Consider the following 57671-nt stretch of genomic DNA (forward strand, 5'->3'; position numbering starts at 1 on the left):
ATGATTGCCCCAGGCGGCGAGAAGACCACGCACTCCATCACCGTCCCGGCCTGCACCGCACAGGATCTTATCCCTGCTATTGGTGACCGCATCGACGCTCTGGCCCGCGAGAACGGTCAGATCTGCGTGCAGTTCGGCTGGACGGCAAGCGCCCACGGCGGCATGAAGAAGAATCGCAAGGGAGGAAAGCGCTGATGTTCCTCACAGAGTCTGAACTCCAAACCCTCTCCGGCAAGGTGAAGCCCAGCGCCCAGGTTCGCTGGCTCAAGTCCGAGAAGATCGCCCACATCATTGGCGGGGACGGCAAGCCCAAGGTGCTGCGCGACCTGGTGGTTGCGCGCCTCGGTGGCACCGCCCAAACTCGCCCTGAACCGCAGCTCCGCCTGGCTTCCTGATCATGCGACCACGCAAGAAAGACAGAGACCTGCCCGCCAAGGTCTACCGCAAGCACGGCGCCTTCTACTACGTTCACCAGAACAAGTGGGAGCGCATCGGCAGCACGCTCGAGGAAGCGCTGGAGGCCTACGCCCGCAAGGTTGCCGCTGCCAGCACCGGCGCCGGCATGCCCAAGCTGATCGACGACGCCCTGGGCGAGATCAAGAAGACGATCAAGCCCAACACCCTGGAGCAGTACGAGGCCGCCGCCCGCCGACTCAAGCAGATTCTGGCCGAGTTCGAGCCACACCAGCTGAAGTCGAAGCACGTCGCCGCCATCAAGAACAGCATGTCCGACACCCCGAACATGGCCAACAGGGTGATCAGCTTCCTGCGCAGCGTCTGCGCCTATGGCGTTGAACAGCAACTGATGGACAGCAACCCATGCGTGGGCATCCGTCGCTTCGAGGAGAAGAAGCGCGACCGCTACCTCACCGACGCTGAGCTGGCTGCCATCCTCGCCGTGTCGACGGAGAATATGCGCGTCATCTACCTGATGGCCTACCTCACCGCCCAGCGCATCAATGACGTGCTCAGCATCAAGCTGGCCGACATCACCGAAGAAGGCATCGCCTTCAAGCAGCAGAAGTCGGACAAGCGCCTGATCGTTGCCATGACACCCGACATCAAGGACGTCATCGCCCGCACCAAGGCCCTGCCGCGCTCTGCCCGTGGCCTGACACTGTTCACCACCAAGCGCACCTGCAAACCGGTGATCTACGAAACGGTGAAGCAGCAATTCAAGAAGGCCGCCATGCGCGCTGGCGTGAAAGACGCTACCCTGCACGACCTTCGAGCGAAGTCGATCACCGACGCCAAAAAGCAGGGCCACGACCCGCAAAAACTGGCCGGTCACTCGTCCGCCCGAATGACAGAACGATACATCCGGCTGCGCGAAATCGACGTCGCCCAGGGCCCCACCTTGGCCAAGATCGCAGCCGACGAACGGTAACTCAGAGCAAAAAGTATTAGACACAAATGCTCTGTCAAATAGACAAATTACGCTAAGTTATTGATTTATGGACGTTTCCGCACACACCCCGATGATGCAACAGTACTGGAAGCTGAAGAACCAGCACCCGGATCAGTTGATGTTCTATCGCATGGGTGACTTCTACGAAATTTTCTACGAAGACGCGAAGAAGGCAGCCAAGCTGCTGGACATCACCCTGACCGCCCGCGGTCAGTCGGCTGGCCAGTCGATCCCCATGTGCGGTATTCCCTTCCACTCGGTAGAAGGTTACCTCGCCAAGCTGGTCAAACTCGGCGAATCGGTAGTGATCTGCGAACAGATCGGCGACCCGGCCACCAGCAAGGGCCCGGTGGAACGCCAGGTGGTTCGCATCATCACCCCCGGCACTATCAGCGACGAAGCCCTGCTGGACGAGCACCGCGACAACCTGCTGGCTGCGGTACTGGGCGACGAACGCCTGTTCGGCCTGGCCGTGCTGGACATCACCAGCGGGCGTTTTACCGTTCAAGAGATCAAGGGCTGGGAAAACCTGCTGGCCGAACTGGAGCGTCTGAACCCGGCCGAACTGCTGATCCCAGATGACTGGCCACAGGGCCTGCCGGCCGAGAAGCGCAAGGGATCACGCCGCCGCGCGCCCTGGGATTTCGACCGCGACAGCGCCTTCAAGAGCCTCTGCCAGCAATTCGGCACCCAGGACTTGAAAGGCTTCGGCTGCGAGAACCTGACCCTGGCCATCGGCGCCGCCGGTTGCCTGCTGGCTTATGCCAAAGAAACCCAGCGCACCGCCCTGCCCCACCTGCGCAGCCTGCGTCATGAGCGCCTGGACGATACGGTGATCCTCGACGGCGCCAGCCGCCGCAACCTGGAGCTGGATATCAACCTCGCTGGCGGCCGCGACAATACCCTGCAATCGGTCATGGATCGCTGCCAGACCGCCATGGCCAGCCGCCTGCTGGGCCGCTGGCTGAACCGCCCGCTGCGTGATCGCGCGGTGCTGGAAGCGCGCCAGGACGCCATCACCTGCCTGCTCGACGGCTACCGTTTCGAAACACTGCAACCGCAGCTCAAGGAAATCGGCGACCTGGAGCGCATCCTCGCCCGTATCGGACTACGCAATGCGCGCCCGCGCGACCTCGCTCGCCTGCGCGATGCCCTGGCCGCGCTGCCCGAACTGCAGCAGGCGATGGTCTCGCTGGATACGCCGCACCTGCAGCAATTGGCCCACACCATCGCCACCTACCCGGAACTGGCCGACCTGCTGGCCCGCGCCATCATCGACAACCCACCGGCAGTGATCCGCGACGGCGGCGTCCTCAAGACCGGCTACGACGCCGAGCTGGATGAACTGCAAGCGATGAGCGAGAACGCCGGCCAATTCCTCATGGATCTGGAAGCCCGCGAAAAAGCCCGCACCGGCCTGGCCAACCTCAAGGTCGGCTACAACCGTGTGCACGGTTACTTCATCGAGCTGCCGACCAAGCAAGCCGAGTCCGCGCCCGCCGACTACATCCGCCGGCAGACGCTCAAGGGCGCCGAGCGCTTCATCACCCCGGAGCTCAAGGAATTCGAAGACAAGGCACTATCGGCCAAGAGCCGCGCCCTGGCCCGCGAGAAGATGCTCTACGACGAACTGCTCGAACGCCTGATCGGCCACCTGGCACCGCTGCAGGACAGCGCATCGGCCCTGGCCGAGTTGGATGTGCTGAGCAACCTCGCCGAACGCGCACTGAACCTCGACCTGAACCGCCCGCGCTTCGTCGAAGAGCCCTGCATGCGTATCGACCAGGGCCGCCATCCGGTGGTCGAGCAGGTGCTGACCACGCCCTTCGTGGCCAACGACCTGGATCTCGACGACAACCGCCGCATGCTGGTCATCACCGGGCCAAACATGGGTGGTAAATCCACCTACATGCGCCAAACCGCACTGATCGTGCTGCTGGCCCATATCGGCAGCTTCGTGCCGGCTGCTGCCTGCGTGCTATCACTGGTCGATCGCATTTTCACCCGAATCGGCTCCAGCGATGACCTAGCCGGCGGGCGCTCCACCTTCATGGTAGAGATGAGCGAAACCGCCAACATCCTGCACAACGCAAGCGAACGCAGCCTGGTGCTGATGGACGAAGTCGGCCGTGGCACCAGTACCTTCGATGGTCTGTCACTGGCCTGGTCGGCAGCCGAGCACCTGGCGCGCCTGCGTGCCTTTACCCTGTTCGCCACCCATTACTTCGAGCTGACCGTACTGCCGGAAAGCGAGTCGGTGGTGGCCAACGTGCACCTCTCAGCCACCGAGCATAATGAGCGCATCGTTTTCCTCCACCACGTCCAGCCGGGCCCTGCAAGCCAAAGTTACGGCCTGGCTGTAGCGCAATTGGCAGGCGTACCCGGCACAGTGATCAGCCGTGCGCGCGAGCACCTGGCGCGCTTGGAAGCAACGAGTTTGCCGCACGACCTACCCAAGCAGCCTACTGGCCAACCACAAGCGCCCATGCAAAGCGACCTGTTCGCCAGCGTGCCGCATCCGCTGCTAGAGGAATTGCAAAAGATCAATCCTGATGATCTGAGTCCGCGCAAAGCGCTGGAACTGCTATATAGCTGGAAGACACGGATCTAACGCTAACGTGCGCAAGCTGTTAGAATCGCGCGCATTTTTACGACAGCCCGGTTTATAGCCTGAGCCGCGGCACTGACAGGACGCCTGGAAACGCTTCGCAGAAAGAGTCCAGGCCGCCGCCCGAGGAGAAAATCAGACATGACCTTCGTCGTCACCGACAACTGCATCAAATGCAAATACACCGACTGCGTGGAAGTCTGCCCGGTCGATTGCTTCTACGAAGGCCCGAACTTCCTGGTGATCCACCCGGACGAGTGCATCGACTGCGCCTTGTGCGAACCCGAGTGCCCGGCCCAAGCGATCTTCTCCGAGGACGAAGTGCCCGAAGACATGCAAGAGTTCATCGAACTCAACGCCGACCTAGCGGAAGTGTGGCCGAACATCACCGAGAAGAAAGACGCCCTGGCAGATGCCGAAGAATGGGATGGCGTGAAAGACAAGCTGCAACATCTCGAACGCTGAGTTCACTACATCTGCTGAAAAGAACAAGGCCCGCAATATGCGGGCCTTGTTCTTTGCGCCACAAAACCGTCAGTTTTTTACAGGCAAAAAAAGGGGCGGCTTGCGCCGCCCACTTTTACTCCCTAGTCCCTGTTTTTCCCAACTTCATCATCCTGATGAATCGCCTCTTGCGATGTTCCTGACCATCATCCTGATGATCTGTGCTTGTCCCTGAGCACGAGTTCGATATTACTCGTCTATCGAAACCATTCAACGCCCCAATCTGCACAGCCAGAAGACATATTCTGCGGCACGTAAAAAAATAAATCGTTTAAAAACATAGAATTAGAAATATAGAACAACAAAACCCACTGATAACCGAAGCGAGTTCAACACAAAGTCTGACAGTCACTGTAAGCAATGACTGACATAAGCCTGATGAAAACAGCAGGATTCAATGCATAGACGTAAATGCTCGCAGCCAAAATGACGAAACCCGGCCTGAGCCGGGTTTCGTAGACAGCATCCAGTTACTGGAACAAGGCGTCGCTGGACAAGCCGTTTTTCTCAAGGATTTCGCGCAAGCGCTTGAGGGCTTCAACCTGAATCTGCCTGACTCGCTCGCGAGTCAGGCCAATTTCCTGGCCTACCTCTTCGAGCGTACAACTCTCATGGCCACGAAGACCAAAGCGACGCACCACAACTTCGCGCTGTTTTTCGGTGAGATCGCACAGCCACTGATCAATACTCTGCGAAAGATCATCGTCCTGCAGCAGTTCACAAGGATCTGTCGGTCGATCATCAGTCAAGGTATCAAGCAGCGTTTTATCAGAATCCGGGCCGAGTGAAACATCCACTGAAGACACCCGCTCGTTCAAACCCAGCATGCGTTTGACTTCACCAACCGGCTTTTCCAGCAAGTTGGCGATTTCCTCGGCCGAGGGTTCATGATCCAGTTTCTGAGTCAGTTCACGAGCTGCACGTAAGTAGACGTTGAGCTCCTTGACCACATGAATAGGCAGACGAATGGTGCGCGTCTGGTTCATGATCGCGCGCTCGATGGTCTGACGAATCCACCAAGTCGCGTAAGTGGAAAAGCGGAAGCCACGCTCAGGATCGAACTTCTCAACCGCTCGAATCAGCCCTAGATTGCCCTCTTCAATCAGGTCGAGCAGTGACAAGCCACGGTTGACGTAACGTCGCGCGATCTTAACAACCAGACGTAGGTTGCTTTCGATCATGCGTTTACGCCCTGCTGGATCCCCCTTTTGCGCTAGACGCGCAAAATGCACCTCCTCTTCAGGAGTCAGCAATGGCGAAAAGCCGATTTCATTGAGATATAGCTGGGTGGCGTCAAGCGCCCGAGTGTAATCGATGTGTTTGTGCTGTTTGGACGGGGTGGCGTGTTTGGCTTTGGTACGCGACGGCGGCACATTCTCCTCGTCGTGTTGAACCTCGCCCAAAACGATGCCCGGCTCCACTAGGAGCAGTTCATCGTCGACGTCAAACTCCGGCGCTTCTTCTTTTATGAGAGCCATTGTTGTAGTCCCAAGATGAGTTCGACAACAAGCTCTGGCGGACACGTCCTAGCCACACCGAGCCAGTCCCTCCCACGTGTCGAGAGAAGTGAAACGCAGATCAACGCTTAGGCAGGTACTGCAGCGGATCAACAGGTTTTCCTTGCCGGCGAATCTCGAAGTGGAGCTTCACCCGGTCGGCCCCTGTGGACCCCATCTCAGCAATACGCTGTCCAGCCTTAACCTGCTGCCCCTCCCGCACCAACAGCCTACGGTTATGGCCGTAAGCACTCACGTAGGTGTCGCTGTGCTTGATGATGACCAGTTCGCCGTAGCCCCGCAAACCACTTCCGGCATACACCACCGATCCATCAGACGCAGCTAAAACAGGCTGTCCTAATTCCCCTGCGATATCAACGCCTTTATTCAAACTACCGTTTGAAGAGAATTTACTAATTACCGCGCCCTGAGTAGGCCAAGCCCAACCGGTCGCCGAGCGGGTTACAGGGGTCACGGGCGTGGTGGCGGGCGTGGATGCCGCCGGCGGTTTGGCCGCACTGACCACCGGGGCCGTCACAACAGGCTGACTTGTAGGCTGAACCGGCGGTATCGGCGGTGCTGGGCTACGCGGGGCACTGGCCACTACTGGCGAGCTCGACACACTGCGATTATCAAAGCGGATGACTTGCCCTACTCGGATCAAATAAGGGTCACGCAAGCCATTATGGGCAGCCAGGGCCTTCCAATCCCAGCCGAACCGGAAAGCGATGGAGTACAGCGTATCGCCACGCTGAACCACATAGTGCCCGGTTCGCACAGGTTGGCGCTGAATCAGAGGCGCTCTTCCCTGGTGCTGTCCACGCTCGACGACCTGAACACCACCAGGCGGTGAACTGGCGCAGCCGACCAGTAGCAAAGTCCCCAACAACGAGGCGAGCAAACGAAGGTCAACGGCCTTGAAAATCAGCGCGTAAACGGTTGTGCGACTCACCCGGTGCTCCCTTGAACGATCCCGAATTACAAACATGATGCGGCTATTGCGCCGGATCAACCAGCCACTTGCGGCTTTCGCCTAGCCAGCCAATCCAGCGCAAGCACGACAAAAATACCGGTGAACGCCAGGAAAATGGCTAGCAGCAGTTGGGAATCTTGACCACTAATCTCGACAAACTGGCTAGGAAGCAAGTTGTGCTGCAGCAACGGCACCTGTTCACCCTTGCTATCGATACGCCAACTAATGGTCTCCTTCCAGGGCCAAACCTTGTTCAGCGAGCCCAGCATCAAACCAGTCAGAAATGACAACGTCAGATCACGCCAGTGCGACAACATCCAACTAAGCAGGCGGGCGAAGCTCAATAAACCGACCAGGCATCCCGCAGCGAACACCGCCAGGACGGCCAGATCCAAGTTCTTGACCGCGCCCAATACCGTGGCATAAAGCCCCAGCAGAAGCAGGATAAAACTACCGGAAATACCAGGCAGAATCATGGCGCAGATGGCAATGGCGCCAGCGCAGAACAGCGTCAGCGGATCGCTGCCCCATTGGATCGGCGCAGCCACAGTGATCCAATAAGCAAAGGCCAACCCAAGCAGAAAACTCAGGCCACGACTCCAGTTCCAGCGCCCGATATCACGCCCGACTAGATAAACCGAAACCAGAATCAGGCCAAAGAAAAATGACCAGACCGGCACCGGATGATGTGCCAATAGATAGGTAATCAACCGGGCCAGACTGAGAATACTGGTCACGATGCCAGATAGTAGAACCAATAAAAAAGTGGCATTAGCTGCCTGCCAGGCATCCTTGATTCGCCCCCGCAGAAGCAGCATCAACGCCTCGGGCACACTGGAAATAGAGCGCAGCAACTCATCATAAATACCGCTGATGAACGCGATGGTGCCGCCGGATACGCCAGGCACGACATCTGCGGCACCCATGGCGATGCCCTTGGCATAGAGCAGAAAATATTTTTTCATGGATCCTTCCGGTAGACCTGTGGCCACTAGGCCAAAGGGCCATTTAATAGGGGGACGAAGCGGACAGAATCGAGCACGTGACGGGAAAAACCTTCTTCTTCGCGAACGATCAACAGCAGTTGCTGCACATCGCCAGTTCCCACCGGAATCACCAGACGCCCGCCCGGCGCTAGCTGATTGAGCAACGCCATCGGCACATCCGCAGCCGCTGCAGTGACAATGATGCCGTTGTAGGGGCCAAGCGCATTCCACCCCTCCCAACCATCGCCCCAGCGAAAGACCACGTTGCGTAGTTTGAGTTCGACCAGACGCTCCTTGGCGCGCTCCTGCAAGGACTGAATACGCTCGACCGAGAACACCCGCTCCACCAATTGTGCCAACACAGCCGTCTGGTAACCGGAGCCAGTACCAATCTCCAGCACCTTGTCCAACGGCCCAGCAGCCAGCAGCAGTTCGGTCATGCGGCCGACCATATAAGGCTGAGAAATGGTCTGGTTGTGGCCGATGGGCAACGCAGTGTCCTCATAGGCGCGATGCGCCAGCGCCTCGTCGACGAACAGATGGCGCGGCGTACGGCGAATTACTTCAAGCACGCGGGCGTTCGACAGGCCTTCCTCATAAAGGCGCTGGATCAGGCGTTCACGCGTGCGCTGTGAGGTCATGCCGATCCCATGGCGTTGCAGGTCGTCCTGTTCACGCATCAGAAGATGCCCTCCAGCCAGCCGCTCATGCCCTCGAAAGCGGCACCGAAGGTGCGGTCGAGTTGCAAAGGCGTAATCGACACATAGCCTTGCATCACCGCATGAAAGTCAGTGCCAGGGCCGCCCTCTTCGACATCGCCGGCGGCGGCGATCCAGTAGCCCACCTTGCCGCGCGGGTTGACCACTTTGACCGGCGCGGCAGCGCGTGCACGGTGGCCGAGGCGCGTCAACTGCACGCCACGGATGTGCTCCAGCGGTAGATTGGGGATATTGACGTTAAGCACGGTACGCGGCGGCAATTCAAGGCGTTCGTGAGCCTCGACCAGCTTGCGCGCGAAATAGGCAGCGGTCGGCAAATTGTCCACCTGTCGCGACAACAGCGAAAAGGCAAACGCTGGCTTGCTCAGGAAACGCCCTTCCAGCGCAGCGGCGACGGTGCCGGAGTACAGCACGTCGTCCCCCAGATTGGCGCCCAGGTTGATACCGGACACGACCATCTCCGGCATCTGCTCGAGCAGGCCGTTGAGCCCCAGGTGCACGCAATCGGTTGGCGTGCCATTAAGGCTGGTGTAACCGTTGGGCAACACCAACGGGTGCAAAGGACGATCGAGCGTCAGCGAGCTGCTGGCGCCACTCTTGTCCTCGGCTGGGGCGATCACCACGCACTCGGCGTAGTCGTCCAGCGCCTGGTGCAACGCAGCAATACCAGGGGCATTCACCCCGTCGTCGTTGGAAATCAGAATTCGCATGGAGTATCCGTCTGCCCTGCTGGCACCAGATCGAGCAGTTCGCGTACCACTACGGTAGCGAAACACCCGGCCGGCAGGACGAATGCAAGTTGCAGAATATCGGGCTCGGGATAATGCCACGACAGGCCGCCGATGGGGAGGCGCAGAATTCGCCGTTCGTGCGCCATGTCCGCCTTGACCAGCCATTGCACCAGCGAGGCGCACTCATCGGCCACCAACTGCTCAAGATCCTGCACCGTAGCGGCGCTCGGCAACGCGCCATCGCCCCAGAGTGGGCCGGTCGGGTGCACATCGAGCGCGGCCAGTCGCGGGTCGCTGCATTCGGCCTCACCGGCGAGAAAGAAACTGCGGCTGGTGGTGAATGCCAACACATCGCCGACCTGCGCCTGGTTCCAGGTGCCGACAGCAACGCGCCTGGCCAACACCTGATTGAACAGGTAGCTACGTGCGGATGAAAGCAGCCGCGAACGCAGGTTGCGCTGCACCGGAAGCTCCTGACGCGAGGCAAAATCACGCGCCTGCTCGACATTGCCGCCATCGAAACCGAAGCGCTGCAGGCCGAAATAGTTGGGCACGCCCTGCTCGGCGATACGCTGCAGACGCTGCTCCAGCGCCTCACGATCCGCCTGGAGCGCCGTCAGGCGCAGGGTGAAGCCATTGGCAGCGTGAGCACCACGCTGAAGCTTGCGGTTATGCCGCTGGCTACGCAGGATCACCAGATCATCGCCCTGAGCAGCGCCCAGATCCGGGTCAGCCTTGCCCGGCAAATGCAGGCTGAACCACTGCCGAGTCAGCGCCTGACGATCCTTGAGCCCGGCATAGCTGACCGCCTTGAGCGGCAAACCGGCAGCACGGGCGATGCGCCGAGCGGCCTCTTCGGTATTCAGGCCACGCTTTTCCACCCACAGCCAAAGGTGCTCGCCCTGCCCTGTGAGCGGGATGTCGAGCACCTCGTCGACCTGGAAGTCCTCGGCCGTGGCCTTGAGCACGGCACGCCCGCAGGCCTCACCATGGGCGCGCGGGCCCAGCAGTTGCAACTCGTTCATGCCTTGACCAGCAAGGCGACGGCGTGCACCGCAATGCCTTCCTCACGCCCGGTGAAACCGAGCTTCTCGGTGGTGGTGGCTTTGACGTTAACCTGATCCAACGCCACGCCGAGATCCTCGGCGATACGCTCGCGCATCGTGTCGATATGCGGCGCCATTTTCGGTGCCTGGGCGATGATGGTGGCGTCGACATTGCCCACCGCATAACCCTTGCCACACACCAAGCCCATCACATGACGCAGCAGCACACGACTGTCGGCGCCCTTGAAGGTCGGATCGGTGTCGGGAAAGTGCTTACCGATATCACCCAGCGCCACCGCGCCGAGCAAGGCATCGCTCAGGGCATGCAGTAGCACGTCACCATCGGAATGGGCGACGAGGCCGAATTTATGGGGAATTCGCACGCCGCCGAGGGTGATGAAATCGCCTTCGCCGAAGCGGTGTACGTCATAGCCATGACCGATACGCATAAAGAACAACGCCCTGAAAAAGTCAGGGCGTGATTCTAACCGCATTGCCGAGTAGCCCGGATGAAATCCGGGAAATTCACCCGCGGATTTCATCTGGGCTAAGACGACTGCAAAACTGCCGCGTGATGGCGCAGGTGATCATCGATAAAGCTGGCGATGAAATAATAGCTGTGGTCATAGCCAGGCTGCATGCGCAGCGTCAGCGGGTGACCGGCCGCCTTGGCAGCCGCCTGCAATGCCTGCGGCTTGAGTTGGCCTTCGAGGAAGTCGTCACGGTCGCCCTGATCCACCAGGATCGGCAGCTTTTCGCTGGCCTCGGCGATCAGCACACTGGCATCCCACTCACGCCAGCGCGAGCGCTCTTCGCCCAGGTACAGCGAAAACGCCTTCTCACCCCAGGGGCAGTTCATCGGATTGCTAATTGGCGAGAACGCCGACACCGCCTGGTAACGCCCAGGGTTCTTCAGCGCGCAGATCAGCGCGCCATGGCCACCCATGGAGTGACCGGCGATGCCGCGCTTGTCCGAAACCGGGAAATTGGCCTCGATCAACGCTGGCAGCTCCTGCACCACGTAGTCGTACATGCGGTAGTGACGGGCGAACGGTTCTTGCGTCGCATTGACGTAGAAGCCGGCACCCAGGCCGAAGTCATAGGCGCCATTGGCATCATCGGCCACGCCTTCGCCGCGCGGGCTGGTATCCGGCGCGACGATGATCAACCCCAGTTCGGCTGCCATGCGCTGGGCACCAGCCTTCTGCATGAAGTTCTCATCGGTGCAGGTCAGGCCACTGAGCCAATACAGCACCGGCAGTTTGACGCCCTGCTCGGCCTGCGGCGGCAGGTAGACGGCGAACACCATGTCGCAATTGAGGGTGGTGGAGCGATGGCGATAACGCTTGTGCCAGCCACCAAAACTCTTGTTGCTGGATACGATTTCCATAAGGCCCTCCGGACAGCGTCAAGCGGCAAGCAACGCGCTCCACTTGCAGCTTGACGCTTACGCTGGTTAGAAATGGATAACGGTGCGAATGCTCTTGCCTTCGTGCATCAGCTCGAAGGCCTCGTTGATCTCATCCAGGCCCATGTTGTGAGTGATGAAGGTATCCAGCGGAATTTCTCCAGTCTGCGACTTCTCGACATAGCTCGGCAGCTCGGTACGGCCCTTGACGCCACCGAAGGCACTGCCGCGCCAGACGCGGCCGGTGACCAACTGGAACGGACGGGTGCTGATCTCGGCACCGGCCGGCGCCACGCCGATGATGGTCGACTCGCCCCAGCCCTTGTGGCAGCACTCCAGTGCGGCACGCATCAGTTGCACGTTGCCGATGCACTCGAAGCTGTAGTCGACGCCGCCATCGGTCATCTCGACGATGACCTCCTGGATCGGTTTGCTGTGCTCTTTCGGGTTGACGAAATCGGTCACGCCCAGCTCGCGGGCAACCGCTTCCTTGGCCGGATTGATGTCGATACCGATGATGCGCGAGGCCCTGGCCATCTTGGCGCCGATGATCGCCGCCAGGCCGATGCCGCCCAGGCCGAAGATGGCCACGGTGGAGCCCTCGGTGACCTTGGCGGTGTTGAGCACCGCGCCGATGCCGGTGGTGACGCCGCAACCGAGCAGGCACACCTTGTCCAGCGGGGCCTCTTTGGGGATCACGGCAACCGAGACTTCCGGCAACACGGTGTACTCGGAGAAGGTCGAACAGCCCATGTAGTGGTAAACCGGCTCACCGTTGTAGCTGAAGCGGCTGGTGCCATCCGGCATCAGGCCCTTGCCCTGAGTGGCGCGCACCGAGCTGCACAGGTTGGTCTTGCCGGATTTGCAGAATTTGCACTCACGGCATTCGGCGGTATAGAGCGGAATCACATGATCGCCGACCTTGACTGAGGTAACGCCCTCGCCCACCGCTTCGACGATGCCACCGCCCTCATGACCCAGCACGCAGGGAAACACGCCCTCGGAATCCTGACCGGACAGGGTGTAAGCATCGGTATGGCAGACGCCGGTGGCAACGATGCGTACCAGCACTTCACCGGCCTTTGGCGGCTCGACATCGATCTCGACGATCTTCAGCGGCTCGTTGGGGGCGAAGGCGACGGCTGCACGGGACTTGATCATGGAAGCGCTCCTGAGCGTTTACGAAAAGTCCCCGCAGTCTAAAGCAAGGCCAAATGGAGATAGTTCTGCAAATATCAAAACATTATTGCCAAACAGGGATAATCTATCGCACTTGAACATGGCCACACAGGAGTCGACGATGAATCGCTGGGAAGGTATGGACGAGTTCGTCGCGGTGGCAGAGTGCGGTCAGTTCAGCGCTGCGGCCGAACGACTGGGGCTCTCCACCTCACAGGTCAGCCGCCAGGTGGCGCGCCTGGAGGAGCGTCTACAAAGTCGACTGTTCTACCGCAGCACCCGACGTGTCGCCCTGACAGAGGCGGGTCAGACCTTCCTGCAACACTGCCAGCGCCTGCAGGACGCGCGCGAAGAAGCGCTGCGCGCCGTCAGTGACCTAGGCGCCGAACCCAAGGGGTTACTACGCATGACCTGCGCCGTCGCCTACGGCGAGCGCTTCATCGTGCCGCTGGTCAACCAGTTCATGGCGCAACACCCTCAGTTGCGTGTAGAAATCGAACTGTCCAATCGCCAACTCGACCTGCTGCACGAAGGGCTCGACCTGGCGATTCGCCTCGGCCGCCTGCAGGACTCACGGCTGGTCGCCGCGCGCCTGGCGCCACGGGTGATGTATCTGTGCGCGGCGCCGGACTATCTGCTGCACTACGGTCGCCCGCACTCGCTGTCCGAACTGTCGCGGCACAACTGCCTGATCGGCAGCAGCGAGCACTGGAACTTTGCCGAAAGCGGGCGAGAAACCCAGATCAGAGTGCAAGGCAACTGGCGCTGCAACAGTGGTCAAGCCGTGCTGGATGCGGCGCTGCGCGGTTTCGGCTTGTGCCAGCTCCCCGACTATTACGTGTTGCCGCACCTGCGCAGCGGTGCCCTTATTTCATTGCTCGAGCAACACCAGCCACCCAACACGGCAGTCTGGGCGATCTATCCGCAACAGCGTCACCTGTCGCCCAAGGTGCGGCAGCTCGTCGACCACCTCAAGCATGGCCTCGTCGAGTTTCCCGAATACGCCTGAGAGCGACGGGCAACAGATTGTCACAGCCAGGCGGGAACCCCAGGCTTCAGTTGCGGCCAGAATGAGTGATACCGTCGAAACGGTATCGTCTTCACCGAAACCGGAGGTAAGCGCTATGCAAGTCATGGTCAACAGCGACAACCACATTCACGGTTCTGCGGCATTGGCGGACAAGGTGCGGGGTCGCGTGCTACTCAAGCTCAAACGTTTCGAGGATCACCTGACTCGAATCGAGCTGCACTTCAACGACGAGAACAGTCACAAAGGCGGCGGCCTGGACAAGCGCTGCCAAGCAGAAGCACGGCTAAAAGGGCGTGATCCGGTTTCGGTGAGTCATAACGGTGACAACCTCGAACAGGCACTGGAAGGCGCCATGGACAAACTCGGCACAGTGCTTGAACGCAACCTCAGCCGCCATCGCCAGAACTGATCGTCACTGCGCGCTGCGCCCGGCCCACGCCAGGCGCAGCCACTGCAAATCTTCCGGGCGTGTGACCTTGAGGTTATCCGCACGCCCCTCGACCAAACGCGGCGCCAGCCCAGCCCACTCGATAGCCGAAGCCTCATCGGTGATTGCTGCTCCGACTGCCAACGCGTCGCCAAGGGCTTGCCGTAGTGCCCCCAAACGAAACATCTGCGGCGTGTAGGCCTGCCAAATCACGGCACGATCAACCGTCTGCACCACACGACCAGCCGCATCAGCCTGCTTGAGGGTATCGCGCGCTGGCACAGCCAGCAGGCCACCAACAGGATCTGTCGCCAGAACATCAAGCAAACAATCAAGGTCGCTGCGAGCCAGGTTCGGCCGCGCGGCATCGTGCACCAGAACCCAATCTGCTTCATCCGCACCGGCCTGTTGCAGCGCCTGCAACCCAGCTAGCACCGAATCAGCACGCTCACGCCCACCATTGGCACGATGAATAAGCGGATTGGCCGCCGACGCCAGAGCCGGCCAGAAAGGGTCATCCTCAGCCAGGCAGACCACAACACCGAGCAGGTCGGGATGATCGAGAAAGCAATCGAGGGAATGTTCGAGAATGCAGCGCCCGGCGACTTCCAGGTACTGCTTGGGCCGGTCGGCGGCCATACGCGCACCAATACCGGCGGCAGGAATCACCAGCCAGAAGGGAGCACTCATTTCGTCAGCAGATAGAGGGTTTCGCCCTCTTTGACCATGCCCAGCTCCTGCCGCGCACGCTCTTCGACGGTCTCCATGCCACGCTTGAGCTCCATCACCTCGGCCTCAAGGATACGGTTGCGCTCCAGCAGACGCTCGTTCTCGCCCTTCTGCTCGGCAATCTGCTGCTGCAGACGACTGACGTGCGCCAGACTGCCCTCGCCCCCCCACAGACGATACTGCAGGCCAGCCAGCATTAGGATCAGCACGATAAACAGCCAGTAGGGGCTACGCATGGAGCGGCTCGCGGTTTGAGTCATCGGCATGGTAGGGGCTGCGGTCATGCTTGAAAAGGAGCCGGCTGATGGGTGACATGGGTTTTAAGGTTCTGCATCCGTGCAAGGGTTCCCGGAAATCGACGAAACGACGATGAAAAAGGCCATATCAACAATGGCACAGCCCTTGTAGGAGCGGCTTCAGCCGCGACAGATCGCGGATAAATCCGCTCCTACATGCAGCACCAGCGCTGGAGCCGCCACGAAAAAGGGCGACTTGCGTCGCCCATTTTCAGACTAGAACGATCTCGCGAGCTAGAGACCTACAAGGCGCAACGACCAACGGGAGTAACAGCCGAAGGCTGGCCCGAAGGGTGAGCGCCAGCGAATCAAACAGGCGAGGAACGGTCGGAGTCGCGCTCGACTTTACTGAAGTAAATGAGCATTACTCGTTTCACTCGCCCTTCGGGCCGTCCTCTGGACGTTCAGTGACAAGTCACTGTCCGAGCCTGTTTTTAACGCAGTAGGGCCGACGCGCAGCAGATCGTGACTTAGCCGCGGAACTCGGCACGCCCCTTATACGGAGCCTTGCCAGCCAGCTGCTCTTCGATACGCAGCAGTTGGTTGTACTTGGACACGCGATCGGAGCGGCACAGCGAGCCGGTCTTGATCTGACCTGCGGCAGTACCTACGGCCAGGTCGGCGATGGTGCTGTCTTCGGTTTCGCCGCTGCGGTGCGAAATCACGGCGGTGAAGCCAGCAGCCTTGGCCATCTGGATGGCTTCCAGGGTCTCGGTCAGCGAACCAATCTGGTTGAACTTGATCAGGATCGAGTTACCGATTTTCTCGTCGATGCCGCGCTTGAGGATCTTGGTGTTGGTGACGAACAGGTCATCACCGACCAGTTGCACCTTGGCGCCGATCTTGTCGGTCAGGACTTTCCAACCCGCCCAGTCGGACTCGTCCATGCCGTCTTCGATGGAGATGATCGGGTAACGCTGAGTCAGGCCAGCCAGGTAGTCGGCGAAACCTTCGGCGCTGAACACCTTGCCTTCGCCAGCCAGATCGTACTGACCGTCCTTGAAGAACTCGCTGGAGGCGCAGTCCAGGGCCAGGGTCACGTCGTCACCCAGTTTGTAGCCAGCGTTGGCAACAGCTTCGGCGATGGCAGCCAGAGCGTCTTCGTTAGACGCCAGGTTGGGCGCGAAACCACCCTCGTCACCGACGGCAGTGTTCAGGCCACGGGCTTTCAACACAGCCTTGAGGTGATGGAAGATTTCCGCGCCCATGCGCAGCGCGTCAGCGAAATTCTTGGCGCCAACCGGCTGCACCATGAACTCCTGAATATCGACGTTGTTATCGGCATGCTCGCCGCCGTTGATAATGTTCATCATCGGCACCGGCATGGAGTAAACACCGGGAGTACCGTTCAGATCGGCAATGTGCGCGTACAGCGGCACACCCTTGGCCTGGGCAGCGGCCTTGGCGGCAGCCAAGGACACAGCGAGAATGGCGTTGGCGCCCAGCGTGGCCTTGTTCTCGGTACCGTCGAGTTCGATCATCGCGCGGTCCAGCGCCTGCTGATCGGCAGCGTCTTTATCCAGCAGCAGATCACGGATCGGGCCGTTGATGTTGGCCACGGCCTTGAGCACACCTTTGCCCAGGTAACGGCTCTTGTCGCCATCACGCAGCTCCAGCGCTTCGCGCGAGCCAGTGGAGGCACCAGACGGCGCGCAGGCGCTACCGACGATACCGCCTTCGAGGATCACATCGGCTTCGACGGTGGGATTACCACGGGAGTCGAGAACTTCACGACCCTTGATGTCGACGATCTTTGCCATTGTTGTTAGCACTCCAAAGGTTGACGATAAAACGGCAGCGACGGCTGCACGATGCAGCCGCGCGCAAGGGCAACGCGGCAACATCTGACTCTAAAGTCCGAGAATTGTTTCGGGGCGGCACTGTACCGGATTGCGACGACTTCAGGCAGTCTCGATCGGCGCAAAACCCTTCACCAGATCATCCAGTTGCTTGAGCTGGGAAAGGAAAGGCTCCAGCTTGTTCAAACGCAATGCACAGGGGCCATCGCACTTGGCGTTTTCCGGTTCCGGGTGCGCTTCAAGGAACAGCCCCGCCAAGCCTTGGCTCATGCCAGCCTTGGCCAGGTCGGTCACCTGCGCGCGGCGACCACCGGCGGAGTCGGCACGACCACCCGGCATTTGCAGGGCATGGGTCACGTCGAAAAACACCGGGTATTCGAACTGCTTCATGATGCCGAAGCCGAGCATGTCCACCACCAGGTTGTTGTAACCGAAGGAGGAACCGCGCTCGCAAAGGATCAGTTGATCGTTACCCGCTTCCTCACACTTGCGCAGGATATGCTTCATTTCCTGCGGCGCGAGGAACTGTGCCTTTTTGATGTTGATGACAGCACCGGTTTTGGCCATCGCCACCACCAGATCAGTCTGCCGCGAAAGAAAGGCCGGCAACTGAATGATGTCGCACACCTCGGCCACCGCAGCGGCTTGATGAGGTTCGTGAACGTCGGTAATGACCGGCACGCCGAAGGTCTTCTTCACTTCCTCAAAGATCTTCATGCCCTCTTCCAGGCCAGGGCCACGGAAGGAGGTGACGGAGGAGCGGTTAGCCTTGTCGAAGCTGGCCTTGAACACGTAGGGAATGCCGAGCTTCTCGGTCACCCGCACGTACTCTTCGCAGGCCTGCATGGCCAGGTCGCGCGATTCCAGAACATTGATGCCACCGAACAGCACGAACGGCTTGTCGTTGGCGATCTCGATGTTACCGACCTTGATGATCTTCTGAGCCATTCCTTATGCCTTCTTCGCTTTCTGAGCCAGAGCAGCGTTGACGAAACCACTGAACAACGGGTGGCCGTCACGCGGCGTAGAGGTGAATTCCGGGTGGAACTGACAGGCAACGAACCACGGATGATCCGGCGCCTCGACCACTTCCACCAGCGCGCCATCACCGGAACGCCCGGAGACTTTCAGACCGGCATCGGTCAGTTGCGGCAACAGGTTGTTGTTCACTTCGTAACGATGACGGTGACGCTCGACAATCACATCCTTGCCGTAGCAGTCGTATACCAGCGAACCGGCCTGCAACTGGCAGTCCTGCGCGCCAAGACGCATGGTGCCGCCCAAGTCAGAGCTCTCGCTACGCTGCTCGGTAGCGCCAGTCGCGTCTTGCCATTCGGTGATCAAACCGACCACCGGGTGCTGGCTGGCCATATCGAACTCGGTGGAGTTGGCGTCGCTCCAGCCCACCACATTACGGGCGTACTCGATGACAGCAACCTGCATACCGAGGCAGATACCCAAATACGGGATCTTGTTCTCGCGAGCGTACTGCACGGTCTTGATCTTGCCTTCCACACCACGCAAACCGAAACCGCCCGGTACCAGAATGGCATCGACGCCTTCGAGCAGGCTGGTGCCCTGATTCTCGATGTCCTCGGAATCGATGTAGCGAATGTTGACCTTGGTGCGATTCTGGATGCCCGCGTGGCTCATCGCTTCGATCAGCGATTTGTAGGCGTCGAGCAGTTCCATGTACTTGCCGACCATGGCGATGGTGACATCTTTCTCCGGGTTGAGCTTGGCATCGACCACGCGATCCCATTCGGAGAGGTCGGCCGCCTGGCACTGCAGGCCAAAACGCTCGACGACGAATTCATCCAACCCCTGGGCATGCAGTACGCCAGGAATCTTGTAGATGGTGTCGACGTCTTCCAGGCTGATCACCGCACGCTCTTCGACGTTGGTGAACAGGGCGATCTTACGACGCGAAGACACATCGATCGGGTGGTCGGAGCGGCACACCAGCACATCGGGCTGCAGGCCGATGGAGCGCAGTTCCTTGACCGAGTGCTGAGTCGGCTTGGTCTTGGTCTCGCCGGCAGTAGCGATGTACGGCACCAGCGTCAGGTGCATCAGCATGGCACGCTTGGCGCCCACTTCGACGCGCAACTGACGGATCGCTTCGAGGAACGGTTGCGACTCGATGTCGCCTACGGTGCCGCCGATTTCCACCAGCGCCACGTCGGCATCGCCGGCGCCCTTGATGATGCGGCGCTTGATCTCGTCGGTGATATGCGGAATGACCTGAATGGTCGCGCCCAGATAATCACCACGGCGCTCCTTGCGCAGTACATCTTCGTACACGCGGCCAGTAGTGAAGTTATTGTTCTGGGTCATGGTGGTGCGGATGAACCGCTCGTAATGGCCCAGGTCGAGGTCGGTCTCGGCGCCGTCCTGCGTGACGAACACCTCACCGTGCTGGAACGGGCTCATGGTGCCCGGATCGACGTTGATGTAGGGGTCCAGCTTGAGCATGGTGACCTTCAGTCCCCGCGCCTCCAGGATGGCCGCCAGTGAAGCCGAGGCGATGCCTTTCCCCAATGAAGAAACAACACCACCCGTGACGAAGATGTAGCGCGTCATGAAAAACCCTAGAAGTCTGCGTTTAAGCGGCCTGCGCCGCCGGGGAAAGCGAAGAAGGAGCACCACTGCCAGCGCAATGGCTAACTCGCCAGCTCTCAGAGAGAGTCGGCAAAGCTGTATTAAGACGGGAGCGTAGTCTACTCGAAAGGCCTTACCAGCTCAAACCTTGCGCGCCGATTGGTGGCGACCACTGCAAACTTACACCGCACTCGGCCAATTGCGCTGCCTGCGCCAGATTCGCAACGGCAACCAGTTCGTCGCCATCGAACAACAGCGGCAGGCGTGGTCGCACGAAGGTCGGCACCCGCCACTCGTTGAGCAGACGTTTAAGGTCGCGACGACCTCGCCCGGCCATATACAGCGACTCCCCGCCCTGCCGATAAGCCAGCCGCCACTGGCCGGCAGGTAACTGCCCTGTCAGCGCCAGGCAACCATTGCCCGGCAATTCGAGCGTCTCGACCAACGTGCCGATAGGCGGTACTGGTGACTGCAACCACTCACCACTGAGCCACCACAACCGCCCATCGGCACGATGCAATTCCCCTGCGGCCAAACGCCAGACAGGCATCGCCTCAGCATGGGCGTCGCGCAAATCGTACCAACCCGCCCAATGGTCGCTATCAGGCATAGGCGTCAAAGGTGCCAACCAGTGGCGCAGCAGATTGCGCTGCCGCGCATCGCTCAATGCTGAAATCTCAAGTAGCGACAGAGACGGCAGGGGCAACCAGGCAAAATCAACGCAACCACGGACAGTCGCCAGATCCACCTCGGCCAACTCGTCCAACAACTGCTGCGCCTCGCTCAAGTGCGCCGCACTGCGTGCCAGGTTGGCAGAAGCCTGCGGCCAATGTTGCGCAAGCAGCGGCAGGATTTGGCGTCGCAGGAAATTACGCCTGAAGCGCTCATCCTGATTGCTCGGATCTTCAATCCAGCTCAGCTCATGCTGCTGCGCGTATGCCTGTAACTCCGCGCGCGAACAACCCAGCAACGGCCTCAACAAACGGCCCTTGCCCAGTGTACGATTCACCGGCATGCCGGCGAGCCCACGCACACCTGCACCGCGCAACAAACGAAACAACACGGTTTCCGCCTGATCATCACGATGCTGGGCGCTCAGAAGAACATCACCGACCTGCAGCCATTCGGCTAATGCCGCATAGCGCGCCTGTCTTGCCGCCTGCTCAAGGCTCGCACCCGAACCGACCTGCACCCGTACCACGTCCAGTTCAATATCCAGACCCTGACACACCGCAGCGCAGTGCGCAGGCCAGGATTCGGCCACCGTTTGCAATCCATGATGAATATGCAAGGCATGCAACGGCGGTAAAGCCTCGTGGCGCGCCCATTGAGCAAGCAGGTGCAACAGCACGGTGGAATCCAGGCCACCGGAGAAGGCAACACGCCAGACAGGCGCCGTACGCCAGGGTTGCAGCGCGGCGCGTAAACGAATGTCGAGTGAAGTCATAAGCCAAGCCTAAACCGTTGCATACGCGAGAGCATCTTCAAGCCACCCTCCCAACCTGGATATAGCGCAGAAACGACAACGGGCCCGAAGGCCCGTTGCAAAACGACGCGACAAAGCAATCAGGCGATGCCATAGCTCATCAGGCGATCATAGCGACGCTTGAGCAGTGCATCGGTGTCGTGCTTCTGCAGGCTGGCCAGTTGCTTGGTCAACGCCTGACGGATCGACTCGGAAGCAGCAGCCGGGTCGCGATGAGCGCCACCTAGCGGCTCGGCGATAACTTGATCGACAATACCCAGGTCTTTCAGACGCTCAGCGGTGATGCCCATGGCTTCAGCCGCATCCGGCGCCTTCTCGGCGGTGCGCCAGAGAATCGAAGCGCAACCTTCCGGGGAAATAACCGAGTAGGTGGAGTACTGCAGCATATTCAGTTGGTCGCAGACGCCGATGGCCAACGCACCGCCGGAACCACCTTCACCGATAACAGTGGCGATGATCGGCGTTTTCAGACGAGCCATCACGCGCAGGTTCCAGGCGATGGCCTCGCTCTGGCCACGCTCCTCGGCATCGATACCCGGATAAGCACCGGGCGTATCGATGAAGGTGAGAATCGGCATCTTGAAGCGCTCAGCCATTTCCATCAGGCGGCAAGCCTTGCGATAGCCCTCAGGGCGCGGCATACCGAAGTTGCGGCGCACCTTCTCACGGACTTCGCGGCCCTTCTGGTGACCAATGACCATAACCGGTTGGTCACCCAGACGTGCCACACCGCCGACAATAGCGGCGTCATCGGAGAAGTGACGATCACCGTGCAACTCATCGAACTCGGTGAAGATGTGCTGGATGTAATCCAGGGTGTAGGGGCGGCGCGGGTGACGCGCAAGTTGGGCGATCTGCCAGCTAGTCAAATTGCCGAAGATGCTTTCGGTCAGTGCGCTGCTCTTGTCTTGCAGACGAGCGATCTCGTCACCAATGTTCAGCGCGTTGTCATTACCAACCAGGCGTAGCTCTTCGATCTTGGCTTGCAGGTCGGCGATCGGCTGTTCGAAATCGAGGAAATTCGGGTTCATAGTCATCCGTCTTGCGTCGACGGCCAAGTGGCCGGGGAGCTGTATCCATATGGCGCCTTACCTTACGGGATGCGGCGCTGCGGGTCGAATCTGCCGTGCGAAGAGAGAGCAAGCCCTCTTCTCGCATCAGCGGTAGTGCAAAAAGACGTTGTCACGCCCGAACTGGTCACGTAATGCCTGTATCAAAGTGTCAGCCGGATCAATTCGCCAAGCGTCGCCGAACTGAAGCAAAGCACGTGCCTCTTCGCCACTGTAGTCCAGCGTCACCGGGCAAGCGCCCTTGTGCTTGCTGCACAGCTCGGCCAGCCAACGCAGGCGATCGCCCTTGAGTGCCTCGCTGGCGACCTTGACCCGCAGGCTGTCGGCCAAACCGGTGCGCGCCTCCTCCAGGCTCATCACGCGCTTGGCACGCAGACGCAGACCGCCGGAAAAGTCGTCATTGCTGACCTCACCCTCGACCACCACCAATGCATCGTTTTGCAGTAGCGCTTGATTGCTGGCAAAGGCATCGGCGAACAACGACGCCTCGATACGCCCGGAACGGTCATCGAGGGTAATGAAGCCCATCTTGTCGCCTTTCTTGTTCTTCATCACTCGTAGGTTGACGATCATCCCGGCAATGGTCTGGGTATCACGCGCCGGCTTGAGTTCGACGATGCGCTGACGGGCAAAACGGCGAATCTCGCCTTCGTACTCATCGATGGGGTGACCGGACAGGTAGATGCCCAGGGTGTCCTTCTCGCCTTTCAGACGCTCCTTGATCGGCAGCTCGCGGGCCTTGCGGTGGTTGGCGTAGACATCCGCCTCGGGCTCGGCGAACAGGCCGCCGAACAGATCCATATGGCCGCTCTCGGCGCTGCGCGCGGTCTGCTCGGCGGACTGCACCGCCTCTTCCATCGACGCCAGCAGCACCGCACGGTTCTTGTCCACGCTGGCCTGGTAGGCCTTGAGTTCATCCTGATAGTAGGGGCCGAGACGATCCAGTGCGCCGCTGCGAATCAGCGCCTCGAGGGTGCGCTTGTTGATGCGCTTGAGGTCGACGCGGTTGCAGAAGTCGAACAGATCCTTGAACGGCCCACCTTCGGCGCGGCATTCGACGATGGCCTCGACCGGCCCCTCGCCCACGCCCTTGACCGCGCCGAGGCCGTAGACGATACGACCGTCATCGTTGACGGTGAACTTGTACTCGGAGACGTTCACATCCGGCGGATCAATGCGCAACTTCATGTTGCGGCACTCTTCCACAAGGATCACCACCTTGTCGGTGTTGTGCATATCCGCCGACAGCACCGCAGCCATGAACGGTGCCGGATAGTGCGCCTTGAGCCAGGCGGTCTGATAGGAAACCAAGCCGTAGGCAGCCGAGTGGGATTTGTTGAAGCCGTAACCGGCGAACTTTTCCACCAGGTCGAAAATGTTACCTGCCAGGTCGGCATCGATGTTGTTGTTGGCACAACCTTCGATGAAGCCGCCACGCTGCTTGGCCATTTCCTCGGGTTTCTTCTTACCCATCGCGCGGCGCAGCATATCCGCCTGGCCAAGGGTGTAACCGCCCATGACCTGGGCAATCTGCATCACCTGTTCCTGATACAGAATGATCCCGTAGGTGGGCTTGAGCACAGGCTCCAGCCCTGCGTACTGGTAGTCCGGGTGCGGGTACGACAGCTCGGCGCGGCCGTGCTTACGGTTGATAAAGTCGTCCACCATGCCGGACTGCAGCGGGCCGGGGCGGAACAGCGCCACCAATGCAATCATGTCTTCCAGGCAGTCGGGCTTGAGCTTCTTGATCAGCTCCTTCATGCCCCGCGATTCAAGCTGGAAGACCGCCGTAGTTTCGGCCTTCTGCAGCATGTCATAGGTTTTCTTGTCATCCAGTGGGATGAAATCGATATTGACCAGTTCTTCATCGCTGGCACCGGCGCGCTTCTGCTCGCGGTGGATGGTTTCCATCGCCCACTTAATGATGGTCAGGGTGCGCAGACCGAGGAAGTCGAACTTGACCAGCCCGGCCTGCTCGACGTCGTCCTTGTCGAACTGGGTCACCAGGCCCGCACCCTCTTCATCACAGGCAATCGGCGAGAAGTCGGTGAGCTTGGTCGGGGCGATCACCACGCCACCGGCATGCTTGCCGGTGCCGCGCACTACACCTTCGAGCTTGAGCGACATGTCCCAGATTTCCTGAGCTTCTTCGTCGTTCTTGAGGAACTCGCGCAGCGGCTCCTCCATCTCAAAGGCCTTCTCCAAAGTCATGCCGACCTCGAAGGGAATCATCTTCGATAGGCGATCGGCCAGACCGTAGGACTTGCCCTGGGCCCGCGCCACGTCGCGCACCACCGCCTTGGCCGCCATAGAGCCGAAGGTGATGATCTGGCTCACCGCGTTGCGGCCATATTTTTCAGCCACGTAATCGATTACCCGGTCACGGCCATCCATGCAGAAGTCGACGTCGAAGTCGGGCATGGAAATCCGCTCGGGGTTGAGGAAGCGTTCGAACAGCAGGTCATAGGCCAGCGGATCGAGGTCGGTGATCTTCAGCACGTAGGCCACCAGCGAACCGGCACCCGAACCACGCCCTGGGCCAACCGGCACGCCGTTGTTCTTGGCCCACTGGATGAAGTCCATCACGATCAGGAAGTATCCGGGGAAGCCCATCTGGATGATGATATCCAGCTCGAAGTTAAGGCGATCGATATAAACCTGGCGCTTCTCTTCGTAATCGGGCGTGGTCTCCTTCGGCCACAGCACTGCCAGGCGCTCCTCAAGCCCCTCGAAGGAGGCATGGCGCAAATAGTCATCGATGCCCATGCCACCCGGCGTGGGAAAATCCGGCAGGAAGTATTTGCCGAGCTGCACCTCGATATTGCAGCGCTTGGCGATCTCGACCGTGTTTTCCAGGGCCTCGGGCAGATCGCAGAACAGCTCCCACATTTCTGCGGCGCTCTTGAGGTACTGCTGATCGGAGTAGTGGCGCGGGCGGCGCGGGTCGTCCAGCGTGCGCCCTTCACCAATACATACGCGAGTCTCGTGGGCTTCGAAATCATCCTGCTTGATGAAGCGCACGTCGTTGGTCGCAACCAAGGGCGCTTCGACGCGACCAGCCAGGGCTACAGCCGCGTGCAGATACTCCTCGTCACCCACGCGGCTGGTGCGCTGCACTTCCAGGTAGAAGCGATCGGGGAACACATCCATCCACTCGCGCAGGCGTGTTTCGGCAAGGGCTGAGTCACCGTCCAGCAAAGCCATGCCGACCTCACCTTCGCGCGCGCCGGACAACGCAATCAGTCCCTCGGCAGCAGCCTTGACCCAATCACGCTGAATAATCACCAAATCGTTGCTCTGCCCTTCGGACCAGCCACGCGAGATCAGTTCGGTGAGATTGCGGTAACCCTTGGCATTCATCGCCAGCAGAGTCAGACGCGTCAGCGGGCCGTCCTCCTCGGCACTGGCCATCCAGATATCAGCGCCACAGATCGGCTTGACTCCCGCCCCCATGGCCGCTTTATAGAACTTCACCAGCGAGCACATGTTGCTCATATCGGTGACCGCCACTGCCGGCATGCCGGCCCCGGCGACGGCCTTGATCAGCGGTTTGACCCGCACCAGGCCATCGACCAGAGAGTATTCGGTGTGCAGACGCAGGTGGACGAACGCTTGGGTCATGAGGCGGCCTTGCAGATGAAAACGACAAAGCGCGGATTGTAGCCTAAGCGGGTCTGGCTTAGGGCCAGAGGTTCAGACTTCGAGCAGTGCCCGCACAGGAGCGAAAGAACGGCGATGAATCGGCGTCGGCCCCAGGCGTTTGAGCGCTTCAAGATGCACGGGCGTGGGGTAGCCCTTGTGACCGGCGATGCCATAGCCGGGATAGAGCCGATCCATCTCGACCATCTCGCGATCACGACTGACCTTGGCCAGGATCGAAGCGGCGGCGATGGCCGGCACCCGACTATCACCTTTGACCACCGGGGCGCTGGGCACCGCCAGTTTTGGACAACGGTTGCCGTCGATCAGCGCCAGTTTCGGCGTCACGCTCAAGCCTTCGACGGCGCGCTGCATCGCCAACATGGTGGCATGCAGGATATTCAGGCGGTCGATCTCATCCACCTCGGCACGAGCGATGCACCAGGCCAGAGCCTTCTCGCGAATTTCGTCGAACAGCGCTTCACGACGCGCCTCGCTGAGTTTCTTCGAGTCGTTCAGGCCGACAATCGGTCGCGACGGATCGAGAATCACCGCCGCCGTCACCACAGCGCCGCAGAGCGGGCCGCGGCCGACTTCGTCGACACCGGCGACCAGCTCTTCAACCAGAGTGAAATCCAGACCGAGCTGCATCAGCCACGCCCCACCAGCTTGAGTACCGCCTCGGCGGCCGAGACCGAGGCATCACGGCGCAGGGCACGGTGAATCACATCGAAGCCCTCGGTCTGCACCTGACCGCCATCAATCAGCGGCGCAATGGTCTGGGCCAGCGCATCGGCAGTCGCAGCATCCTGGATGAGCTCAGGCACCAGTAAACGCTCGGCCAACAAGTTGGGCAACGAGATATAGGGGCTTTTCACCAAGCGCTTGAGAATCCGATAGGTCATAGGCGCCACGCGGTACGCCACCACCATGGGGCGCTTGAACAGCAGCGCCTCCAATGTCGCAGTCCCCGAAGCGATAAGCACCGCATCACAGGCTGCCAACGCCTCATGGGAACGGCCATTGAGCAGGGTTAGCGGTAAGTCGCGATTGACCAACATCTGCTCTAGCTGCTCACGTCGCTCCGGCGTGGCACAAGGCAGCAAGAAGCGAATACCTGGGCGCAACGCGCGCAAGCGAATCGCAGCATCGAGAAACAGCTCACCCAGCCGTGCCACTTCGCCACCGCGACTCCCCGGCATCAGGGCAACCACAGACTCGTCCAACGGCAGATCCAGAACCTCGCGTGCAGCGGCACGGTCAGCCTGTTGCGGGATGGCATCGGCCAGCGGATGCCCGACGAAGCGTACCGGGACCTGATGCTCGTCGTAGAACTGCGCCTCGAAGGGAAACAGAGTCAGCATCAGGTCGCAGGCTTCACGAATCTTCAGCACGCGTTTTTGCCGCCACGCCCACACCGACGGGCTGACGTAATGCACGGTTTTGATCCCGGCATGGCGCAGCTTGAGCTCCAACCCCAAATTGAAGTCGGGCGCGTCGATACCGATGAATACGTCAGGCTGTGCAGCGATCAGATCGCGCGCCAACTGGCGGCGACGCCCCAACAGCTCGAACAGACGACCGAGCACCTCGACCAAGCCCATGACAGCCAGGCGCTCCATGGGGAAATAGGATTTCAGGCCCTCAGCTTCCATACGCGCACCACCAACGCCGATGAACTCGACATCCGGGTGACGTAATTTGATGGCCTGCATAAGGCCAGCGCCGAGAATATCGCCGGACGCCTCACCGGCAACCAGTGCGACGCGAAGAGGTCTAGTCATGGGAATCAGCGAGTAATGCCGCGCGTGGAGGCCTGAATGGAGTCACGAAATATCGCGACCTCCGGAAACTGAGCCGCAGACTCGGCCAGCTCGGCGAGCGCTTGCTCGACGGTCAAGCCTTGGCGGTAGACCAGCTTGTAACCTTTGCGCAGAGCGGAAATGGCCTCGGCGGAAAAACCACGACGGCGCATACCTTCGAAATTCATGCTGCGCGCTTGAGCAGGATTGCCGAAGACGGTGACGAACGCAGGCACATCCTTACCAATGGCGGTACCCATACCAGAAAAGCTGTGCGCGCCAATGCGGCAGAACTGATGCACCAAGGTGTAACCAGACAAGATCGCCCAGTCATCAACCCATACGTGCCCAGCCAGCGCGGTGTTGTTGACTAGGATGCAGTGATTGCCGATGACGCTGTCATGGCCAATATGGGCATAGGCCATGATCAGGTTATGGTCACCGATGGTCGTTTCACTGCGATCTTGCACGGTGCCACGATGAATCGTGACACCCTCACGAATCACGTTGTGATCGCCAATCACCAGGCGCGTAGGCTCACCCTTGTACTTCAGATCAGGCGTATCTTCGCCGACCGAAGAGAACTGATAGAGGCGATTGTGCTTGCCAATCACAGTCGGCCCCTTGAGCACCACGTGCGGGCCGATCACCGTACCCTCGCCGATTTCCACATCGGCCCCGACAATGCTCCACGGGCCGACGACTACGTCGTCAGCCAGCTTGGCACTGGGGTCGATGATGGCGCGAGGGTCAATTGAACTCATAGCTTGCGTTCCGCACAGATGATCTCAGCGGAGCATACTTCCTTGCCGTCAACAGTGGCACGGCACTCGAATTTCCAGATGCTGCGCCGGTCACTCAGGTACTTGGCCTCCAGGGTGAGCTGGTCACCCGGCAGAACCGGCGAGCGGAAGCGCAGCTTGTCCGAACCGACGAAGTAATACAGCGTGCCATCGGCCGGTTTTACGCCCATCATTTTGAAGCCAAGGATACCGGCAGCCTGCGCCATAGCCTCGATGATCAGAACACCCGGCATGATCGGATGTTCAGGGAAGTGCCCGTTGAAGAACGGCTCATTGATGCTGACATTCTTATAGGCGCGAATCTGCTTGCCTTCGACGTCCAGGTCCACCACACGATCCACCAGCAGGAAAGGATAGCGGTGCGGCAAATATTCACGAATTTCGTTAATGTCCATCATGTCCGGTTAAGCCTTAAGAAAAGAAAAGAGCACGGCCACGCCTTGCTCAGGCATCAGATGAGACGTTCGCTGCCTGGGTCACGGCAGCGAGCTGTTTTTCCAGCTCACGCAGACGCTTGGCCATCTCGTCCAACTGACGAATACGTGCTGCACTCTTCTTCCACTCGCCCGCTGGCTGCATGGCGGTGCCCGAAGAATAGGCGCCCGGTTCTGTAATTGAGCGTGTCACCATGGTCATGCCGGTGACGAACACGTTGTCGCACACCTCGATATGGCCAACCATGCCTACACCGCCGGCGATCATGCAGTTCTTGCCGATTTTGGTGCTACCGGAAATCCCGCAACAGCCGGCCATAGCCGTGTTATCACCGACCTGCACGTTGTGCGCGATCATGATTTGGTTATCCAACTTCACGCCGTTACCGATTAGCGTGTCGGACAGCGCGCCGCGATCGACCGTGGTATTGGCGCCAATCTCGACGTCATCACCGATGCTCACGCCACCGATTTGCGCGATCTTCTGCCACACGCCCTTCTCGTTGGCGAAACCGAAGCCCTCACCACCGATCACCGCACCGGACTGGATCACTACACGCTTGCCGATACTGACGTCGTGGTAGAGCGTCACACGCGGGGCCAACCAGCCGCCATCACCGATCACGCTACGCGCCCCGATCACACAATGCGCGCCGACCGTTACGTCCGCGCCGATGCGAGCAGCACTTTCAATGACCGCATAAGCACCGACGCTAGCACTGGGATGAACCACAGCATCAGCCGCGACCTGCGCCGTCGGATGAACACCCGCAACAGCTTTGGGCTTGCGGTCAAACAGGTGCGAAAGTTCGGCATAGGCCAGATAAGGATTGGCGACAATCAGCGCGTCACCGGCATAGCCATCGGCATCGGTGGCCGTCAGCAACAAGGCACCAGCCTGCGTCTGCGTCAGATACTTACGGTATTGGGCATTGGCCAGGAAGCTCAACTGTTCGGGCCTGGCCTCCTGCAAGGTGGCCAGGCCCGTGATGACCTTGCCTTCAGCGCCACGCAGTGTGGCGCCCAGGCGCTCGGCCAACTGGCCGAGAGTGAATGTCAGGGTCATGCTCAACGCATCTTGTTCATGCGCTCGATCACCTGGCGGGTGATGTCGTACTGAGGTTTGACATCGATTACCGCGCCACGCTCGAGTACCAGATCGAAGTTGCCGCTCTTGATCACTTCTTCCACCGCCTTATCCAGGTTCGGCTTGAGCTTGGCCAGCATCTCACGGTCAGCAACAGCCTTGGACTCGTTCAACTCCTTGGACTGGAACTGAAAGTCGCGGGCCTTCTGCTTGAACTCGAGTTCCAGGCGCTCACGCTCTGCCTGTTGCATCTTGTCGCCTTCCTTGACCATACGATCCTGAATGCGCTTGGCATCGCTTTCCAGGGTCTTGAGCTTGGAAAGCTGGGGGCCGAATTTCTTCTCGGCATCAACGGCGTAGCGCTTGGCGGCATCGGATTCGAGCAACGCCATCTGATAGTTCAGCACGGCCACTTTCATTTCCGCGAACGCCGGCATGGCGATCAGGGCAGTGGTGAACAGAACCAGTTGAGTCAACTTACGCACAATGCACTCCTGCAACAAAACTGTTGGCTTTCGGTGTTAGAAAGTTTGGCCGAGAGAGAACTGGAAGACCTGAGTTTCGGCATCTTCCGGTTTCTTGATCGGCATGGCCAAGCTGAAGCTCAGCGGGCCCAAAGCGGTAATCCAAGTCACACCAAGGCCGACGGAGCTGGCCAGGCTGCCGAAGTCGATGTTGCAGCTATCACTGACTTCCTTCTGACTCGACGAGCAATTGGTGTCGAACACGTTACCCACATCCCAGAACAAGGATGTACGCAGCGAACGCTGATCCTTGACGAACGGCAGCGGGAAGAGCATTTCCACCCCACCCTGCACCTGCACGTTACCACCGAACGGCAGCGGATCCTGGTCCGGGTCACGCAATGTTCCCGGACGGGTACCATCGCTTGGCGTACTGCGCGGCCCCAGGGTGTTGTCTTTGAAACCACGCACGGAGTTGAAACCACCGGCGTAATAATTCTCATAGAACGGCAGTTCGGCGGTGGAGCCATAGCTGTCGCCATAACCCAACTCGGTGTGGAAGCGCAGGGTGTAATTGTCGCTGAGCGGCGCGAATACCTGGCCACGGTAGTCGAGCTTGTAGAACGACAGATCACTACCCGGCAGCGTGGTTTCCAGCACCAAGCTCTGCGAATGACCACGAGTGGCGAGCGTGCCACGGTTCAGGGTCGATTCGGACCAACCGATGGAGCCCTTGAAGTTCAGGTAGCTATCACCCTCCTGATCGATGAAGTCGAAAATCTCATCGACGGTGTAGCGACCGGTATCGATGCTGTCCTGCTGTACAGTCAGGCCATAGGTCAGACGCGAAGTCTCGCTAATCGGGTAACCGATATTGATGCCCGCACCCAGGCTATCGACCGAGTAACTGGAGACATCGACATCGAGCTCGTCATAGTCGGTGGTGCGATAGAAGGCGTTGTAGCCCAGGCTGATACCGTCGACTGTCCAGTAGGGGTCAACGAAACCAAAGTTGTAACGGGTCTGGTATTCGCTACGCGTCAAGCCAATGCTGACGCGATTACCGGTACCCAGGAAGTTGTTCTGACTGATCGAGCCGCCGAGGATCAGACCGGCGTTCTGTGCGAAGCCAACGCTGGCGGTAATGGAGCCGGACGGCTGCTCTTCGACACTGTAGTTGACATCGATCTGGTCATCGCTACCCGGCACCTGCGGCGTTTCGACGTTGACTTCCTTGAAGAAGCCCAGACGCTCCAGTCGCGTCTTGGACTGATCGATCAGGTAGGTCGAAGCCCAGCCACCTTCCATCTGACGCATCTCGCGGCGCAGCACTTCGTCCTCGGACTTGGTGTTACCACGGAAATTGATGCGATTGACGTAGGCGCGCTTGCCCGGATCGACGAAGAAGGTGATGGAAACGGTGTTGTCTTCGTCATTCGTTTGCGGCACGCCATTGACGTTGGCGAAGGTATAACCCTCATTACCCAGGCGGCGCGTAATCAACTCACTGGTAGTCGTCATCACCTTGCGCGAGAACACCTGACCTTCCTTGACCAGCAGCAGCGCACGCACGTCTTCTTCCGGCACTTTGAGGTCGCCGGAGAGTTTCACCTCGCTAACACTGTACTTCTCACCTTCATCGACGTTAACGGTGATGTAGACGTGCTTCTTATCCGGGGTGATGGATACCTGGGTGGAGCTGATATCCATATTGATATAGCCGCGATCCAGGTAGTAGGAACGCAGGCGCTCCAAGTCGCCGGAGAGTTTCTCACGGGCGTACTTGTCATCGTTCTTGAAGAAGGACAGCCAATTGGTGGTTTTCAGCTCGAACAGATCGGACAGATCTTCGTCACTGAACACGGTATTACCCACCACATTGATGTGGGAGATAGCTGCCACGGTGCCTTCATTGATGGTGATTTTCAGCGCTACGCGGTTACGTGGCTGCGGAATCACCTCAGCCTGAATTTCGGCCGAGTAACGTCCCTGGGCGACATACTGACGCTGCAATTCATTGCGCACGCCTTCGAGCGTGGCGCGCTGGAAAATCTCGCCCTCGGCCAGGCCGGATTGATTCAGACCCTTGAGCAGATCTTCAGTACTGATGGCCTTGTTGCCGTCAATCTCGATACTGGAGATCGATGGGCGTTCGACTACATTGATAACCAGCACATCGCCATCGCGACCTAGCTGGATATCCTGAAAGAAACCGGTTTTGAACAAAGAACGCGTGGCATCGACAAGCTCATGATCATCGACCTGTTCACCCACGTTCAGTGGCAGAGCGCCGAATACGCTACCGGCGGAGACCCGCTGCAGTCCGTTGACACGTATATCGGAGATGGTGAAGGACTCGGCGTGAACTTCGGCGATCATCAATGCGGACAACACCGCAGGTAGCAGCAGACGTTTCATGAAGTCCTTTCTTATTCCAACTGACGATAAAAAATCTGCCGCACTAGGCGACAGATTTGTAATTCAGTGCGGGTTACAGACGACTGAGATCATTGACCAAGGCCAGCAGCATGACCCCGACAACCAGACTAATGCCTATCTGCATTCCCCAACCTTGAACCCGCTCAGACAAGGGGCGACCACGCACCCACTCGACTAGGTAAAAAAGCAGATGACCGCCATCCAGTACGGGGATGGGCAGCAGATTGAGAACCCCCAGACTAATGCTCAGATAGGCCAGGAAATTCAGGAAGTCCCCGAGACCAGACTGAGCAGAAGCGCCCGCCACTTTAGCAATGGTTATCGGCCCACTCAAGTTTTTTACCGAGAGCTCGCCGAACAGCATTTTCTTTAGCGATTCGAGGGTTAGCAGGCTCATTGCCCAAGTACGACGCGCACCTTCGGCCACAGCCTCTAACGGACCATAACTCACTTCGCGCAGCATCTCAGGCGGCCACTCGACACCTTTGACACCGGCCCCCAGGTAGCCGCTACGCGCCTCGCCCTCACCCCGACTGGCCAGGGTTAGCTGCACATCCTGCACTTGCCCTTCACGCTCGAAGCGCAACGAAATACGCTCGCCCGGCAGAGCACGAACCTTATCCACCACTTGCTGCCAATCACTCAACGGCTGATCATCCAGCGCCAGCAGACGATCACCAGCACGCAGGCCAGCAGCCTTTGCCGGGCCTAGCGCATCGAGCTCTTCGAGCACCGGCTGCAAGGCCGGGCGCCAGGGCTGAATACCCAACGAGCCTATCGGATCAGGCTCATCGGCACCGCGCAGCCAGTTGTTCAGCTCCAGGCGCTTGTGCGATTCAACCGTAGAACCTGGCTCCAGCACGCCGATATCGAGCACGCCACTCTCACCAAGGCGGCTCACCAACTGCAAATTGACCGCAGCCCAGCCCGTGGTGACCTGATCATTGACCGAAACGATTTCCTGGCCAGCCTGCAAACCAGCCGCAGCAGCCAGACTCCCCTCCTCGACGACGCCAATCACTGGGCGCACCTGCTGGCTGCCGAGCATGGCAACGGCCCAGAAGAACACTAGAGCGAGAAGGAAATTGGCAATCGGTCCCGCCGAGACAATGGCGATACGTTGCCCTACGGTTTTGCGATTGAAGGCCTGATCGAGCAGCGCCGACGGCACATCACCTTCACGCTCATCGAGCATCTTGACGTAGCCGCCCAACGGAATGGCTGCGATGACAAACTCAGTGCCATGGCGGTCATGCCAACGCACCAGCGCCTTGCCGAAGCCGACGGAAAAACGCAGCACCTTGACCCCACAGCGGCGCGCCACCCAGAAATGGCCGAACTCATGGAAGGTCACCAGCACACCCAGGGCTATCAACGTGCCCACCAGCATGTACAGCGCACTCATTTCAACTCTCCACTTCGCCTCAATGGCTGGCCAACCACTGCCTGGCCAGCTCTCGCGCCTGAATATCGGCAGCCAATACCACGTCGAGCGCTTGCACAGTCTGCGACGCCTGCCTGTTCAATACCGACTCGATCATACGCGCGATATCCGTAAAGCGGATGCGCCGCTGCAGAAATGCTTCAACGGCCACTTCATTGGCAGCATTAAGAACGGCCGGAGCCGTACCGCCCACCTGCGCAGCCTCGCGCGCCAGACGCAAACAGGGAAAGCGCTGCTCATCCGGCCGCTGAAAGTCCAGACGACCAACGGCGAACAGATCCAACGGCGCCACACCTGAGTCAATACGTTGCGGCCACGCCAGGGCATGAGCGATAGGCGTACGCATATCCGGGTTGCCCATTTGCGCCAACACCGAGCCATCGATGTAGTCAACCAGCGAATGGATCACGCTCTGTCGATGAATGACCACCTCAATCTGCGCAGGAGCGGCATCGAACAGCCAGCAGGCCTCGATCAACTCGAGCCCCTTGTTCATCATGCTGGCCGAGTCGACGGAAATCTTGCGCCCCATCGACCAATTCGGATGGGCGCATGCCTGCTCAGGCGTAACGAGCTCCAGATCAGCCAAGGGGGTTTCGCGAAACGGCCCGCCGGACGCCGTCAACAACACCCGGCGCACACCTACCTGAGCCAATCCACGCGCATAATCCTGCGGCAAACACTGGAAGATCGCGTTATGTTCACTGTCGATTGGCAGCAAAGTCGCGCCACTGTCACGCACAGCCTGCATGAACAAGGCGCCAGACATCACCAGCGCTTCCTTGTTGGCCAGCAACACCTTCTTACCCGCCCGCACCGCCGCCAATGTCGGTTTAAGACCCGCAGCACCGACAATCGCCGCCATCACGGCATCGACATCGGCATGCTCAGCAACGGCGCACAGACCCTGCTCGCCGACCAATACCTCGCAGCTCAGCCCGTCGCTACGCAAAGCTGCTTGCAAGGCCTGCGCACTGACTTCATCAGGCACCACGACGAATCGAGGCCGATGCACACGAGACAGCGCCTGCAACTCAGCCAAGCGGGAAAAACCAGTGAGCGCGAACACCTCATAACGGTCGGGATGACGCGCAATCACATCCAGGGTACTGAGGCCAATCGAGCCCGTGGCACCCAGTACGGTAATACGCTGCAAACCGCTCACAACGCCCCCCAACCCGCTATCCAGAGCAAAGCTGCAAACAGCGGAACAGCCGCTGTGAGGCTGTCGATGCGATCCAGTACACCACCATGCCCTGGCAGCAGATTGCTGCTGTCCTTGATCCCCGCCTGACGCTTGAACATGCTCTCGGTCAGATCCCCCACGACAGAGATCAGCACCACCAGTGCAGCGCCAACCAGCGCCAACACCACCCCCTTAGTCGACCACCCCTGCTGCAGACCGACCACGAGAGTGATCAGCAAACTGGCAGCCAGACCACCATACACACCCTCCCAGCTCTTGCCGGGACTGACGCGAGGCGCCAACTTCTTCTTGCCGAATGCCTTGCCCGAGAAATATGCCCCGATATCGGCACCCCAGACCAACACCATCACGGCAATGATCAGCCCATTAGCCTGCGGCCAGTGCTTGAGCAGTACCAACCCCTGCCAGGCTGGCAGCAAAATCAGCAGACCGATCCCCAGACGCCCAGGCAATCCACCCCAGAAACGACTGCTGCCAGGGTAGCTGAGCACCAACAAAGTCGCCGCCAGCCACCAAAGCACCGCCAGAGACAACACGACAGGCGCCAGTTGCGGCAGCCGATACAAGCCCGCCAGCAGTAGAGCAACCAACGACGCATAAGCGACCCTTTGCGCCTGCGCCTGCAACCCGGCAAGTCGTGCCCACTCCCACGCGCCGAGCACGATCACGGCCCCGATAAACAAGGCAAACGCCACCCCATCGAGCAGGAAAAAACCTCCCAGCGCGATAGGCAACAGCACCAACGCAGTGATGATTCGTTGCTTCAACATTAGGAGCGCGCCTCTGCCTCTACCTGCTCGCTGGTCTTGCCGAAGCGACGCTGACGAGTGGCGAAATCAGCCAGCGCCTTGCGCATGGCTTCATGCTTGAAGTCCGGCCAATAAAGGTCGGAGAAGTACAGCTCGCTGTAAGCGAGCTGCCAGAGCAGAAAATTACTGATGCGATGCTCACCACCGGTACGAATACACAGATCCGGCAGCGGCATGTCGCCCGTTGCCAAACACCCCTGCAAAACGTCAGCGGTAATTTCGTCAGGCTGCAGATGCCCAGCCTGCACTTCACGCGCCAGACGCTGGGCAGCCTGAATGATGTCCCACTGCCCACCGTAGTTGGCCGCGATCTGCAAGGTAAAACGCCGCGCCCCCGCCGTAAGCTGCTCGGCTTCGCGCATGGCGGCCTGCAACTCAGGATGAAAGCGCGAGCGATCACCGATGATGCGCAAGGCGATGTCGTTGTCGAGCAGGCGCTTTGCCTCGCGCCGCAAGGCACCGAGGAACAACTCCATCAGCGCGCCAACTTCATCGGCAGGGCGCTGCCAGTTCTCGCTGGAGAAGGCGAACAGCGTCAACACCTCGACACCCGACTCGGCGCATACCTCGATCACCGCACGTACGGCGTCCACGCCCGCCTTGTGGCCAGCCACACCGGGTAACAGGCGCTTCCTGGCCCAACGATTGTTGCCATCCATGATGATGGCGACATGCCGGGGCACCGCCTGCTGCTTGTTTTTATCCATGTCGGGACGCCTGAGCCGTCAAACGGCCATCAGGTCCTTTTCCTTGACCTCAAGCGCTTTATCGACATCGGCGATGAACTTGTCGGTGATCTTTTGCAGCTCGTCAGCAGCGCGGCGCTCCTCGTCCTCGCTGATTTCCTTGGCCTTGGACAGCTTCTTCAGATCGGCCAGAGCATCGCGACGCACGTTGCGTACAGCCACCTTGGCATCTTCGGCAACGCCACGCGCCTGCTTGGTGTAACCCTTGCGGGTTTCCTCGGTCAAAGCCGGCATCGGCACACGGATAGTGGTACCGGCGCTGCTCGGATTAAGGCCCAGGTCGGAGGTCAGGATGGCTTTCTCGATAGCCGCGCCGAGGTTCTTGTCATGCGCGACGATCTTCAGGGTACGGGCATCTTCCACAGTGATGGCCGCGACCTGATTGAGCGGCATCTCGCTGCCCCAGGCAGGCACGCGAACGCTGTCGAGAATGCTCGGGTGAGCGCGGCCAGTACGAATGGAGGCCAAATTGCGATCCAGCGCCTCCAGGGACTTGCCCATACGCTCCTGAGCGTCTTTCTTGATGTCGTTGATCATTGTGCTTCCTCCTCGATCAGAGTTCCTTCGGCGCCACCGACTACTACGTTCAACAGGGCACCAGGCTTGTTCATGTTGAAGACCCGCAGCGGCATGCTGTGATCGCGGCATAGGCAGATGGCAGTCAAATCCATCACTCCCAACTTGCGATCCAGCACCTCGTCATAGGTCAGGCGCTCGAATTTCTCGGCATGCGGATCCTTGAACGGGTCGGCAGTGTACACGCCATCCACCTTGGTCGCCTTGAGCACCACGTCAGCATCGATCTCGATAGCCCGCAGACAAGCCGCCGAATCCGTAGTGAAGAACGGGTTGCCGGTGCCCGCCGAGAAGATCACCACTTCACCGGTCTTCAGATGGCGCATGGCCTTGCGGCGATCGTAATGATCAGTCACACCAACCATGGAAATCGCCGACATAACGAGAGCGGGGATATTCGAACGCTCCAGCGCATCACGCATGGCCAGTGCATTCATTACCGTCGCCAGCATGCCCATGTGGTCACCGGTAACGCGATCCATGCCCGCTGCGGACAACGCCGCACCACGGAACAGGTTGCCACCACCAATCACTAGACCGACCTGCACGCCGATTCCAACCAATTGGCCGACCTCCAGCGCCATGCGGTCGAGCACCTTGGGATCGATGCCGAAATCTTCAGAGCCCATCAAGGCTTCGCCGCTCAGTTTGAGCAGAATGCGTTTGTAGCGAGGTTGGCGACCCGTAGTCTGCTGAGCCATTGCAAGTCTCTCCTGCGGCGATATGTGTTTTGAACGCAGCACCCTAATGGCGCCGCAATGATAAGGCGCCTAGACAGCGCCGATAGCCGCTCGTTGGAACGACCGCTACTGTATTCGCTACCCCTTATTCGGCAAAGAGGCCGCCCGCGCAAACGGGCAGCCTCTTTGGGGGTACATACCGAAAACCGATTACTGCTTGCTAGCTGCAACCTGAGCGGCCACTTCAGCTGCGAAGTCAGTCTCGGCCTTCTCGATGCCCTCGCCCACTTCGTAGCGCACGAAGGAAACGACTTCAGCACCGGCTTTCTTCACCAGGTCACCGACCTTGACTTCCGGATCCATGATGAAGGCTTGCTCGACCAGACTGGCTTCGGCCAGGAACTTGGCGATACGGCCTTTGACCATGTTCTCGACGATGTTTTCCGGCTTGCCGGCAATTTTTTCCGCGTTCAGTTGCAGGAAGATTTCTTTTTCCTTGGCAACCAGCTCTTCGGAAACCTGATCCGGGGAAACAACAGCCGGGTTGGAAGCCGCAACGTGCATGGCAACATGCTTGGCCAGCTCGTCGTTGCCGCCCTTCAGGACAACCAGAACACCGATGCGGTGACCATGCAGGTAGGCGCCGACGGTTTCACCGGCAACAGCAGTCAGACGACGAATGTTGACGTTCTCGCCGCACTTGGCAACCAGCGCTTCACGCGCCGACTCACGGGAAGCGATCAGCGGAGCGGCTTCGGTCAGATTCTGCTCGAACGCTTCATCGATGCTTTCTTTGACGAAGGCTTTGAAGTCGTCCTGCAGAGCCAGGAAGTCAGTCTGCGAGTTGACTTCGATGATCAGGCCACGGCCACCTTCGACGCGAACGGCGATGGAACCTTCAGCAGCGATGTTGCCAGCCTTCTTGGCAGCCTTGATGGCGCCCGAAGCACGCATATCATCAATGGCTTTCTCGATGTCACCACCAGCGGCAACCAGGGCCTTCTTGCATTCCATCATGCCTTGGCCGGTACGCTCGCGCAGTTCTTTAACCAGGGCTGCAGTAATCTCTGCCATCTTGAAAATCCTCTCGGTAGGTCTTCAACCAAATCAAATCTGTGAGTGGCAAAAAGGGGGCTTAGCCCCCTTTTTGCTCAGCACGTAACGCTATATGAGCGACGTTACTGCTTAGCCTTCGGCAGCTTCGGCAGCCGGGGCTTCTTCGACGAACTCTTCAGTGGCGCCGCCAGCATTGCTGCGACCACGGATCACGGCGTCAGCCATGGCACCCATGTACAGCTGAATGGCGCGGATGGCGTCGTCGTTACCCGGGATGATGTAGTCAACGCCTTCCGGGCTGCTGTTGGTATCGACGATGCCGATAACCGGGATACCCAGCTTATTGGCTTCGGTGATAGCGATGCGCTCATGGTCAACGTCGATCACGAACAGAGCATCCGGCAGACCACCCATGTCCTTGATACCACCCAGGCTGCGATCCAGTTTTTCCAGATCACGGGAGCGCATCAGGGCTTCTTTCTTGGTCAGCTTGGCGAAAGTGCCGTCCTGGGACTGGGTTTCCAGCTCGCGCAGGCGCTTGATCGAAGCACGGATGGTTTTGTAGTTGGTCAGCATGCCGCCCAACCAGCGATGATCGACGAACGGGGAGCCGCAACGAGCAGCTTCTTCGCGAACGATCTTGCCAGCGGAACGCTTGGTGCCAACGAACAGAATCTTGTTCTTGCCAGCAGCCAGCTTCTCAACGAAAGCCTGAGCTTCGTTGAACATTGGCAGGGTTTTTTCGAGGTTGATAATGTGAATCTTGTTGCGCGCGCCGAAAATGTACTTGCCCATTTTCGGGTTCCAGTAACGGGTCTGGTGGCCGAAGTGCACACCGGCCTTCAGCATATCGCGCATATTGACTTGGGACATGATAGTTCCTTGATAAGTCGGGTTAGGCCTCCACGCATCCCAGTTCCCAACCCTCGAACTTGTCGAAGGGCACCCAGGAAACCGTGTCGATACGTGTGTGGGTTTAGTGCTTTCGGGACACTGCCCGTAAAGCGGCGCGTTTTATATCACAAAGAGCAACCATAAGCTACAAGCCTCAAGCAGCAAGTCGAGCATAAGCCTGCAGCCTGCCACCTGCGCCTGTAGCCCCAAGCCTGTAGCTGCTAAGATAGCCACCTTTAATTTGCATGCATCCAAGAGCCCACCATGACTGTCACCATCAAATCCCCAGAAGAAATCGAGAAAATGCGCGTCGCAGGCCGCCTGGCTGCCGAAGTGCTGGAGATGATCGGCGAGCACGTCAAGCCGGGCGTCACCACCGAAGAGCTGGACCGCCTCTGCCATGATTACATCGTCAACGTGCAACAGGCCATTCCGGCGCCGCTCAACTACAAGGGTTACCCCAAGTCGATTTGCACCTCGATCAATCACGTGGTGTGCCATGGCATCCCCAATGAAAAGCCACTGAAAGACGGCGATGTCCTGAACATCGACATCACCGTCATCAAGGACGGCTACCATGGCGACACCAGCAAAATGTTCATGGTCGGCAAAGTCGCCGAGTGGGCCGAGCGCCTGAGCAAGATCACTCAGGAATGCCTATATAAAGGTATCGAACTGGTCAAACCGGGCACACGCCTGGGCGACATCGGCGAAGTGATTCAGAAGCATGCCGAGAAAAACGGCTTCTCCGTGGTACGCGAATACTGCGGCCATGGCATTGGCGCTGTCTTTCACGAAGAGCCGCAGGTACTGCATTACGGCCGCGCTGGCACTGGCCTGGAACTCAAGGAAGGGATGACCTTCACCATCGAACCGATGATCAACCAGGGTCGCCCGGAAACCCGCCTGCTCGGCGACGGCTGGACGGCAATCACCAAGGATCGCAAGCTGTCCGCACAGTGGGAGCACACCCTTCTGGTCACAGCAGATGGTTACGAAATCTTCACCCTGCGCAGCGACGACACAATCGCCCGCACCTCCGCCTGAATAACGCCCAATAAGATATAAGGAAGGCACCTGCATGCCGCAGATGGACCCCGAACTGTTCGATCGCGGCCAGTTCCAGGCCGAACTGGCCCTCAAATCCAGCCCCATCGCTGCATTCAAGAAAGCCATCCGCCGCGCGCACGAAGTGCTCGATGCGCGCTACAAAGACGGGCGCGACATTCGCCGCCTGGTACAAGATCGCGCCTGGTTCGTTGACCAGATCCTGCAAGAAGCCTGGAAACGCTTCACCTGGAGCAGTGATGCCGAAATTGCCCTGCTCGCCGTCGGGGGTTACGGTCGCGGCGAGCTGCACCCCTATTCGGACATCGATCTGCTGATCCTGCTCGATAGCGGCGATCACGAGATGTTCCGCGAACCGATCGAAGGCTTTCTCACCCTGCTCTGGGACATCGGCCTGGAAGTCGGCCAGAGCGTGCGCTCGGTCGATGAATGCGCCGAGGAAGCGCGCGCCGACCTCACTGTCATCACCAACCTGATGGAAAGCCGCACCATCGCGGGCCCCGAACACCTGCGCCAGCGTATGCAGCAGGTCACCCGCTCCGAGCAGATGTGGCCAAGCAAGGAGTTTTATCGGGCCAAACGCGAAGAGCGTAAGGCGCGTCACGCCAAATACAACGACACCGAATATAACCTTGAGCCCAACGTCAAGGGCTCGCCCGGCGGCCTGCGTGACATCCAGACCGTACTCTGGGTCGCCCGCCGCCAGTTCGGCACGCTCAATCTGCAAGCCCTGGTCAGCCATGGCTTTCTGTTGGAAAGCGAATACGCCCTGCTCGCTTCCAGCCAGGAGTTTCTATGGAAAGTGCGTTACGCCTTGCACATGCTCGCCGGGCGTGCCGAAGACCGCCTGCTGTTCGACTACCAAGCCCGCATCGCCGCCCTGTTCGGCTACAAGGACAGTGACGGCAAGCGCAGCATCGAACACTTCATGCAGAAGTACTACCGGGTGGTGATGGCCATTTCCGAACTGTCGGACCTGATCAACCAGCACTTCGAGGAAGTCATCCTGCGCGCCGGCGAAAACAGCCCGTCGACGCCGCTCAACAGCCGCTTCCAGGTGCGCGACGGTTATATCGAGGCGACTCACCCCAACATCTTCAAGCGCACACCGTTCGCCATCATCGAAATCTTCGTACTGATGGCCCAGCACCCGGAAATCAAGGGCGTGCGCGCCGACACCATTCGCCTGCTGCGTGACAGCCGCCATCTGATCGATGACGACTTCCGCAAGGACATTCGCAATACCAGCCTGTTCATCGAGCTGTTCAAGTGCAAGGAAGGCATCCACCGCAACCTGCGCCGGATGAACCGCTACGGCATTCTGGGCCGCTACCTACCGGAGTTCGGCCATATCGTCGGACAGATGCAGCACGACTTGTTCCACATCTATACGGTCGACGCGCACACCCTCAACCTGATCAAACACCTGCGCAAGTTCCGCTGGCCCGAGCTGGCGGAGAAATTCCCGCTGGCCAGCGAGCTTATCGAGAGCCTGCCCAAATCCGAGCTGATTTACCTGGCTGGGCTTTATCACGACATCGGCAAAGGCCGTGGCGGCGATCACTCCGAGCTGGGCGCCGTGGATGCCGAGGCGTTTGCCCGCCGTCACCATCTGCCCGCCTGGGACGGCGCCCTGATCGTCTGGCTGGTGCAACACCACCTAGTGATGTCCACCACCGCACAGCGCAAGGATCTCTCCGATCCACAGGTAATCAATGACTTCGCCCAGTTCGTCGGCGACCAGACACACTTGGACTATCTCTATGTGCTGACGGTGGCCGACATCAACGCCACCAACCCCAGCCTCTGGAACTCCTGGCGCGCCAGCTTGCTGCGCCAGCTCTATACCGAAACCAAGCGCGCGCTGCGCCGCGGCCTGGAAAATCCAGTGAATCGCGAAGAGCAGATTCGCCAGACGCAAACCAGCGCGCTCGAAAGCCTGGTACGCAGCGGCATCGATCAGGACGACGCCGAACAACTCTGGAGCCAGCTCGGTGACGACTACTTCCTGCGCCATAGCGCCGTCGATGTCGCCTGGCACACCGAGGCCATCCTTCAGCACCCCTCAAGCGGCGACCCACTGGTACTGATCAAGGAAACCACCCAGCGTGAATTCGAGGGTGGCACGCAAATATTCATCTACGCACCGGACCAACACGACTTCTTCGCGGTGACGGTGGCCGCGATGAGCCAGCTCAACCTGAACATTCACGATGCGCGGATCATCACCTCGACCAGCCAGTTCACCCTCGACACCTACATCGTGCTCGATGCCGATGGCAGCTCGATCGGCAACAACCCGGCGCGCATCCAGCAGATTCGCGAAGGCCTGATCACTGCCCTGCGCAACCCTGATGATTACCCAACCATCATTCAGCGCCGAGTGCCGCGTCAGCTCAAGCATTTCGCCTTCGCGCCACAAGTGACCATTCACAACGACGCACAGCGCCCGGTGACCGTACTGGAGCTGACCGCGCCGGATCGCCCCGGCCTGCTGGCACGTATCGGGCGAATCTTCCTTGAATACGATCTGTCGCTGCAGAATGCCAAGATCGCCACGCTCGGCGAGCGGGTCGAGGACGTGTTTTTCGTCACAGACGCAAACGGCCAGCCGCTGTCCGACCCGGAATTTTGCGCGCGCCTGCAGGAATCCATCGTCGCCAAACTCTCGGAACCAAGCCCGACCAATCCGAGCGGGCTCATCTTCTGAACCGGGCGGACTGCAGCGACAGGCGCTGCAGCCCAGAGATGCCTAACCTCAGATACGGAAGCTTTCCACTAACTGCTTGAGACGCGCAGCTTGCTGATCCAGCTCGGTACACGCGCTGAGGCTGGCCTGCAGGTTGCGCACACCATCCTGGTTCAGCGTGTTGATCTCGGTGATATCCATGTTCAGGCTCTCGATCACCGAGGTCTGCTCTTCAGTCGCCGTAGCCACGGACTGGTTCATGCCGTCGATCTCACCGATACGCCGGGTTACACCCTGCAGGTTTTCCCCTGCCTGCCCACCGATCAGCACGCTGTCATCACTGAACCGACGACTCTCACTCATGGTCATCACCGCGTCACGGGCGCCGCTCTGCAACTGCTCGATCATCTGCTGGATTTCCTGCGCCGAGCTTTGCGTACGCTGAGCCAGATTGCGCACCTCATCCGCCACCACAGCAAAGCCCCGTCCAGCCTCGCCGGCACGAGCCGCCTCGATGGCAGCATTGAGCGCCAGCAGGTTGGTCTGCTCGGAAATCCCCTTGATCACATCGAGAATCTGGCCGATATCGTTGCTCTTCTCGCTGAGCTGCTCGATATGGCGGCCAGAGGCCTGAATCTTATCCGACAATTCACGCATCGAGCCCAGCGTGCGCTCGACCATGCCCTGCCCCGCTTCAGCGTCACGCCGCGCATCGCTGGCCTGCACCGAGGCCTCAGCAGCGTTACGTGCAATCTCCTGAGCAGCAGCACCCAGTTGGTTGATTGCCGCCGCCACACTGTCGGTACGCGCTGCCTGCTCACTGGAATTGCCCATCGACGCATTGGAGGCCTGCACCACCGTACTGACCCGCGCATGCACCTCACGCGTGGCCGAGGCCACCTCACGGATCGACTCATGAATGCGCTCGACAAAACGGTTGAAGGCACCGGCCAACTCACCGAACTCATCCGTCGAATCGGTCTTCAGCCGCTGGGTCAGATCCCCTTCACCATCAGCGATACCGCTCATGGCCTGCCCCATCAGATGCAACGGCCGCAGCAGAATGCGAATCAGCGCCCCCAGCAGCAGCAAAATGGCCACCACGCCGATGACCGTCACCATCAACGCGGAAACCCGAAACTCATGCAGCGCCATGAAAGCCTTGCCCTCGTCGACGGACAAGCCAACATACCAGCGCACCCCTTCCAGGCCCTGTACCGGCACGAAAGTAACCATTCGCGCACTACCATCGAGCGCAGTGGCAGCCTGCAGGCCGGACGTTAAGCCCGGAGCCGCCCCAGGAAATGCATCGGCAAGCGACTTGAGCACCAAGCTCTTGTCCGGGTGCACCAGTACTGTGCCCCTCTCGTCGACCAGAAAGGCGTAACCCATCCCGCCCAGATCGAAGGAATTGAGAATGTCGTCGATGGTCTGCAGTTTCAGATCGCCACCGACCACACCACTGAGGGTGCCACCCACACTGACCGGGCGAGTAATGGTGATCAACAGGCCGTCACGCGGATCAGCCGCCAGGTAAGGCGCCGTCAGTCCCGGCCCCCGGCTGCCGATGGCGCTCTTGTACCAAGGCCGCTGGCGCGGATCGTAACCCGCAGGTAACTCGCTTGGCGGAAACTGGGTATAAGTGCCATCTGCCTGACCGTAGTACGCATAGAGGAAGGCCGAAGCAACGCTACGGTGTTGCAGACTCCTGGCCAAAGGCGCGGGCGAACTGTCGTCTTGCACCGCCTCAGCCAAGTTATCCAGCAGTTGCATGCGCCCATCGAGCCAGTGCTGGATGTTACCGGCGGACAACAACCCGACATCCTCGAGGTAACTGCTCAAACTGTCACGGATCGAGTTGCGCTGCAGGTAATCGTTGTACAGCGCAAAGGACGCGAAGGCTGCAACGACGACCAGAGACGCCGCCAGCATGATCTTATGGCTGAATTTGAGGGTACGCATGGTGATGATTCACTGTTGAAGGCTACCCCCATATTATCGGCGCGGCGCGCCACGTCTTGAGCTTCGCAGGTATCGACAAGGCGACCGATATGGACGGAAATCGGACGGACGAGGGGCATGTCAGCGCAAGGCCTGTCGTGCTAGTGTCGCCTCCTTTGTCGCCGCCTCACAAAGGACACGTCGGATCGCCATGAACCACGCCCTCGCCCAGTTGCAGTCCTACCCCTTCGAGAAACTCCGCGCCTTGCTCGCCGGCGTGCAGCCAACCGCCAACCGTTCACCCATCGCGCTGTCGATCGGTGAACCCAAGCACCACTCACCGGACTTCGTCGGCCAGGCCCTGACTGCCAACCTCGACAAGCTAGCGGTGTATCCAACCACCCTAGGCCTGCCCGAGCTGCGCCAGAGCATCAGCGCCTGGTGCGAACGCCGCTTCGGCGTGCCTGCAGGCTGGCTCGACGCGGCGCGCCACGTGTTGCCAGTCAACGGCACGCGCGAGGCGCTGTTCGCCTTTACCCAGGCCGTCGTCGAGCGCAGCGCTCAAGGCCTGGTGGTCAGCCCCAACCCCTTCTACCAGATCTACGAAGGCGCGGCCTTTCTCGCCGGCGCCGAGCCGCACTACCTGCCCTGCCTTGAAGATCACGGTTTCAACCCGGACTTCGACGCCGTACCGACTGAGGTTTGGCAGCGCTGCCAGATTCTCTTCCTCTGCTCGCCGGGCAACCCCACTGGCGCCCTGATCCCGGTCGAAACCCTGAAAAAACTGATCGCTCTGGCCGATGAGCACGATTTCGTCATCGCTGCCGACGAGTGCTACAGCGAGCTGTATTTCGACGAAGACGCCCCGCCGCCCGGCCTGCTCAGCGCCTGTGCCGAGCTGGGCCGCAGCGATTTCAAACGCTGCGTGGTGTTCCACAGCCTGTCCAAGCGCTCCAACCTGCCGGGTCTGCGCTCGGGCTTCGTGGCCGGCGATGCCGAGATTCTCAAGCACTTTTTGCTGTACCGCACCTACCACGGCTGCGCCATGCCGGTACAAACCCAACTGGCCAGCGTCGCGGCCTGGAACGACGAAGCGCACGTACGCGCCAACCGTGATCTGTACCGCGAGAAGTTCGATGCCGTGCTGAAGATCCTCGCACCGGTGATGGACGTACAGCGCCCCGATGGCGGCTTCTACCTGTGGGCCCGCACACCGGGCGACGACGCGCAGTTCACCCGCGAGCTGTTCGCCGCCGAGCATGTCACCGTGGTGCCGGGCTCCTACCTGTCGCGCGATGTCGATGGCGTCAATCCGGGTGCAGGGCGCGTACGCATGGCCCTGGTCGCGCCGCTGGCCGAATGCATCGAAGCGGCCGAGCGCATCGCACGTTTCATTCGCGATGCCTGAAGACCTCTAGAGTCTCGGCTAAAGCCCCTCCCACAGCGCTCAGGCGTGCCGGAGGGGCCTGAACCGGGTGGGCGCAACCCGCCACCCTAACCCCGCTGCGCCCTGAATCCGCCCTACGCCTGAACGCGAGCACTTCAGCTTTTGTGCAGGCGCATCTCGGCGATATCCAGATCGCGCAGAATCTCCGCCAGCAGATCGTCGTCCAGCTCGTTGTTATGGCGCATGCGGTACAGCTCCAGACGCTGAGTGCGCAGCGCCTGCAAGCGCAGGCGGTACTCCAGACGATTGGTCTCGCGCTGCTGTTCGTGAGTCTCATCGCCACCACGCGCGCGCTCCAGCAAGTCGCGGTATTCGCTCATCAGACGCGCCTTGACCTCGACCGCCGCGATAGCCCCTTCGGCATCGGCAGCACGTTCATCTTCGGACTCCAGATAGCGAATCGCCGCCTCCAATACAGCAGCGCGGTGGCGATTGAGCTCTCGCTCGTGCAAGGCGATATTGTCCTGCGGCAAGCGCGGCAAAATGCGCGGCAGGGCGACGCTGGCTATCAGCAGCGACAACAGAATCACCCCGGCAGCAATCAGGATCAGCAAGTCGCGCTCAGGGAAGGCTTGCCCATTGTTGAGCAGCAAGGGCAACGACATCACCCCCGCCAGCGTCACCGCACCGCGCACGCCGCCTAGGGTCAGTACCGCACTCAGGGCGATACGCGATTGCCCGGCGAAGCGCGTTGGCTCGCCACGCAGGCGCCGCAGCGCGCCCGAAACGCGCCAGTAACCATAGACCCAAACGAAACGCAGCAGCATCAGTACGGCGAAGATCGCCACCACCATACCTAGCGCCTGCAACGCGAAGCGCCAGGGCGCTGCATGCTCGCCGATGGCCGCCGCGAGGATATCCGGCAGTTGCAAGCCAAGCAGCAGGAAGATCAAGCCATTGAAGGTAAACTCCAGCAGCGCCCACACACTGCGATTGAGCAGGCGCGTGGAGGTTTGCCGAGGGAGCAGGTCGAGGCGACTCTGCATCATCCCCGCCGCCACCGCCGAGAGAATGCCGGATAGCTCCAGATGCTCGGCCGCCACATAGGCGGCAAACGGCAACAACAGCAGCAACAACACATGCGGGGCTGGATCCTCCCAGCCACGGGCGATCATCCAGGCGCGCAGACGGCCCAGCAGATAACTGAGCGCAACGCCGATGGCCAGGCCACCAAATGCCACCAGAACGAACTGCACACCGGCATCGGTGATCGAGAACACGCCGGTCAGCGTCGCCGCCACGGCGAACTTGAATGCCACCAAACCGGAGGCATCATTCATCAACGCCTCGCCCTGCAGCAGATTGTTCAAGGTACTGGGCAAGCGCCCGTGGGTGATCGCCGAAACGGCCACGGCATCGGTCGGCGACAGCACCGCTGCCAGAGCGAAACAGGCAGCCAAAGGCACCTGCGGCAGCAGCCAATGAATGAAATGCCCGGCCACGAGAATGGTGAAGAACACCAGGGCGAAGGCCAACAGCAGAATAGGGGTGCGCAATTGACGGAATTGCCCCTTAGGCATGCGCCAACCGTCGACGAACAGCAGCGGCGGAATGAACAGCAGCAGGAACAATTCCGGGTCGAGGCGCACATGCAGCCCCAGCACCGGAATTGCCAACAGGGCACCAATGAGAATCTGCAGCAAAGGCAGGGGCAGAGGGATGAACTGAGCGCTGATACGCGTACCACTGACCACCAGCAGCATGATCAAAATGGTGTAAAGCAATTGCATGGGGAAACCATCGCAGGGGCGAGCTAGAGCGCTATTCTAGCCCCCGGCGTGCAGCAATCGACAGTCATCCTCACGCCAAGACGCTCATCGCGAGCCATGGCATAATGGTCGGCCGTTTTTCCTGACATCCCGGCACGCCACTGATCAGAGGAAGCCCATGAGTTACGTCCTGTATGGCATCAAGGCCTGCGACACCATGAAAAAGGCCCGCACCTGGCTCGACGAGCACGGTGTCGACTATGCCTTCCATGACTACAAAAGCGCGGCAATCGACCGCGCGAACCTGGAAAAATGGTGTGCCGAGCATGGCTGGCAGACCGTTCTCAACCGCGCGGGCACGACCTTCCGCAAGCTCGATGACGCCCAGAAAGCCGACCTCGATCAGGCCAAGGCGATCGAATTGATGCTCGCGCAGCCGTCGATGATCAAGCGCCCTGTGCTGGATATCGGCAACCGTACCCTGATCGGCTTCAAGCCAGACGCCTATCAAACTGCCTTGGCCTGACCCTCCCTCGAATTTGTTGCAAGGAATCCCATCGATGAGCACCTCTCTCTTCAGCATCGCCTTTGGCGTCGGCACTCAGAATCGCCAAGGCAACTGGCTGGAAGTTTTCTACGCCCTGCCCCTGCTCAATCCCGCAGCCGACCTGGTTGCCAAGGCTGGCGAAGTTCTCGGCTACCAAGGTGGCAACCAGGCCATCGCCTTCAGCAACGCCCAGGCTCGTGACCTGGCCGAAGCGCTGAAAAGCATCGACGCCGCTCAGGCCGCACTGATGACCCGCCTGGCCGAAAGCAGCAACCCGCTGGTGGCCACCTTCCTCGCCGAAGACAGCGCGCTGACCAGCACCCCCGAGGCCTATCTCAAGCTGCACCTGCTGTCGCACCGTCTGGTTAAGCCACATGGCCTGAACCTGGCCGGTATCTTCCCGCTGCTGCCTAACGTGGCCTGGACCAGCCAGGGCGCGATCGACCTCGCCGAACTGGCCGAACACCAACTGGAAGCGCGCCTCAAAGGCGAGCTGCTGGAAGTGTTCTCCGTGGACAAGTTCCCGAAAATGACCGACTACGTGGTGCCGACTGGCGTGCGTATCGCCGACAGCGCGCGCGTGCGTCTGGGCGCCTACATCGGTGAAGGCACCACCGTCATGCACGAAGGCTTCGCCAACTTCAACGCTGGCACCGAAGGCCCTGGCATGATCGAAGGCCGCGTCTCCGCTGGCGTCTTCGTCGGCAAAGGTTCGGACCTGGGCGGCGGCTGCTCGACCATGGGCACCCTGTCCGGTGGCGGCAATATCGTCATCAGCGTGGGTGAAGGCTGCCTGATCGGCGCCAACGCCGGTATTGGCATTCCGCTGGGCGACCGCAACACTGTCGAAGCGGGTCTGTACATCACCGCTGGCACCAAAGTAAACCTGCTCGACGAGGGCAATGCCCTGGTCAAGGTGGTCAAGGCTCGTGAACTGGCTGGCCAGCCGGATCTGCTATTCCGTCGTAACTCGCTGACCGGCGCCGTGGAGTGCAAGACTCACAAGTCGGCGATTGAGCTGAACGAAGCCCTGCACGCCCACAACTAAGAGGCAGCGCCAAGCTGCAAGCGACAAGCCGCAAGTGCTGCGGCTTCAACTTGCAGCTTGCGGCTTGAAACTCATGGCTCTGAAATCCCCCTGGCGTGCCGACTTCCCCGGCGTTCTCGCCCTCGAAGCCGAAGGCCAGACCTACCTCGACAGCGCCGCGACCGCACAAAAGCCGCAGGCGCTGCTCGATGCCCTGCTCGGCTACTACGCCAGCGGCGCCGCCAATGTGCACCGCGCCCAGCACCTGCCGGGCGAGCGCGCGACCCGTGCGTTTGAAGTCACGCGCAGCAAGGCGGCGCAATGGCTCAATGCACTGAGCACCGACGAGATTATCTTCACTCGCGGCAGCACCGAATCACTCAACCTGCTTGCCTATGGTCTGGAGCATCTGCTGCCAGTCGGCGGGCAAATCGTCATCAGTGCCGCCGAGCACCACGCCAACCTGCTGCCCTGGCAGCAATTGGCCAAGCGCCGCGGCCTGGAGCTGGTAATCCTGCCGCTGGATCAGTCAGGCGACGTCGACCTGCATGCCGCCATGCGGCTGATCGGCCCGCACACGGCGCTGCTGGCAATCACCCAGTTGTCCAACGTGCTGGGGCGCTGGCAGCCAGTCGCGGCACTGTTGGCAATGGCCAAGGCGCACGGTGCACTGACCGTCATCGATGGTGCGCAAGGCGCCGTACATGCCAAGCCGGACGTACAGGCACTGGGCTGCGACTTCTACGTGTGCTCCGCACACAAACTCTACGGCCCGGACGGCGTAGGTTTGCTTTACGGCCGTGGCGAAGCACTGGCGCACCTGCAGCCTTGGCAGTTTGGCGGTGAAATGGTGCTCGACGCCGACTATCACGAAGCCCGCTTCCGCCCCGCCCCACTGGGCCTGGAAGCCGGCACACCCGCCGTTGGTGCGGTGATTGCCCTAGGCGCTGCGCTCGCCTGGCTAAGCGAGCTGGATCACGCCGCCGTGGCCGCCCATGAAGGCGCCTTGCATGCCGAGCTGCTGAGGGGCTTGCAGGCCCGAGCAGGCATACGCCTGCTCGGCGAGCCGCAACTGGCGCTGGCCTGTTTTCATGTCGACGGCGTACACAACGCCGACCTGGCCCACCTGCTCAGCGAACAGGGCATCGCCGTGCGCGCCGGGCATCACTGCGCCATGCCGCTGATGAAACACCTCGGCCTCGGCGGCGCCATCCGCGTCTCGCTCGGCCTGTACAACGACGGCAGCGACCTGCAGCGCTTCTTCACCGCACTGGATAACGCCCTGGAGCTGCTGCGATGAAACACGGCCAACGGCTTTGCGTGAAAGCGGCTTCAGCCGCGAATATCGGCGCCCTGACCTTCGCGGCTGAAGTCGCTCCCACAGGCTACGGAAGCCTCTCGCCATGAGCCTGTCAGTCGCCGCTCAAGAGGCACTGGAAGCCTTCACCACCTGCCCCGGCTGGGAACAACGCGCGCGCCTCTTGATGCAGTGGGGCGAGCGCTTGCAGCCCCTGAGCGATGCCGAACGCTGTGAAGCCAACCGCGTGCATGGCTGCGAAAGCCTGGTCTGGCTGGTCGCCGAACAACGCGCTGGTCACTGGCATTTTCGCGCCAGCAGCGATGCCCGCCTGCTGCGCGGCTTGCTGGCGGTGCTGCTGGCCAGAGTGGATGGTCTCAATGGCGACCAGTTGCTCGCACTCGACCTGCCCCAATGGTTTGCTCAGCTTGGCCTGCAGCGCCAGCTTTCCCCCTCGCGCAGCAACGGCCTCAATGCCGTATTGCAACGTATGGCGGCATTGACGCGTTAAACGCGCCCCGGACTGCATCCGCGCTACGACTGGCCTGACCTCAGACCGGGCCACGCTCACGTAGCGTCAATCCACGCAGAAAATTGCGCAGAATCTGATCGCCGCACTCGCGGTAATGCTTGTGCTCCGGCGCGCGAAACAGCGCACCAAGCTCGGCCTTGGTCATCGGCAGATCCACCGACTGCAGGATCGCCTGAATATCGTCGTCGCGCAGCTCGAAGGCCACACGCAGCTTCTTCAGCACGATGTTGTTGGTCAGGCGCTTGGCCACTGGCAAGGGCGCGCGACTCTCATCCTTGCCACGTTTGTGAAACACCAGCCCTTCAAGCACATGAGCGAGCAGCACATCGCTGCAGGAGCGATAGTCGGGCTCGTCTTCATGCAGCAGGCAGGCCGAAATCAGCCCCGGCTCAACCGGGTAATCCGCCAGACGGCAGAAATCTTCGAGCTTGCTGTCACTGACCTTGAGCAGATAACGCAGACTGCGCAGTACATCGTTATTTAGCATCTCTGCTCTCCTACACTCGCCGCTTCAAAGTACCTGATGTTGCCCACCGCGCGGGCGCTCGGATGGTCGGCGCGCGCCTGCAACCAGCTTGTCCACCAGCTTGGCGGTCGCGGCCATGGCAAAGGTGGCGGTGACCATCATCACCGCACCAAAGCCACCGGCACAATCGAGACGGACACCCTCACCGACAAAGCCCTTGGCCTGGCACACGCTGCCGTCGGGCTTGGGGTAACGCAATTGTTCGGTGGAAAACACGCACGGCACGCTGTAGTTGCGCCCCGGCGTGCGGGAAAAACCGTAGTCGCGGCGCAGCAACGAGCGCACCTTGGCCGCCAGCGGGTCGTTGAAGGTCTTGTTCAGGTCGGCGACCTGCACCTGGGTCGGGTCAATCTGCCCGCCCGCACCGCCGGTGGTGACAATCTGGATCTTGCGCCGTTTGCACCAGGCGATCAGCGCCGCCTTGGCCGGCACGCTGTCGATGCAGTCGATCACCCCGTCGAGCTGTTCGGTAATGTACTCGGCCATGGTCTCGCGGGTGACGAAATCGGCCACCGCATGCACCACGCAGTTGGGATTGATGGCGCGGATACGTTCGGCCATCACGTCCACCTTGGCCTTGCCCACAGCACCATCGAGCGCCTGAATCTGCCGGTTGGTGTTGGTGATGCAAACGTCATCGAGGTCGAACAGGGAAATCTCGCCGACGCCGGAACGCGCCAGCGCCTCGGCCACCCAGGAGCCGACACCGCCGATACCGACCACTGCCACATGCGCGGCAGCCAGGCGCTGATAGCCTTCATGGCCGTAAAGTCGGGCAATGCCGCCGAACCGCTGCTCGTCTGTGTTCATCTCACCCCCTAGTGAAGGCGCGCATTATAGGGAGAGCAGCACGACCACCCAAGCCCGGCAGACAGCCGGAGGCTGGGGAGTTTTGTTAACATGCTCGGCTTTCACGCCAGCCGCTGTACCGGAGCCGCCATGACCGCCCCCCTGACCCCAACCCTGGAACTCGCTTTCGACCTGATCCGCCGCCCGTCCGTTACCCCGGTCGACGAAGGTTGCCAGGAGTTGATGATGCGCCGCCTGGCCGCCTGCGGCTTCGAGGTCGAGCACATGCGTATCGAAGACGTGGAGAACTTCTGGGCCAAACGCGGCGGCGAAGGCCCGGTGCTGTGCTTCGCCGGGCATACCGACGTGGTGCCCACCGGCCCGCTGGACGCCTGGCAGTATCAACCGTTCGACGTACGCGTGGATGAAGACGGCATGCTCTGTGGCCGTGGCGCAGCGGACATGAAAGGTAGCCTGGCGAGCATGATCATCGCGGTGGAGCGCTTCGTCGCCGAATACCCGCAGCACAAGGGCGCGATCAGCTTCCTGATCACCAGCGACGAAGAAGGCCCGGCGCAGCACGGCACCAAAGCCGTGGTCGAGCGCCTGCGTGAACGTGGCGAACGTCTGGACTGGTGCATCGTCGGCGAGCCGTCAAGCACCGCCCTGCTCGGTGACGTGGTCAAAAACGGCCGCCGTGGTTCGCTCGGCTGCACCCTCACCGTCTACGGTAAACAAGGCCACGTGGCCTACCCGCACCTGGCCAAGAACCCGATTCATCTGGTCGCCCCGGCACTGGCCGAGCTGGCCGCCGAGCACTGGGATCACGGCAACGACTACTTCCCGCCGACCAGCTTCCAGGTGTCCAACCTCAATTCCGGCACCGGCGCCACCAACGTCATCCCCGGCGAGCTGAAGGCGGTGTTCAACTTCCGCTTCTCCACCGAATCCACCGTCGAGGGCCTGCAGCAGCGCGTCACCGCCATCCTCGACAAACACGGCCTGGACTATCACCTGGAGTGGGCGCTGTCCGGTCTGCCCTTCCTCACCCAGCCGGGCGATCTGCTCGACGCCGTGGCCGCCAGTATCAAGCACGTCACCGGTCGCGAGACCACGCCATCGACCAGCGGCGGCACCTCGGACGGTCGCTTTATCGCCACCCTGGGTACCCAGGTGGTCGAGCTCGGCCCGGTCAACGCCACCATCCACCAGATCAACGAACGCGTGCTGGCCAGCGACCTCGACCTGCTCACCGAGGTTTACTATCAAACGATGGTGAAGTTACTGGCATGAGCCTGATCTGCCCCATCTGCCAGACCCCGCTGGAACTCAGCGGCAACGCACTGGCCTGCGCCAACCGGCACAGCTTCGATCGCGCCCGGCAGGGTTACTACAACCTGCTGCCGGTGCAGCACAAGAACAGCCGCGACCCCGGCGACAATCAGGCCATGGTCGAGGCGCGTCGGCGCTTTCTCGACGGCGGCCACTACGCGCCGCTGGCCAAGCGCCTGGCTGAACTGGCCACTGAGCGCACACCAGCTCGCTGGCTGGATATCGGCTGCGGCGAGGGTTATTACACCGAGCAGATCGGCCGCAGCCTGCCGCAAGCTGAAGGCTACGCCCTGGATATCTCCCGCGAGGCGGTCAAACGCGCATGCAAGCGTGACCCACAGTTGAACTGGCTGGTGGCAAGCATGGCCCGTGTGCCCTTGGCAGACGCCAGTTGCAACCTGCTGGCCAGCGTGTTCAGCCCGCTGGACTGGAGCGAGGCCAAGCGTCTGCTCGCCCCAGGTGGTGGCCTGCTGCGCATGGGGCCAACGCGCGGCCACCTGATGCAACTGCGGCAGAAGCTCTACGACGAAGTACGCGACTACGACGATGAAAAGCACCTGGCGCTGATCCCGCCGGGCATGCACCTGGCGCACAGCGAAACCCTGGAGTTCAGCCTGCACCTGGCCGACGCCCAGGCCCGCGCCGACCTGCTGGCCATGACCCCACACGGCTGGCGCGCCAGCGCCGAACGCCGCGAAGCCGTCATCGCCGCGCCCTTCGATGTCACCGTTTCGATCCGCTACGATTGGATCGTCAACACTCAGGAATGAACCTAATGCGCCAACCCGACATCGAGATCTACCTGAAAGACGCCGAGCGCGACGCCGTGGCTCAGTGGCTGAGCGCCGCTCTCGGCAGTTGCAGCGACTGGCAGCAGAAAGGTCAGACTTTCAAATGCAAAGCCGGTGACGTGCCGGTGACTTGGCTGCCGAAAGCCGTGGGCAAATGGCACAGTCTCTATCTGGAAAGCGACGCCACCCCCTGGGCCGACGATCTGGCCTGCGCCCGCGCCGCCCACGCCGCGCTGGGTGTGCAGATTCGCTGCGCACCGGGCACCTGGGTGGAAGACGAGAGCGACGAAGAAGCCGACCGCTGGATCAAGGTCGATGCCGATGGCGAAAGCGAGATCGTCTGGCGCACCGAATAAACGCGGCTGCTTCGCGCAAGCGCCAAACCTGTGGAAGCGGCGCCCCGCCGCGAGAGCGACTGCGCGGGGTTGCCTCCAAGGCTGTTAGCGCGGGCTTTCCTGGCGGGTTGCACCCGCCCTACGGCGTATCCAGGGGGTAGCCCGGATGCAATCCGGGAACCGGCGCAGGACCTCCCAGATTGCGCACGAGCGACAACCATGAGGCCGTGAGCTTTCTGGCGGGTTGCACCCGCCCTACGCGTATCCAGGGGGTAGCCTGGATGCAATCCGGGAACGGGTACAGGGCTTCCCGAATAGTACAGAGCCACACCTATGAGGCTCCGTGCTTTCTGGCGGGTTGCCCCCGCCCTACGGCCTAGGCGACAGAAACGACAAGGCCCGTCGGTGACGGGCCTTGTTGTGTGAGCTGGGCTCAGAGCGTAGTGACGTCTTCGGCCTGCAGGCCTTTCTGGCCCTGGGTTACACCGAACTCGACCTTCTGTCCCTCGATCAGGGTGCGGTGACCGTCACCGCGAATGGCGCGAAAGTGTACGAACACATCTGGGCCGCTTTCGCGCTGAATAAACCCATAGCCCTTGGAATCATTGAACCATTTGACGGTTCCGCTCTCACGCTCTGCCATTAGCCACGTCTCCACACTCGCGATGTTTTTATTGTTGCGTATACGCTTTGGCGGCGCGCCTTGAACGCTGCTCCGACGGCACCGCAGGGCCGAGTATAAAGCATGCTCTACGACTGCAAAGTGCTTTTTTAGGCTGAAGCCATAAGCCTTGATATCACCGGCTTTCGGCGACAATCACGTGTCTTTCGCCAATAAATCACGTACCTTCTTCATCAGCCGCTGCACCTGCTGCGACTCCAGGCGATAAGCCCAGTCCTCACGGGCACTCACCTCGCCATCCTTGAAACCCTCACGCTTGCCGAGCACCAGCCAGTATTGCTCGCCTTGCTTGTACAACGCGCCTTCGAGCTTCTGCCCGGTAAAACCACTGAGGCTCAGTTGCAGCACCGGCGCCTGCTTGAAGCCGATCTGCGCCAGCGGCG

55 protein-coding genes and 1 pseudogene (2 of these 56 running past the window's edge) are annotated in these 57671 nt (G+C 60.4%); 17 read left to right on the top strand and 39 right to left on the bottom strand.

Annotated features, from left to right (window positions below):
- The 5 genes from AERO9A_RS16980 to fdxA form a co-directional block, all read left to right on the top strand.
- On the top strand, positions 1-195 hold the 3' portion of the coding sequence (locus AERO9A_RS16980; protein ID WP_159973100.1) for a hypothetical protein. 111 nt of this gene lie to the left of the window's left edge; the window shows 195 of its 306 coding nt (coding positions 112-306); the start codon falls outside the window, past its left edge; its stop codon occupies positions 193-195.
- Positions 195-395 (top strand): DUF4224 domain-containing protein, encoded by a 201-nt coding sequence (locus AERO9A_RS16985; RefSeq protein WP_159973101.1) that lies wholly within the window; start codon positions 195-197, stop codon positions 393-395. Before AERO9A_RS16980 ends, AERO9A_RS16985 begins: the two co-directional genes overlap by 1 nt.
- A 2-nt stretch (positions 396-397) precedes the next feature.
- The gene (locus AERO9A_RS16990) at positions 398-1387 is read left to right on the top strand and encodes a tyrosine-type recombinase/integrase (protein ID WP_159973102.1); all 990 of its coding nucleotides are present in this window, start codon (positions 398-400) and stop codon (positions 1385-1387) included.
- A gap of 67 nt (positions 1388-1454) precedes the next feature.
- On the top strand, positions 1455-4019 hold the full coding sequence (gene mutS, locus AERO9A_RS16995) for a DNA mismatch repair protein MutS (RefSeq protein WP_159973103.1): 2565 nt from the start codon (positions 1455-1457) through the stop codon (positions 4017-4019).
- 138 nt (positions 4020-4157) lie between these two features.
- Positions 4158-4481 carry a ferredoxin FdxA gene (fdxA, locus tag AERO9A_RS17000; RefSeq protein ID WP_021441853.1) on the top strand — a complete coding sequence of 108 codons (324 nt, stop codon included), beginning with the start codon at positions 4158-4160 and terminating at the stop codon, positions 4479-4481.
- A gap of 509 nt (positions 4482-4990) precedes the next feature.
- On the opposite strand, the gene rpoS is transcribed toward fdxA, so the two are convergent.
- From rpoS to AERO9A_RS17045, 9 genes are all read right to left on the bottom strand, one after another.
- The gene (gene rpoS, locus AERO9A_RS17005; RefSeq protein ID WP_159973104.1) at positions 4991-5998 is read right to left on the bottom strand and encodes an RNA polymerase sigma factor RpoS; all 1008 of its coding nucleotides are present in this window, start codon (positions 5996-5998) and stop codon (positions 4991-4993) included.
- Between the two features lie 100 nt (positions 5999-6098).
- Positions 6099-6917, bottom strand: coding sequence for a peptidoglycan DD-metalloendopeptidase family protein (locus AERO9A_RS17010; protein WP_256666031.1), 819 nt, complete (start codon positions 6915-6917; stop codon positions 6099-6101).
- Between the two features lie 107 nt (positions 6918-7024).
- Positions 7025-7954 carry a DUF368 domain-containing protein gene (locus AERO9A_RS17015; RefSeq protein WP_159974083.1) on the bottom strand — a complete coding sequence of 310 codons (930 nt, stop codon included), beginning with the start codon at positions 7952-7954 and terminating at the stop codon, positions 7025-7027.
- Positions 7955-7980: 26 nt separating this feature from the next.
- Positions 7981-8616: a protein-L-isoaspartate(D-aspartate) O-methyltransferase gene (locus tag AERO9A_RS17020; protein ID WP_178111187.1), complete on the bottom strand. Its 636-nt coding sequence runs from the start codon at positions 8614-8616 to the stop codon at positions 7981-7983.
- Between the two features lie 38 nt (positions 8617-8654).
- Positions 8655-9404, bottom strand: a complete 750-nt coding sequence (gene surE / locus AERO9A_RS17025; RefSeq protein WP_159973106.1) for a 5'/3'-nucleotidase SurE — start codon at positions 9402-9404, stop codon at positions 8655-8657.
- Complete coding sequence (gene truD, locus AERO9A_RS17030) at positions 9392-10450, bottom strand: tRNA pseudouridine(13) synthase TruD (RefSeq protein ID WP_159973107.1); 1059 nt, start codon at positions 10448-10450, stop codon at positions 9392-9394. The genes surE and truD overlap by 13 nt, the downstream gene beginning before the upstream one ends.
- On the bottom strand, positions 10447-10920 hold the full coding sequence (gene ispF, locus AERO9A_RS17035; protein WP_159973108.1) for a 2-C-methyl-D-erythritol 2,4-cyclodiphosphate synthase: 474 nt from the start codon (positions 10918-10920) through the stop codon (positions 10447-10449). Before ispF ends, truD begins: the two co-directional genes overlap by 4 nt.
- Before the next feature lie 98 nt (positions 10921-11018).
- Positions 11019-11861 (bottom strand): S-formylglutathione hydrolase, encoded by an 843-nt coding sequence (gene fghA, locus AERO9A_RS17040; RefSeq protein WP_159973109.1) that lies wholly within the window; start codon positions 11859-11861, stop codon positions 11019-11021.
- Positions 11862-11927: 66 nt separating this feature from the next.
- Positions 11928-13040 (bottom strand): S-(hydroxymethyl)glutathione dehydrogenase/class III alcohol dehydrogenase, encoded by a 1113-nt coding sequence (locus tag AERO9A_RS17045; RefSeq protein WP_159973110.1) that lies wholly within the window; start codon positions 13038-13040, stop codon positions 11928-11930.
- A gap of 139 nt (positions 13041-13179) precedes the next feature.
- Here AERO9A_RS17045 and AERO9A_RS17050 point away from each other — a divergent pair, with 139 nt between their 5' ends.
- Entirely contained in the window at positions 13180-14067 is an 888-nt protein-coding gene (locus AERO9A_RS17050; protein WP_159973111.1) for a LysR substrate-binding domain-containing protein, read from the top strand.
- 115 nt (positions 14068-14182) lie between these two features.
- Positions 14183-14497 carry an HPF/RaiA family ribosome-associated protein gene (locus AERO9A_RS17055; protein WP_159973112.1) on the top strand — a complete coding sequence of 105 codons (315 nt, stop codon included), beginning with the start codon at positions 14183-14185 and terminating at the stop codon, positions 14495-14497.
- 3 nt (positions 14498-14500) lie between these two features.
- Here the strand turns inward: AERO9A_RS17055 and ispD are convergent, their stop codons facing one another.
- The 23 genes from ispD to rpsB form a co-directional block, all read right to left on the bottom strand.
- Positions 14501-15205 (bottom strand): 2-C-methyl-D-erythritol 4-phosphate cytidylyltransferase, encoded by a 705-nt coding sequence (gene ispD / locus AERO9A_RS17060; protein WP_159973113.1) that lies wholly within the window; start codon positions 15203-15205, stop codon positions 14501-14503.
- Entirely contained in the window at positions 15202-15480 is a 279-nt protein-coding gene (locus AERO9A_RS17065; RefSeq protein WP_159973114.1) for a septum formation initiator family protein, read from the bottom strand. The genes ispD and AERO9A_RS17065 overlap by 4 nt, the downstream gene beginning before the upstream one ends.
- 530 nt (positions 15481-16010) lie before the next feature.
- Positions 16011-17300 (bottom strand): phosphopyruvate hydratase, encoded by a 1290-nt coding sequence (gene eno / locus AERO9A_RS17070; RefSeq protein ID WP_159973115.1) that lies wholly within the window; start codon positions 17298-17300, stop codon positions 16011-16013.
- Positions 17301-17441: 141 nt separating this feature from the next.
- A complete protein-coding gene (gene kdsA, locus AERO9A_RS17075; protein ID WP_159973116.1) occupies positions 17442-18287 on the bottom strand; it encodes a 3-deoxy-8-phosphooctulonate synthase in 846 nt (281 codons plus the stop codon).
- Between the two features lie 3 nt (positions 18288-18290).
- On the bottom strand, positions 18291-19922 hold the full coding sequence (locus AERO9A_RS17080) for a CTP synthase (RefSeq protein ID WP_159973117.1): 1632 nt from the start codon (positions 19920-19922) through the stop codon (positions 18291-18293).
- Between the two features lie 151 nt (positions 19923-20073).
- Positions 20074-21387: a tRNA lysidine(34) synthetase TilS gene (gene tilS, locus AERO9A_RS17085; RefSeq protein ID WP_159973118.1), complete on the bottom strand. Its 1314-nt coding sequence runs from the start codon at positions 21385-21387 to the stop codon at positions 20074-20076.
- Between the two features lie 119 nt (positions 21388-21506).
- Complete coding sequence (locus tag AERO9A_RS17090) at positions 21507-22457, bottom strand: acetyl-CoA carboxylase carboxyltransferase subunit alpha (RefSeq protein ID WP_159973119.1); 951 nt, start codon at positions 22455-22457, stop codon at positions 21507-21509.
- A 126-nt stretch (positions 22458-22583) separates the two neighbouring features.
- Positions 22584-26117: a DNA polymerase III subunit alpha gene (gene dnaE / locus AERO9A_RS17095; RefSeq protein WP_159973120.1), complete on the bottom strand. Its 3534-nt coding sequence runs from the start codon at positions 26115-26117 to the stop codon at positions 22584-22586.
- Between the two features lie 72 nt (positions 26118-26189).
- Complete coding sequence (gene rnhB / locus AERO9A_RS17100) at positions 26190-26786, bottom strand: ribonuclease HII (protein ID WP_159973121.1); 597 nt, start codon at positions 26784-26786, stop codon at positions 26190-26192.
- Positions 26786-27919 (bottom strand): lipid-A-disaccharide synthase, encoded by a 1134-nt coding sequence (gene lpxB, locus AERO9A_RS17105; RefSeq protein WP_159973122.1) that lies wholly within the window; start codon positions 27917-27919, stop codon positions 26786-26788. Before lpxB ends, rnhB begins: the two co-directional genes overlap by 1 nt.
- Positions 27920-27924: 5 nt before the next feature.
- On the bottom strand, positions 27925-28701 hold the full coding sequence (gene lpxA / locus AERO9A_RS17110; protein ID WP_159973123.1) for an acyl-ACP--UDP-N-acetylglucosamine O-acyltransferase: 777 nt from the start codon (positions 28699-28701) through the stop codon (positions 27925-27927).
- Positions 28698-29138 carry a 3-hydroxyacyl-ACP dehydratase FabZ gene (gene fabZ, locus AERO9A_RS17115; protein WP_003244215.1) on the bottom strand — a complete coding sequence of 147 codons (441 nt, stop codon included), beginning with the start codon at positions 29136-29138 and terminating at the stop codon, positions 28698-28700. Before fabZ ends, lpxA begins: the two co-directional genes overlap by 4 nt.
- Positions 29139-29184: 46 nt before the next feature.
- Positions 29185-30246, bottom strand: a complete 1062-nt coding sequence (gene lpxD / locus AERO9A_RS17120) for a UDP-3-O-(3-hydroxymyristoyl)glucosamine N-acyltransferase (protein WP_159973124.1) — start codon at positions 30244-30246, stop codon at positions 29185-29187.
- Positions 30243-30746: an OmpH family outer membrane protein gene (locus AERO9A_RS17125; RefSeq protein ID WP_159973125.1), complete on the bottom strand. Its 504-nt coding sequence runs from the start codon at positions 30744-30746 to the stop codon at positions 30243-30245. The genes lpxD and AERO9A_RS17125 overlap by 4 nt, the downstream gene beginning before the upstream one ends.
- Before the next feature lie 36 nt (positions 30747-30782).
- Positions 30783-33143: an outer membrane protein assembly factor BamA gene (gene bamA, locus AERO9A_RS17130; RefSeq protein WP_159973126.1), complete on the bottom strand. Its 2361-nt coding sequence runs from the start codon at positions 33141-33143 to the stop codon at positions 30783-30785.
- Between the two features lie 73 nt (positions 33144-33216).
- Positions 33217-34569 (bottom strand): sigma E protease regulator RseP, encoded by a 1353-nt coding sequence (rseP, locus tag AERO9A_RS17135; RefSeq protein ID WP_159973127.1) that lies wholly within the window; start codon positions 34567-34569, stop codon positions 33217-33219.
- A 19-nt stretch (positions 34570-34588) separates the two neighbouring features.
- The gene (gene ispC, locus AERO9A_RS17140) at positions 34589-35773 is read right to left on the bottom strand and encodes a 1-deoxy-D-xylulose-5-phosphate reductoisomerase (RefSeq protein WP_159973128.1); all 1185 of its coding nucleotides are present in this window, start codon (positions 35771-35773) and stop codon (positions 34589-34591) included.
- A complete protein-coding gene (locus AERO9A_RS17145; RefSeq protein ID WP_159973129.1) occupies positions 35770-36585 on the bottom strand; it encodes a phosphatidate cytidylyltransferase in 816 nt (271 codons plus the stop codon). The genes ispC and AERO9A_RS17145 overlap by 4 nt, the downstream gene beginning before the upstream one ends.
- Positions 36585-37331 carry a polyprenyl diphosphate synthase gene (gene uppS, locus AERO9A_RS17150; RefSeq protein ID WP_159973130.1) on the bottom strand — a complete coding sequence of 249 codons (747 nt, stop codon included), beginning with the start codon at positions 37329-37331 and terminating at the stop codon, positions 36585-36587. Before uppS ends, AERO9A_RS17145 begins: the two co-directional genes overlap by 1 nt.
- Before the next feature lie 18 nt (positions 37332-37349).
- On the bottom strand, positions 37350-37907 hold the full coding sequence (gene frr / locus AERO9A_RS17155) for a ribosome recycling factor (RefSeq protein WP_159973131.1): 558 nt from the start codon (positions 37905-37907) through the stop codon (positions 37350-37352).
- Complete coding sequence (gene pyrH, locus AERO9A_RS17160; protein WP_159973132.1) at positions 37904-38647, bottom strand: UMP kinase; 744 nt, start codon at positions 38645-38647, stop codon at positions 37904-37906. The genes frr and pyrH overlap by 4 nt, the downstream gene beginning before the upstream one ends.
- Before the next feature lie 189 nt (positions 38648-38836).
- Positions 38837-39700: a translation elongation factor Ts gene (gene tsf, locus AERO9A_RS17165; RefSeq protein ID WP_159973133.1), complete on the bottom strand. Its 864-nt coding sequence runs from the start codon at positions 39698-39700 to the stop codon at positions 38837-38839.
- A 111-nt stretch (positions 39701-39811) separates the two neighbouring features.
- Entirely contained in the window at positions 39812-40555 is a 744-nt protein-coding gene (rpsB, locus tag AERO9A_RS17170) for a 30S ribosomal protein S2 (protein WP_159973134.1), read from the bottom strand.
- A 285-nt stretch (positions 40556-40840) separates the two neighbouring features.
- Here rpsB and map point away from each other — a divergent pair, with 285 nt between their 5' ends.
- Complete coding sequence (map, locus tag AERO9A_RS17175) at positions 40841-41623, top strand: type I methionyl aminopeptidase (protein WP_159973135.1); 783 nt, start codon at positions 40841-40843, stop codon at positions 41621-41623.
- Between the two features lie 34 nt (positions 41624-41657).
- Positions 41658-44354 carry a [protein-PII] uridylyltransferase gene (locus AERO9A_RS17180; RefSeq protein ID WP_159973136.1) on the top strand — a complete coding sequence of 899 codons (2697 nt, stop codon included), beginning with the start codon at positions 41658-41660 and terminating at the stop codon, positions 44352-44354.
- Positions 44355-44402: 48 nt separating this feature from the next.
- Here AERO9A_RS17180 and AERO9A_RS22930 read toward each other — a convergent pair whose 3' ends face one another.
- Both AERO9A_RS22930 and AERO9A_RS22935 read right to left on the bottom strand, forming a co-directional pair.
- A complete protein-coding gene (locus AERO9A_RS22930) occupies positions 44403-45167 on the bottom strand; it encodes a methyl-accepting chemotaxis protein (protein ID WP_372239703.1) in 765 nt (254 codons plus the stop codon).
- A 90-nt stretch (positions 45168-45257) separates the two neighbouring features.
- A pseudogene (locus AERO9A_RS22935) lies at positions 45258-46295 on the bottom strand (cache domain-containing protein); the annotation flags it as partial.
- Between the two features lie 190 nt (positions 46296-46485).
- Between AERO9A_RS22935 and dapC the strand changes: the two are divergent.
- Entirely contained in the window at positions 46486-47682 is a 1197-nt protein-coding gene (dapC, locus tag AERO9A_RS17190; protein WP_159973138.1) for a succinyldiaminopimelate transaminase, read from the top strand.
- 134 nt (positions 47683-47816) lie between these two features.
- On the opposite strand, the gene AERO9A_RS17195 is transcribed toward dapC, so the two are convergent.
- Positions 47817-49451 carry a Na+/H+ antiporter gene (locus AERO9A_RS17195; protein WP_159973139.1) on the bottom strand — a complete coding sequence of 545 codons (1635 nt, stop codon included), beginning with the start codon at positions 49449-49451 and terminating at the stop codon, positions 47817-47819.
- A 157-nt stretch (positions 49452-49608) separates the two neighbouring features.
- Here AERO9A_RS17195 and AERO9A_RS17200 point away from each other — a divergent pair, with 157 nt between their 5' ends.
- The 4 genes from AERO9A_RS17200 (at position 49609) to AERO9A_RS17215 (ending at position 52812) form a co-directional block, all read left to right on the top strand.
- Positions 49609-49956 (top strand): ArsC family reductase, encoded by a 348-nt coding sequence (locus AERO9A_RS17200; RefSeq protein WP_159973140.1) that lies wholly within the window; start codon positions 49609-49611, stop codon positions 49954-49956.
- A 34-nt stretch (positions 49957-49990) separates the two neighbouring features.
- Positions 49991-51025, top strand: a complete 1035-nt coding sequence (gene dapD, locus AERO9A_RS17205) for a 2,3,4,5-tetrahydropyridine-2,6-dicarboxylate N-succinyltransferase (protein WP_159973141.1) — start codon at positions 49991-49993, stop codon at positions 51023-51025.
- A 73-nt stretch (positions 51026-51098) separates the two neighbouring features.
- Complete coding sequence (locus AERO9A_RS17210) at positions 51099-52304, top strand: aminotransferase class V-fold PLP-dependent enzyme (protein WP_159973142.1); 1206 nt, start codon at positions 51099-51101, stop codon at positions 52302-52304.
- 103 nt (positions 52305-52407) lie between these two features.
- The gene (locus AERO9A_RS17215) at positions 52408-52812 is read left to right on the top strand and encodes a SufE family protein (protein ID WP_159973143.1); all 405 of its coding nucleotides are present in this window, start codon (positions 52408-52410) and stop codon (positions 52810-52812) included.
- Positions 52813-52852: 40 nt separating this feature from the next.
- Here the strand turns inward: AERO9A_RS17215 and AERO9A_RS17220 are convergent, their stop codons facing one another.
- Together AERO9A_RS17220 and tcdA are read right to left on the bottom strand one after the other, a co-directional pair.
- On the bottom strand, positions 52853-53320 hold the full coding sequence (locus AERO9A_RS17220; protein ID WP_159973144.1) for a DUF1456 family protein: 468 nt from the start codon (positions 53318-53320) through the stop codon (positions 52853-52855).
- 24 nt (positions 53321-53344) lie between these two features.
- Entirely contained in the window at positions 53345-54169 is an 825-nt protein-coding gene (tcdA, locus tag AERO9A_RS17225; protein WP_159973145.1) for a tRNA cyclic N6-threonylcarbamoyladenosine(37) synthase TcdA, read from the bottom strand.
- Positions 54170-54298: 129 nt separating this feature from the next.
- Between tcdA and dapE the strand changes: the two genes are divergently transcribed.
- Genes dapE through AERO9A_RS17240 form a run of 3 tightly spaced genes read left to right on the top strand, consistent with a single transcriptional unit; the run spans position 54299 to position 56627 of the window.
- Positions 54299-55441 (top strand): succinyl-diaminopimelate desuccinylase, encoded by a 1143-nt coding sequence (dapE, locus tag AERO9A_RS17230; RefSeq protein ID WP_159973146.1) that lies wholly within the window; start codon positions 54299-54301, stop codon positions 55439-55441.
- Positions 55438-56250, top strand: a complete 813-nt coding sequence (locus tag AERO9A_RS17235; protein WP_159973147.1) for a putative RNA methyltransferase — start codon at positions 55438-55440, stop codon at positions 56248-56250. The genes dapE and AERO9A_RS17235 overlap by 4 nt, the downstream gene beginning before the upstream one ends.
- Positions 56251-56255: 5 nt before the next feature.
- A complete protein-coding gene (locus AERO9A_RS17240; protein ID WP_159973148.1) occupies positions 56256-56627 on the top strand; it encodes a hypothetical protein in 372 nt (123 codons plus the stop codon).
- A gap of 412 nt (positions 56628-57039) precedes the next feature.
- Here the strand turns inward: AERO9A_RS17240 and AERO9A_RS17245 are convergent, their stop codons facing one another.
- Complete coding sequence (locus AERO9A_RS17245; RefSeq protein WP_159973149.1) at positions 57040-57249, bottom strand: cold-shock protein; 210 nt, start codon at positions 57247-57249, stop codon at positions 57040-57042.
- Between the two features lie 174 nt (positions 57250-57423).
- On the bottom strand, positions 57424-57671 hold the 3' end of the coding sequence (locus AERO9A_RS17250; protein WP_159973150.1) for a DUF4340 domain-containing protein. 745 nt of this gene lie beyond the right edge of the window; only the last 248 of its 993 coding nucleotides appear in the window; its start codon lies beyond the right edge, outside the window; it ends in the stop codon at positions 57424-57426.

It is taken from the genome of Pseudomonas sp. 8Z (assembly GCF_902506535.1).
GTDB lineage: Bacteria > Pseudomonadota > Gammaproteobacteria > Pseudomonadales > Pseudomonadaceae > Aquipseudomonas.

Excerpts from the sequence above, each read along its gene's own strand:
- AERO9A_RS17145 (WP_159973129.1), bottom strand. The coding sequence starts at position 36,585 with ATGTTGAAGCAACGAATCATCACTGCGTTGGTGCTGTTGCCTATCGCG.
- AERO9A_RS17045 (WP_159973110.1), bottom strand. The coding sequence starts at position 13,040 with ATGATCAAGTCCCGTGCAGCCGTCGCCTTCGCCCCCAACGAGCCGCTG.
- dapC (WP_159973138.1), top strand. The coding sequence starts at position 46,486 with ATGAACCACGCCCTCGCCCAGTTGCAGTCCTACCCCTTCGAGAAACTC.
- truD (WP_159973107.1), bottom strand. The coding sequence starts at position 10,450 with ATGAACGAGTTGCAACTGCTGGGCCCGCGCGCCCATGGTGAGGCCTGC.
- mutS (WP_159973103.1), top strand. The coding sequence starts at position 1,455 with ATGGACGTTTCCGCACACACCCCGATGATGCAACAGTACTGGAAGCTG.
- rseP (WP_159973127.1), bottom strand. The coding sequence starts at position 34,569 with ATGAGTGCGCTGTACATGCTGGTGGGCACGTTGATAGCCCTGGGTGTG.
- tsf (WP_159973133.1), bottom strand. The coding sequence starts at position 39,700 with ATGGCAGAGATTACTGCAGCCCTGGTTAAAGAACTGCGCGAGCGTACC.
- bamA (WP_159973126.1), bottom strand. The coding sequence starts at position 33,143 with ATGAAACGTCTGCTGCTACCTGCGGTGTTGTCCGCATTGATGATCGCC.
- AERO9A_RS17015 (WP_159974083.1), bottom strand. The coding sequence starts at position 7,954 with ATGAAAAAATATTTTCTGCTCTATGCCAAGGGCATCGCCATGGGTGCC.
- eno (WP_159973115.1), bottom strand. The coding sequence starts at position 17,300 with ATGGCAAAGATCGTCGACATCAAGGGTCGTGAAGTTCTCGACTCCCGT.
- AERO9A_RS17050 (WP_159973111.1), top strand. The coding sequence starts at position 13,180 with ATGAATCGCTGGGAAGGTATGGACGAGTTCGTCGCGGTGGCAGAGTGC.
- kdsA (WP_159973116.1), bottom strand. The coding sequence starts at position 18,287 with ATGGCTCAGAAGATCATCAAGGTCGGTAACATCGAGATCGCCAACGAC.
- rpsB (WP_159973134.1), bottom strand. The coding sequence starts at position 40,555 with ATGTCCCAAGTCAATATGCGCGATATGCTGAAGGCCGGTGTGCACTTC.
- AERO9A_RS17245 (WP_159973149.1), bottom strand. The coding sequence starts at position 57,249 with ATGGCAGAGCGTGAGAGCGGAACCGTCAAATGGTTCAATGATTCCAAG.
- surE (WP_159973106.1), bottom strand. The coding sequence starts at position 9,404 with ATGCGAATTCTGATTTCCAACGACGACGGGGTGAATGCCCCTGGTATT.
- AERO9A_RS17240 (WP_159973148.1), top strand. The coding sequence starts at position 56,256 with ATGCGCCAACCCGACATCGAGATCTACCTGAAAGACGCCGAGCGCGAC.
- AERO9A_RS17235 (WP_159973147.1), top strand. The coding sequence starts at position 55,438 with ATGAGCCTGATCTGCCCCATCTGCCAGACCCCGCTGGAACTCAGCGGC.
- frr (WP_159973131.1), bottom strand. The coding sequence starts at position 37,907 with ATGATCAACGACATCAAGAAAGACGCTCAGGAGCGTATGGGCAAGTCC.
- rnhB (WP_159973121.1), bottom strand. The coding sequence starts at position 26,786 with ATGCAGCTCGGTCTGGATTTCACTCTGGTTGAAGAGCTGGTCGCCGGT.
- lpxB (WP_159973122.1), bottom strand. The coding sequence starts at position 27,919 with ATGACTAGACCTCTTCGCGTCGCACTGGTTGCCGGTGAGGCGTCCGGC.
- AERO9A_RS16985 (WP_159973101.1), top strand. The coding sequence starts at position 195 with ATGTTCCTCACAGAGTCTGAACTCCAAACCCTCTCCGGCAAGGTGAAG.
- AERO9A_RS22930 (WP_372239703.1), bottom strand. The coding sequence starts at position 45,167 with ATGGGCAATTCCAGTGAGCAGGCAGCGCGTACCGACAGTGTGGCGGCG.
- rpoS (WP_159973104.1), bottom strand. The coding sequence starts at position 5,998 with ATGGCTCTCATAAAAGAAGAAGCGCCGGAGTTTGACGTCGACGATGAA.
- dapD (WP_159973141.1), top strand. The coding sequence starts at position 49,991 with ATGAGCACCTCTCTCTTCAGCATCGCCTTTGGCGTCGGCACTCAGAAT.
- ispF (WP_159973108.1), bottom strand. The coding sequence starts at position 10,920 with ATGCGTATCGGTCATGGCTATGACGTACACCGCTTCGGCGAAGGCGAT.
- AERO9A_RS17200 (WP_159973140.1), top strand. The coding sequence starts at position 49,609 with ATGAGTTACGTCCTGTATGGCATCAAGGCCTGCGACACCATGAAAAAG.
- AERO9A_RS17055 (WP_159973112.1), top strand. The coding sequence starts at position 14,183 with ATGCAAGTCATGGTCAACAGCGACAACCACATTCACGGTTCTGCGGCA.
- dnaE (WP_159973120.1), bottom strand. The coding sequence starts at position 26,117 with ATGACCCAAGCGTTCGTCCACCTGCGTCTGCACACCGAATACTCTCTG.
- fghA (WP_159973109.1), bottom strand. The coding sequence starts at position 11,861 with ATGGAAATCGTATCCAGCAACAAGAGTTTTGGTGGCTGGCACAAGCGT.
- AERO9A_RS17210 (WP_159973142.1), top strand. The coding sequence starts at position 51,099 with ATGGCTCTGAAATCCCCCTGGCGTGCCGACTTCCCCGGCGTTCTCGCC.
- fabZ (WP_003244215.1), bottom strand. The coding sequence starts at position 29,138 with ATGATGGACATTAACGAAATTCGTGAATATTTGCCGCACCGCTATCCT.
- ispD (WP_159973113.1), bottom strand. The coding sequence starts at position 15,205 with ATGAGTGCTCCCTTCTGGCTGGTGATTCCTGCCGCCGGTATTGGTGCG.
- AERO9A_RS17090 (WP_159973119.1), bottom strand. The coding sequence starts at position 22,457 with ATGAACCCGAATTTCCTCGATTTCGAACAGCCGATCGCCGACCTGCAA.
- AERO9A_RS17065 (WP_159973114.1), bottom strand. The coding sequence starts at position 15,480 with ATGCGTAGCCCCTACTGGCTGTTTATCGTGCTGATCCTAATGCTGGCT.
- tcdA (WP_159973145.1), bottom strand. The coding sequence starts at position 54,169 with ATGAACACAGACGAGCAGCGGTTCGGCGGCATTGCCCGACTTTACGGC.
- uppS (WP_159973130.1), bottom strand. The coding sequence starts at position 37,331 with ATGGATAAAAACAAGCAGCAGGCGGTGCCCCGGCATGTCGCCATCATC.
- pyrH (WP_159973132.1), bottom strand. The coding sequence starts at position 38,647 with ATGGCTCAGCAGACTACGGGTCGCCAACCTCGCTACAAACGCATTCTG.
- AERO9A_RS17195 (WP_159973139.1), bottom strand. The coding sequence starts at position 49,451 with ATGCAATTGCTTTACACCATTTTGATCATGCTGCTGGTGGTCAGTGGT.
- map (WP_159973135.1), top strand. The coding sequence starts at position 40,841 with ATGACTGTCACCATCAAATCCCCAGAAGAAATCGAGAAAATGCGCGTC.
- lpxA (WP_159973123.1), bottom strand. The coding sequence starts at position 28,701 with ATGAGTTCAATTGACCCTCGCGCCATCATCGACCCCAGTGCCAAGCTG.
- AERO9A_RS17020 (WP_178111187.1), bottom strand. The coding sequence starts at position 8,616 with ATGACCTCACAGCGCACGCGTGAACGCCTGATCCAGCGCCTTTATGAG.
- AERO9A_RS17180 (WP_159973136.1), top strand. The coding sequence starts at position 41,658 with ATGCCGCAGATGGACCCCGAACTGTTCGATCGCGGCCAGTTCCAGGCC.
- fdxA (WP_021441853.1), top strand. The coding sequence starts at position 4,158 with ATGACCTTCGTCGTCACCGACAACTGCATCAAATGCAAATACACCGAC.
- tilS (WP_159973118.1), bottom strand. The coding sequence starts at position 21,387 with ATGACTTCACTCGACATTCGTTTACGCGCCGCGCTGCAACCCTGGCGT.
- AERO9A_RS17220 (WP_159973144.1), bottom strand. The coding sequence starts at position 53,320 with ATGCTAAATAACGATGTACTGCGCAGTCTGCGTTATCTGCTCAAGGTC.
- AERO9A_RS17215 (WP_159973143.1), top strand. The coding sequence starts at position 52,408 with ATGAGCCTGTCAGTCGCCGCTCAAGAGGCACTGGAAGCCTTCACCACC.
- AERO9A_RS16990 (WP_159973102.1), top strand. The coding sequence starts at position 398 with ATGCGACCACGCAAGAAAGACAGAGACCTGCCCGCCAAGGTCTACCGC.
- AERO9A_RS17080 (WP_159973117.1), bottom strand. The coding sequence starts at position 19,922 with ATGACGCGCTACATCTTCGTCACGGGTGGTGTTGTTTCTTCATTGGGG.
- dapE (WP_159973146.1), top strand. The coding sequence starts at position 54,299 with ATGACCGCCCCCCTGACCCCAACCCTGGAACTCGCTTTCGACCTGATC.